The organism is Microbacterium sp. UMB0228 (assembly GCF_002871415.1).
Taxonomy (GTDB): Bacteria; Actinomycetota; Actinomycetes; order Actinomycetales; family Microbacteriaceae; genus Microbacterium.
Genome location: NZ_PNFU01000004.1, coordinates 1 through 56,197 on the forward strand (window position 1 = coordinate 1; position 56,197 = coordinate 56,197).

At 70.1% G+C, this 56,197-nt stretch carries 53 protein-coding genes and 1 tRNA gene (1 of these 54 cut by a window edge); 28 read left to right on the top strand and 26 right to left on the bottom strand.

The features are described from left to right. Window positions 1-51 precede the first annotated feature (51 nt). From CJ226_RS10515 to CJ226_RS10530, 4 genes are all read right to left on the bottom strand, one after another. Window positions 52-2,265: an SNF2-related protein gene (locus CJ226_RS10515; protein WP_219719906.1), complete on the bottom strand. Its 2,214-nt coding sequence runs from the start codon at window positions 2,263-2,265 to the stop codon at window positions 52-54. Window positions 2,266-2,282: 17 nt separating this feature from the next. Continuing rightward, window positions 2,283-3,188, bottom strand: coding sequence for a nucleotidyl transferase AbiEii/AbiGii toxin family protein (locus CJ226_RS10520; protein ID WP_180964584.1), 906 nt, complete (start codon window positions 3,186-3,188; stop codon window positions 2,283-2,285). Next, a complete protein-coding gene (locus CJ226_RS10525; protein WP_102209147.1) occupies window positions 3,185-3,766 on the bottom strand; it encodes a type IV toxin-antitoxin system AbiEi family antitoxin domain-containing protein in 582 nt (193 codons plus the stop codon). Before CJ226_RS10525 ends, CJ226_RS10520 begins: the two co-directional genes overlap by 4 nt. 336 nt (window positions 3,767-4,102) lie before the next feature. Next, window positions 4,103-4,954, bottom strand: a complete 852-nt coding sequence (locus CJ226_RS10530; protein ID WP_102209148.1) for a class II glutamine amidotransferase — start codon at window positions 4,952-4,954, stop codon at window positions 4,103-4,105. A 136-nt stretch (window positions 4,955-5,090) separates the two neighbouring features. Between CJ226_RS10530 and CJ226_RS10535 the strand changes: the two genes are divergently transcribed. From CJ226_RS10535 to pepN, 4 genes are all read left to right on the top strand, one after another. Next, the gene (locus tag CJ226_RS10535; protein WP_102209149.1) at window positions 5,091-6,368 is read left to right on the top strand and encodes an MFS transporter; all 1,278 of its coding nucleotides are present in this window, start codon (window positions 5,091-5,093) and stop codon (window positions 6,366-6,368) included. A gap of 9 nt (window positions 6,369-6,377) precedes the next feature. Further along, window positions 6,378-6,884 carry a hypothetical protein gene (locus CJ226_RS10540; protein ID WP_071328486.1) on the top strand — a complete coding sequence of 169 codons (507 nt, stop codon included), beginning with the start codon at window positions 6,378-6,380 and terminating at the stop codon, window positions 6,882-6,884. Between the two features lie 73 nt (window positions 6,885-6,957). Next, on the top strand, window positions 6,958-7,968 hold the full coding sequence (locus CJ226_RS10545; RefSeq protein ID WP_102209150.1) for a DNA topoisomerase IB: 1,011 nt from the start codon (window positions 6,958-6,960) through the stop codon (window positions 7,966-7,968). A gap of 49 nt (window positions 7,969-8,017) precedes the next feature. Continuing rightward, complete coding sequence (gene pepN, locus CJ226_RS10550; protein WP_102209151.1) at window positions 8,018-10,501, top strand: aminopeptidase N; 2,484 nt, start codon at window positions 8,018-8,020, stop codon at window positions 10,499-10,501. A 22-nt stretch (window positions 10,502-10,523) separates the two neighbouring features. On the opposite strand, the gene CJ226_RS10555 is transcribed toward pepN, so the two are convergent. The 3 genes from CJ226_RS10555 to CJ226_RS10565 form a co-directional block, all read right to left on the bottom strand. Next, on the bottom strand, window positions 10,524-11,450 hold the full coding sequence (locus CJ226_RS10555; protein WP_257996618.1) for a trypsin-like serine protease: 927 nt from the start codon (window positions 11,448-11,450) through the stop codon (window positions 10,524-10,526). Window positions 11,451-11,548: 98 nt separating this feature from the next. Beyond that, window positions 11,549-12,091, bottom strand: coding sequence for a GNAT family N-acetyltransferase (locus tag CJ226_RS10560; protein WP_257996619.1), 543 nt, complete (start codon window positions 12,089-12,091; stop codon window positions 11,549-11,551). Beyond that, on the bottom strand, window positions 12,088-12,726 hold the full coding sequence (locus CJ226_RS10565; RefSeq protein ID WP_102209152.1) for an MBL fold metallo-hydrolase: 639 nt from the start codon (window positions 12,724-12,726) through the stop codon (window positions 12,088-12,090). The genes CJ226_RS10560 and CJ226_RS10565 overlap by 4 nt, the downstream gene beginning before the upstream one ends. A gap of 151 nt (window positions 12,727-12,877) precedes the next feature. Here CJ226_RS10565 and CJ226_RS10570 point away from each other — a divergent pair. Beyond that, window positions 12,878-12,950: transfer RNA gene (locus CJ226_RS10570), tRNA-Glu, on the top strand. 61 nt (window positions 12,951-13,011) lie between these two features. Here CJ226_RS10570 and CJ226_RS10575 read toward each other — a convergent pair. The 4 genes from CJ226_RS10575 to CJ226_RS10590 form a co-directional block, all read right to left on the bottom strand. Further along, entirely contained in the window at window positions 13,012-14,253 is a 1,242-nt protein-coding gene (locus CJ226_RS10575; RefSeq protein WP_102209153.1) for an MFS transporter, read from the bottom strand. Then, window positions 14,253-14,801: a helix-turn-helix domain-containing protein gene (locus tag CJ226_RS10580; protein WP_102209154.1), complete on the bottom strand. Its 549-nt coding sequence runs from the start codon at window positions 14,799-14,801 to the stop codon at window positions 14,253-14,255. The genes CJ226_RS10575 and CJ226_RS10580 overlap by 1 nt, the downstream gene beginning before the upstream one ends. A gap of 64 nt (window positions 14,802-14,865) precedes the next feature. After that, window positions 14,866-15,954 (bottom strand): DUF4349 domain-containing protein, encoded by a 1,089-nt coding sequence (locus tag CJ226_RS10585; RefSeq protein ID WP_102209155.1) that lies wholly within the window; start codon window positions 15,952-15,954, stop codon window positions 14,866-14,868. Then, window positions 15,951-16,508: an RNA polymerase sigma factor gene (locus CJ226_RS10590; RefSeq protein ID WP_102209156.1), complete on the bottom strand. Its 558-nt coding sequence runs from the start codon at window positions 16,506-16,508 to the stop codon at window positions 15,951-15,953. The genes CJ226_RS10585 and CJ226_RS10590 overlap by 4 nt, the downstream gene beginning before the upstream one ends. Window positions 16,509-16,775: 267 nt before the next feature. On the opposite strand from CJ226_RS10590, the gene CJ226_RS10595 reads away from it, so the two are divergent. Beyond that, window positions 16,776-17,783 (top strand): TerC/Alx family metal homeostasis membrane protein, encoded by a 1,008-nt coding sequence (locus CJ226_RS10595; RefSeq protein WP_062634773.1) that lies wholly within the window; start codon window positions 16,776-16,778, stop codon window positions 17,781-17,783. Window positions 17,784-17,799: 16 nt separating this feature from the next. On the opposite strand, the gene CJ226_RS10600 is transcribed toward CJ226_RS10595, so the two are convergent. Then, complete coding sequence (locus CJ226_RS10600) at window positions 17,800-19,113, bottom strand: LLM class flavin-dependent oxidoreductase (protein WP_102209157.1); 1,314 nt, start codon at window positions 19,111-19,113, stop codon at window positions 17,800-17,802. Then, window positions 19,110-20,405 carry an O-acetylhomoserine aminocarboxypropyltransferase/cysteine synthase family protein gene (locus tag CJ226_RS10605; RefSeq protein ID WP_102209158.1) on the bottom strand — a complete coding sequence of 432 codons (1,296 nt, stop codon included), beginning with the start codon at window positions 20,403-20,405 and terminating at the stop codon, window positions 19,110-19,112. The genes CJ226_RS10600 and CJ226_RS10605 overlap by 4 nt, the downstream gene beginning before the upstream one ends. 188 nt (window positions 20,406-20,593) lie before the next feature. On the opposite strand from CJ226_RS10605, the gene leuC reads away from it, so the two are divergent. The 6 genes from leuC to CJ226_RS10635 all read left to right on the top strand — a co-directional run bounded on the left by leuC (window position 20,594) and on the right by CJ226_RS10635 (window position 26,954). After that, a complete protein-coding gene (leuC, locus tag CJ226_RS10610; protein WP_102209159.1) occupies window positions 20,594-22,030 on the top strand; it encodes a 3-isopropylmalate dehydratase large subunit in 1,437 nt (478 codons plus the stop codon). Between the two features lie 2 nt (window positions 22,031-22,032). Further along, window positions 22,033-22,653: a 3-isopropylmalate dehydratase small subunit gene (leuD, locus tag CJ226_RS10615; RefSeq protein WP_025103309.1), complete on the top strand. Its 621-nt coding sequence runs from the start codon at window positions 22,033-22,035 to the stop codon at window positions 22,651-22,653. A 61-nt stretch (window positions 22,654-22,714) separates the two neighbouring features. Further along, window positions 22,715-24,082 carry a UDP-N-acetylglucosamine 1-carboxyvinyltransferase gene (gene murA / locus CJ226_RS10620; RefSeq protein ID WP_025103310.1) on the top strand — a complete coding sequence of 456 codons (1,368 nt, stop codon included), beginning with the start codon at window positions 22,715-22,717 and terminating at the stop codon, window positions 24,080-24,082. Between the two features lie 5 nt (window positions 24,083-24,087). After that, entirely contained in the window at window positions 24,088-24,843 is a 756-nt protein-coding gene (locus CJ226_RS10625) for a 1-acyl-sn-glycerol-3-phosphate acyltransferase (RefSeq protein ID WP_029989231.1), read from the top strand. Then, window positions 24,833-25,972 carry an NAD(P)H-dependent glycerol-3-phosphate dehydrogenase gene (locus tag CJ226_RS10630; RefSeq protein WP_060922899.1) on the top strand — a complete coding sequence of 380 codons (1,140 nt, stop codon included), beginning with the start codon at window positions 24,833-24,835 and terminating at the stop codon, window positions 25,970-25,972. Before CJ226_RS10625 ends, CJ226_RS10630 begins: the two co-directional genes overlap by 11 nt. Then, a complete protein-coding gene (locus CJ226_RS10635) occupies window positions 25,872-26,954 on the top strand; it encodes a D-alanine--D-alanine ligase family protein (protein ID WP_102209160.1) in 1,083 nt (360 codons plus the stop codon). The genes CJ226_RS10630 and CJ226_RS10635 overlap by 101 nt, the downstream gene beginning before the upstream one ends. 22 nt (window positions 26,955-26,976) lie before the next feature. On the opposite strand, the gene CJ226_RS10640 is transcribed toward CJ226_RS10635, so the two are convergent. Then, window positions 26,977-27,459, bottom strand: coding sequence for a DUF3515 domain-containing protein (locus CJ226_RS10640; protein ID WP_025103314.1), 483 nt, complete (start codon window positions 27,457-27,459; stop codon window positions 26,977-26,979). A 23-nt stretch (window positions 27,460-27,482) separates the two neighbouring features. Between CJ226_RS10640 and thiL the strand changes: the two genes are divergently transcribed. After that, window positions 27,483-28,478 (top strand): thiamine-phosphate kinase, encoded by a 996-nt coding sequence (thiL, locus tag CJ226_RS10645; protein ID WP_102209161.1) that lies wholly within the window; start codon window positions 27,483-27,485, stop codon window positions 28,476-28,478. Here thiL and rsmD read toward each other — a convergent pair. Further along, a complete protein-coding gene (rsmD, locus tag CJ226_RS10650) occupies window positions 28,448-29,062 on the bottom strand; it encodes a 16S rRNA (guanine(966)-N(2))-methyltransferase RsmD (RefSeq protein WP_102209162.1) in 615 nt (204 codons plus the stop codon). The two genes, thiL and rsmD, sit on opposite strands and share 31 nt — an antisense overlap. Before the next feature lie 60 nt (window positions 29,063-29,122). On the opposite strand from rsmD, the gene CJ226_RS10655 reads away from it, so the two are divergent. The 8 genes from CJ226_RS10655 (at window position 29,123) to CJ226_RS10690 (ending at window position 34,980) form a co-directional block, all read left to right on the top strand. Next, window positions 29,123-31,297, top strand: a complete 2,175-nt coding sequence (locus tag CJ226_RS10655; RefSeq protein WP_062634751.1) for an ATP-dependent DNA helicase RecG — start codon at window positions 29,123-29,125, stop codon at window positions 31,295-31,297. Window positions 31,298-31,328: 31 nt separating this feature from the next. Continuing rightward, window positions 31,329-31,826: a pantetheine-phosphate adenylyltransferase gene (gene coaD, locus CJ226_RS10660; protein WP_062634750.1), complete on the top strand. Its 498-nt coding sequence runs from the start codon at window positions 31,329-31,331 to the stop codon at window positions 31,824-31,826. 136 nt (window positions 31,827-31,962) lie between these two features. Next, window positions 31,963-32,457, top strand: coding sequence for a DUF177 domain-containing protein (locus tag CJ226_RS10665; RefSeq protein WP_025103319.1), 495 nt, complete (start codon window positions 31,963-31,965; stop codon window positions 32,455-32,457). Between the two features lie 2 nt (window positions 32,458-32,459). Then, window positions 32,460-32,669: a 50S ribosomal protein L32 gene (gene rpmF / locus CJ226_RS10670; protein WP_013586329.1), complete on the top strand. Its 210-nt coding sequence runs from the start codon at window positions 32,460-32,462 to the stop codon at window positions 32,667-32,669. 10 nt (window positions 32,670-32,679) lie between these two features. Then, window positions 32,680-33,372: a ribonuclease III gene (rnc, locus tag CJ226_RS10675; RefSeq protein WP_060923098.1), complete on the top strand. Its 693-nt coding sequence runs from the start codon at window positions 32,680-32,682 to the stop codon at window positions 33,370-33,372. Next, window positions 33,365-34,228, top strand: coding sequence for a bifunctional DNA-formamidopyrimidine glycosylase/DNA-(apurinic or apyrimidinic site) lyase (mutM, locus tag CJ226_RS10680; protein ID WP_102209163.1), 864 nt, complete (start codon window positions 33,365-33,367; stop codon window positions 34,226-34,228). Before rnc ends, mutM begins: the two co-directional genes overlap by 8 nt. Before the next feature lie 63 nt (window positions 34,229-34,291). Next, a complete protein-coding gene (locus tag CJ226_RS10685) occupies window positions 34,292-34,669 on the top strand; it encodes a type II toxin-antitoxin system RelE/ParE family toxin (RefSeq protein ID WP_062634746.1) in 378 nt (125 codons plus the stop codon). 2 nt (window positions 34,670-34,671) lie between these two features. Next, entirely contained in the window at window positions 34,672-34,980 is a 309-nt protein-coding gene (locus CJ226_RS10690; RefSeq protein ID WP_231868207.1) for a helix-turn-helix domain-containing protein, read from the top strand. A gap of 210 nt (window positions 34,981-35,190) precedes the next feature. On the opposite strand, the gene CJ226_RS10695 is transcribed toward CJ226_RS10690, so the two are convergent. The 4 genes from CJ226_RS10695 to CJ226_RS10710 form a co-directional block, all read right to left on the bottom strand. Further along, complete coding sequence (locus CJ226_RS10695) at window positions 35,191-36,510, bottom strand: FtsX-like permease family protein (RefSeq protein ID WP_062634744.1); 1,320 nt, start codon at window positions 36,508-36,510, stop codon at window positions 35,191-35,193. Next, the gene (locus CJ226_RS10700; protein WP_062634742.1) at window positions 36,507-37,202 is read right to left on the bottom strand and encodes an ABC transporter ATP-binding protein; all 696 of its coding nucleotides are present in this window, start codon (window positions 37,200-37,202) and stop codon (window positions 36,507-36,509) included. The genes CJ226_RS10695 and CJ226_RS10700 overlap by 4 nt, the downstream gene beginning before the upstream one ends. A gap of 99 nt (window positions 37,203-37,301) precedes the next feature. Beyond that, window positions 37,302-38,381, bottom strand: coding sequence for a GNAT family N-acetyltransferase (locus CJ226_RS10705; protein ID WP_102209164.1), 1,080 nt, complete (start codon window positions 38,379-38,381; stop codon window positions 37,302-37,304). A 109-nt stretch (window positions 38,382-38,490) separates the two neighbouring features. Continuing rightward, window positions 38,491-38,775: a hypothetical protein gene (locus CJ226_RS10710; protein WP_025103325.1), complete on the bottom strand. Its 285-nt coding sequence runs from the start codon at window positions 38,773-38,775 to the stop codon at window positions 38,491-38,493. A gap of 521 nt (window positions 38,776-39,296) precedes the next feature. Between CJ226_RS10710 and smc the strand changes: the two genes are divergently transcribed. Then, window positions 39,297-42,842 (top strand): chromosome segregation protein SMC, encoded by a 3,546-nt coding sequence (smc, locus tag CJ226_RS10715; protein WP_102209165.1) that lies wholly within the window; start codon window positions 39,297-39,299, stop codon window positions 42,840-42,842. A 112-nt stretch (window positions 42,843-42,954) separates the two neighbouring features. Here the strand turns inward: smc and CJ226_RS10720 are convergent, their stop codons facing one another. After that, a complete protein-coding gene (locus CJ226_RS10720; RefSeq protein WP_146008242.1) occupies window positions 42,955-43,632 on the bottom strand; it encodes an alpha/beta hydrolase in 678 nt (225 codons plus the stop codon). A 28-nt stretch (window positions 43,633-43,660) separates the two neighbouring features. On the opposite strand from CJ226_RS10720, the gene ftsY reads away from it, so the two are divergent. Together ftsY and CJ226_RS10730 are read left to right on the top strand one after the other, a co-directional pair. Then, a complete protein-coding gene (ftsY, locus tag CJ226_RS10725) occupies window positions 43,661-44,533 on the top strand; it encodes a signal recognition particle-docking protein FtsY (RefSeq protein ID WP_025103328.1) in 873 nt (290 codons plus the stop codon). A 43-nt stretch (window positions 44,534-44,576) separates the two neighbouring features. Further along, the gene (locus CJ226_RS10730; protein ID WP_102209167.1) at window positions 44,577-45,077 is read left to right on the top strand and encodes a DUF2004 domain-containing protein; all 501 of its coding nucleotides are present in this window, start codon (window positions 44,577-44,579) and stop codon (window positions 45,075-45,077) included. 10 nt (window positions 45,078-45,087) lie between these two features. Here the strand turns inward: CJ226_RS10730 and lipA are convergent, their stop codons facing one another. Together lipA and lipB are read right to left on the bottom strand one after the other, a co-directional pair. Further along, window positions 45,088-46,077 (bottom strand): lipoyl synthase, encoded by a 990-nt coding sequence (lipA, locus tag CJ226_RS10735; RefSeq protein ID WP_102209168.1) that lies wholly within the window; start codon window positions 46,075-46,077, stop codon window positions 45,088-45,090. Beyond that, window positions 46,074-46,724, bottom strand: a complete 651-nt coding sequence (gene lipB, locus CJ226_RS10740) for a lipoyl(octanoyl) transferase LipB (protein WP_025103331.1) — start codon at window positions 46,722-46,724, stop codon at window positions 46,074-46,076. The genes lipA and lipB overlap by 4 nt, the downstream gene beginning before the upstream one ends. 87 nt (window positions 46,725-46,811) lie before the next feature. Here lipB and CJ226_RS10745 point away from each other — a divergent pair, with 87 nt between their 5' ends. Next, window positions 46,812-47,399 (top strand): TetR/AcrR family transcriptional regulator, encoded by a 588-nt coding sequence (locus tag CJ226_RS10745; RefSeq protein ID WP_102209325.1) that lies wholly within the window; start codon window positions 46,812-46,814, stop codon window positions 47,397-47,399. A 148-nt stretch (window positions 47,400-47,547) separates the two neighbouring features. After that, a complete protein-coding gene (gene ffh / locus CJ226_RS10750; protein ID WP_025103333.1) occupies window positions 47,548-49,110 on the top strand; it encodes a signal recognition particle protein in 1,563 nt (520 codons plus the stop codon). A 12-nt stretch (window positions 49,111-49,122) separates the two neighbouring features. Here the strand turns inward: ffh and CJ226_RS10755 are convergent, their stop codons facing one another. After that, on the bottom strand, window positions 49,123-50,031 hold the full coding sequence (locus CJ226_RS10755; RefSeq protein ID WP_102209169.1) for an EamA family transporter: 909 nt from the start codon (window positions 50,029-50,031) through the stop codon (window positions 49,123-49,125). A 78-nt stretch (window positions 50,032-50,109) separates the two neighbouring features. On the opposite strand from CJ226_RS10755, the gene CJ226_RS10760 reads away from it, so the two are divergent. After that, entirely contained in the window at window positions 50,110-50,985 is an 876-nt protein-coding gene (locus CJ226_RS10760) for a LysR family transcriptional regulator (protein ID WP_102209170.1), read from the top strand. 162 nt (window positions 50,986-51,147) lie between these two features. Here the strand turns inward: CJ226_RS10760 and glpK are convergent, their stop codons facing one another. The 3 genes from glpK to CJ226_RS10775 form a co-directional block, all read right to left on the bottom strand. Continuing rightward, window positions 51,148-52,662, bottom strand: coding sequence for a glycerol kinase GlpK (glpK, locus tag CJ226_RS10765; RefSeq protein ID WP_102209171.1), 1,515 nt, complete (start codon window positions 52,660-52,662; stop codon window positions 51,148-51,150). Between the two features lie 36 nt (window positions 52,663-52,698). Further along, window positions 52,699-53,454 (bottom strand): MIP/aquaporin family protein, encoded by a 756-nt coding sequence (locus CJ226_RS10770; protein WP_062634721.1) that lies wholly within the window; start codon window positions 53,452-53,454, stop codon window positions 52,699-52,701. Between the two features lie 92 nt (window positions 53,455-53,546). After that, complete coding sequence (locus CJ226_RS10775; RefSeq protein ID WP_102209172.1) at window positions 53,547-55,256, bottom strand: glycerol-3-phosphate dehydrogenase/oxidase; 1,710 nt, start codon at window positions 55,254-55,256, stop codon at window positions 53,547-53,549. Window positions 55,257-55,358: 102 nt separating this feature from the next. Between CJ226_RS10775 and CJ226_RS10780 the strand changes: the two genes are divergently transcribed. After that, window positions 55,359-56,197, top strand: the 5' portion of a protein-coding gene (locus CJ226_RS10780) for a sugar-binding transcriptional regulator (protein WP_025103338.1). Its footprint extends 133 nt past the window's final position; the window shows 839 of its 972 coding nt (coding positions 1-839); its start codon is at window positions 55,359-55,361; its stop codon lies beyond the right edge, outside the window.

Here is a 56,197-nt window from a genome sequence, read left to right on the forward strand (position 1 = left end):
CAACCAGCCCTCACAGGAGGCCCTCATACAGACCGCCTGACGGAATCTGTCTCACCCGCCTTGACACTTTCCGCCGGGCAGCGCCGCGGTGACTTCATCCAAGACGCTCAGGTAGTTGGAGAACACGATGACCTTACGTCCGTTGTCCTCCGCCTCCTCGACGATCTCGATAAGACGCTGGAGCTTCTCAGAGGCGCTGCCCTGGAGCAACGCGGCCTGGCGCATCGCCTGGAAGTTGCCCGCCATCACCGCATCCCGGTAGGCGATTGCATCGGCGCGGGAGAGCGGCAGCCATTCCTCGACCTCTACCAGCTCGGGAAGCTCCGTCAGCACGTCCTCCTGGTTTCGCCGCAGGTACACGGGCGCGACCTGCTGTCGGAACAGGCGCGGTCGCAGTTCGCTGGCGTCGACAACGAGATCCGGTCGGATGTAGTCGACGAGCGTGCGGAACTCCTCGACGCGGTTCTCCAGCGGCGTGCCGCTGAGCAGCACCGCTCGGTCAGCGTGGTCGATCACGCGGGCGCTGCGCTGCGCGCGGAGCGCACCGGGGTTCTTGATGTAGTGAGCCTCGTCGAGCACGACGCAGGCCAGTTCCTCCACGCTCCCGAGGTGGGGTTCCAGCCAGCCCAGCGACTCGTAGGTCGTCACGGCGACACCGCCCTGACGACGCCAGCCCCGAAGTGCGGCGTCTCGGCCCGGCCCGTGCAGTCGGTGAGCGTTCAGCGCGGACTTCGCGTGCACCTCTCGAACCCAGTTGGTGACGACAGCCGCCGGGCAGATCACCAGTGAATGGTGCGAGCCCTTCGCGCGGAGGTGTGCGAGGACGGCGAGTGCTTCGATGGTTTTCCCGAGCCCCATCTCGTCACCGATGATGACCTTGCGCTGCACGAGTGCGAACCGAGCCGCGAAGCCCTGATACCCGCGCAAGGAGACGGAAAGATGCTCCGTCTCCAGCTCGAACTCGCGGACTGCGGCGACGACTTCCTCGGGCAGCCCGCCGAGCACCGCGTCCTGGTCCTCGGTGAGGAATCCTAGCTCCTGCAGCATGGCGAAGTAGTCGGCCGGCCTGGCGAGGAAGTCCTGCCAGGGGTCGGCCGGAACCGAGCCTGCCGCGGTGCCTGCGATGCTCCGTGCGCGCTGCGCGACGGCCTCGATGGCAGCGATGAACTCGTCCGTGCTGCCGCCGAAGACGGCGAGCTGGGTCACTCTCGGATCGAGTGCTTGCGCCAGCGGGGTGAGCGCCTCGGCTCGTGCGAGGTCGCGGGTGGCGTTCTTCGTCCGTCGGGTCGCGTCCCAGGTGGCAAGGTGCCGAACGAGGTCAGTCGTCTGCGGCGAGGGCGCGGCGATGTCGATCCGTACCGGCATCTCCTCGTAGGTCGTCTGCCAGAGGGTCTGGGCGGCTCCGCGAATCCGGTGCGCGGATGTCGCGCCGATTCCCTGGATCGCCGCGAGACGGTTCGCGTAGGTGAACACGTCTTGAATCGTGGCGATGCCCGCATCCGTGAGCGGGCTGATGCGGATGCGCTCACGGGTCGCATCCTTCAGGCGTTCAACCGGCATCTCGGCGATGACCTTCTGCGCCTCGGCCTTCCTCAGAGCGACACCAGCATCGACAGCCTGCTGCCGGTAGCGCGACTCCTTGTCGAGCGCGTCCTGGATCGTCTTGACCGCAGCGGCGAGGCTGGCGACCGCTGTGCCCGGCACGAGCTTGCCGACGCCCAGCGACGAGAGCCGCGGAGCGAATCCCACAGCCGGGACGAGCGCGTGAACTATATCGACGGGCTGTGCCGGACGTGCACGATCATCGAAGCGGGTCAGCGTCGCGGCCACGTTCGACGCGGCACCCCACCGCTGGTAGTCGAGCAGGTAGCGGCCTGCGCGTTCGCCCGTTTCACGCGACTGACCACCGCTGAACAGCTTGCGGAGCCCGAAGTTCGACTTCGCATCGTTGAGTGCCTTCGGCACCTCGTTCGTGAGCTGACCGAGCCAGGCCGCTTCACCCGCCTGGATCTCCGGCAGCGAGACGGAGCGGGCCAGGATGCCGAGCTGTCCGCCATCGGCATCCCGTAGCGGCAACACCGTCCAGCGACTCCCATTTCGGATCGCCACATCGACCATGCGCGCGCGAAGCACACCAAACGCGGCATCGGCCTCAGCAATGACCCGACCACGATGCGCGACGATCGCCGCGGCGTGCTTCGACCATGCGGTGACCTCTTCGATCACCGGGCGCAGTTGTTGCGCCTCGTCGTGGCTCAGGGGCATGCGCGCTGTCGTTCCTCTCAGGCTTCCCAGACATGGAGACGGGGATTCCATCGTCCTGTTGCCGTTGTGGCGGACAGCACTGGATCGGCAAAGTTTGCGACCGCAGAGAGCACGTCGGCAAACGCCGCGGGAAGCTCGCCGTCACGGTGGGATCGCGTGCGCCAGGCGAGGTACTTCTGCTGCGCTCGTTCGTTCATTGGCATGAGCGCGGGCAACAGAGGTGCAAGTGCGACTTTGCGGTACTCGGCAACGGTCTCGATCGACACGCGAAGCTCGCCAGCGTCGACGGGGTGGAGTCGAATGAGCGTGTAGACGTCAGCGAAGTCACGCCAACGGGTGTTGGCGATGCCACGATCGACGGCGGTGGCGATCTTCTCGGCGAGCACCATCGTCAGCGGGTAGCCCAGCAGCGTCACGGATGGCAGGTCGAGATGCACGATTCGTGGCAGGTCGATGAGGCGCGGCGCGGGCCAGATCGGGTCGCCGAAGTTCACGTCCATCCCGACCGTGAGTCGCGCGGTGCCGAGCCTCGCGGTGAGCTTGACCCGGACGCCGGCGTACTCGTCCTCGTCACGGATCGTCGTCGCGGCGACGCTGGCGGGATTGAACTCGAGCCCGTCGGCGACATCCAGCGCAGCGATGACGCGGACGCGCTCGGCGACCTCCTCGGGGTCGCCGGTGAGTCTGGTAGCTTGCAGGTCGATGTCCTTCGTCGGCCGACGCGCGGCAAACGCGGCGAGCAGAACGCCGCCCTTCAAGACGAAGTCCTCCCGGTACTCAGAGTGCGCGATCCGCGCCAGCAGTCCTTCGAGCGCGTATAGAGTCATCAGCTCCTGTACGTCCGCGCCGGTCTGTCGGGCGAGACCGCGAATGGCGATGGTCGCATCGCCTGCCGGGGTGCCATGCTGCGGGTTCGGGCTCATAGAAGTACCTCCAAGGTCTGCTGAATCGCGGGGCGCGCTTTCGGGAAGCTCTCCGCGAGCGCCAGCAACGCGCCGGGGCTGTTGCCACGCTCGCGCAGCCACCGCTTCAGCGCGCCAAGGGCAAGGTCGCTGCCCCAGGCATGCCGCAGCCGGAACAGGTCGATCAGAGTGCGCTCGGCTGAGTACAGGCCGATGGACCGCCCGCCCGGCAGAGTGTGTTCGCCGCGGCCGATGCCGAACGTGTCGGTGTCGAAGCGGTGCCAGGCGATGGGTGCGTGATGGATGGAGACCGGATGCGTGCCGCGCGGGATGGCGATGTCGCTTTGGGCGGGGATCTCATCGGTCAGCTCGTGCAACGACAGTGCCGTGAGCAGGCACAGTGTTGCGTCGGGCTTCTTCGCAGCGATCGCGATCCACGCCGCCGTCGTGTCGTCTGCGAGTCCCGATCGTAGGAACAGGCCAGGGGAGATGCGCTCGAACTCTCCGGCCTCGATCAGCCGGTCGAGGCCATGTCGGGTGAGGCCCTGCCGTGCCAGGTCGTCGTAGCCGAACAGATCGGGCAGCGTCGCGGTGTCCATCACTGTCTCCTGTTCAGCAGAATTAGCTACAGATAGAGCATACCTGTGACGGTTTCTGTCGGTAGAGTGTAGCGGGATTCGGTGACCAGATTGGTGACCAGAAACCCTCCCGAGAGGCGCGAATCAGCACGAATCACTGCGTAGCTGTCGGTAGCCCGAGGTAGACTCAAGCCCATGAGATCCCTGAAATTACGGGGAACTCTACCGATTCGGGGCTTAGCTCGGACGGGCCAGGTGGCTCTCAGTTGTTCTTGGTTCGAGTCCAGGTACCCCAGCACTTCGAAACCCCCCGCTCCGGCGGGGGTTTTGCTTTTCCGGCACGGTGGCCTCAGTTCTTCACGCGGCTTCGAGGAAGGGCTCGTACCGATAACCCGTCTCGTCGAGGATCGACACTGTCGATTCGGGGACCTCGAGGAATGCGCCCGGCAGATCGTTCAGCGGCTCGGAGACGATCACGTGCGCACGGCGGCCGAAGACGCGCAGCCGTTCGGCATCGGGGTACATCCGGCGAAGAGTCTCGATGTCGGTGGAGTGGAAGAGGGAGCGGGAGCGCCCAGCCGTCGAGTACCGGAACGCCCAGACAGTGGTGCCGTCGGACACCGCGAAGGTTCCCTGGACCGGGAAGCGGACGCCACGCTCGCGCCCCACGCGCTCGGCCTCGCGGATGGCCGCCCGCATCCCCGCGATCGGATCGTCCTGGAGGCCGAGGGTCAGGGCGAGGTGGAACAGCACCTCAGAGTCGGTGGTGCCCTGGATCTCCGGGTAGAGGGAGGGATCGACGGCGAGCGTGAGGTCGCGTTTCACGGTCAGGAAGTCCGCCAAGCCGCCGTTGTGCATGAAGAGCCAGTTCGCGTGCCGGAACGGGTGGCAGTTGGTCTGCTGGACCGGCGGGCCCGCGGCAGCCCTCACATGGCTGAAGAACAGCGGGCTGCGGATCGTGCGGGAGATCTCGCGCAGGTTCAGATCGTTCCAGGCGGGCTCCATACTCCGGAACAGAGCGGGCTGCACAGGCTGCCCTGCGTCGTCACGGTTCGGCACGGGATACCAGCCGAGGCCGAACCCGTCCCCGTTCACCGTCTCCGCACCCAGGGGTGAGTCCAGAGACTGCGCCACGAGGGAATGCCGCGCGTCGAGGATCACCTCCGACGGGTGCAGCGGTTCTCCCACGTACGCCAGCCACCGACACATGTCGACACCTCGTCCCCGACCCGATCACGTCTGTGCCCGACGATACGCGGGATCCACCGTGCGGTCGACCGTGTGTGGCGGGGCTGCGCGGTCACCCACTGTCCCCGGCTCCTGGAACAATGACGAGGTGATCGGTATGAAGTCCTTCTGGAACGCGCTCCCCACCGAGGGGCGCTGGCTGCTGTCGACCGTGGCGATCCAGACCCTCGGGCGGGGGATGACGCTGCCGTTCACGATCATCTACCTCCACGAGGTCCGCGGCTTCGACCTCGGGTTCTCGGGTGCGCTCATGAGCCTCATCGCGATCACGGGGCTCGTGGTCACGGGTCCCGGCGGCACGCTCATCGACCGCTTCGGCGCCCGGCGGGTGCTGATCGTGGGCCTGCTGGCGATGATCGCGGGGTGCACGCTCCTCGCCTACGCCACACATCCCGCCGTCGCGACGGTCGCGGTCGTGCTCATCGGGATCAACTTCGGGGTCTCCTGGCCCGGCTTCAACGCCCTGATCGCCTCGGTGGTCGACGGCGAGGTCCGTCAGCAGTACTTCGGCGTGAACTTCGCCCTCGTCAACCTCGGCATCGGCGTGGGAGGCATCATCGGCGGCTTCTTCGTCGACGTGACGGAGCCGTCGACCTTCACCACGATCTTCCTCATCGACGCGGCCACGAGCCTCATCCCGCTCGCTCTGCTCCTCGGCCCGCTCCGGCAGGTGCGCACCCAGGCGGACCCGGACCCTGCGGTGACCACCGAGGGCGGTTACCGGGAGATCCTGCGGCGCCCCGCGGTGCTCTGGATGACGCTGCTGACCTTCTTCTCCGTCTTCATCGGCTACGGACAGATCGAGGCCGGCTTCCCCGCCTACGCCCGTCAGATCGCCCAGGTCTCGACCGCCGTCGTCGGCATCTCGTTCGCGGTGAACACGGCCGTCATCGTGCTGCTGCAGTTCGCCGTCCTCCGGCTCATCACCGGGCGCCGGCGCACCAGGGTCATGCAGGTCATGGCCCTCATCTGGGCCGTCTCCTGGGTCATGCTCGGCGCCGCGGGCCTGCTTCCGGACTCGGTCACGGCCGCGATCGCGGTGATCGCGTTCATGGGCGTGTTCGCGTTCGGAGAGACCATGATGCAGCCGACGATCCCGGCCATCTACAACGATCTCGCGACGGACCGCACCCGCGGGCGCTACAACGCCCTCAACTCCGCGGCCTTCCAGGGCGGAGCGATCCTCGGTCCGCTCGTCGCGGGGGTGCTCCTCGGCGTCGGCGTCAGCGGCTGGTTCATCGCGGTCATGGTCGCGGGCAGCCTCGCCGTCGGCGTGCTGGCGGTGGTGCTGGAGCGGGTGCTCCCGGCAGCGGCCAACGGCAGCAGCGCCGAGGTCCATCGAACGGACGAGGTCGAACGGACGCCGCCGGTCTAGGCTCCGAGCATGGCCCTCGAACCGCTCTTCCTCCGTCTCGACCGGATCGCGGGTGGGCGGCAGGCCGGCGTGCTGATCAGCGACGCCGGTCGCACCCATCCGCGGACCGTCCGTGCCTTCACCTGGATCCTCTGGCTGCTCGTCGCCGAGCTGGTGCTCGGGGTGGGTGCCGTCGTGGTCGCCCTGGTGCTCGCCGCCGACGGCGACAGCGTGCCGTTCGCCGTGTGGATGCGCACCCTCGTAGTGCTGGCGATGACCGCGACGCTGTTCTACTTCGCCTGGCGCGCACGCCGCGGATGGCGTTGGGCCTATCTCCGCCTGCGGCTGTTCGCGCAGATCTTCCCGGTCATCACGCTCGTCATGGCGGCGATCCCCGGCCTCTACCCGGTCTGGATGGTCACCGAGCAGATCGTCTTCAGCCTGATCATGATCGGCATCGCGGACTTCCTCACCAGCGACCACATGCGGGCGGTCTTCGCGAAGGACGCCGACGCGGATAGCACGCCGGCGGGGTGAGACGCCACTCCCTTCCCGCCGAGACCGCGGTCACTCCACACTCGGAGGAGCTGCACGGCGGGAGGAGAGACGCATGGCGCGACTGGTGCGAGTGGTACCCGGCCAGGACCCGGGTTTCACACGGAAGCGGACGAGCTCGGGATTCCGGTACGTCGATCCGACGGGGGAGCCGGCGCCCGAGGCGGACCGCGAACGCATCAGCGACCTGGTGATCCCGCCGGCATGGCAGGACGTGTGGATCGCGGCTGACCCGCTCGCGCACATCCAGGCCGTGGGGATCGACACCGCCGGGCGCAAGCAGTACCTCTACCACCCGCTCTGGCGGGTCTCCCGCGACCGTCGAAAGTTCGTCCGTGCGCTGGATCTCGCCGCAGCCCTGCCCAGCGCCCGGGCGCAGGTCACCAAGGCGCTCAAGGAGGACGGGCAGACGAAGGAGCGCGCCCTCGCGATCGCCTTCCGCCTGCTCGACGACGCCGCGCTGCGGATCGGTTCCGAACGCTACCTGGCGCGCCACGGCAGCCGGGGGCTGACTACGCTCCGCCGCCGCGACGTCCGCATCGACGGCGGCGACGTCGCCCTCTCCTTCCCAGCGAAGAGCGGACAGACCGCCGCGATCGAGATCACCGACGAATCCCTCGCGGAAGCCCTCACCGACTTCGCGAGCGGCGCCTCGACCGCCTTCCTCCTGGCGTACCGGAAAGGCCGGCGGCGGGTGAAGATCACGCCCGCCGAGGTCAACACGTACCTCAAGGACGTGCTCGGGGCCAGCTTCTCAGCCAAGGACTTCCGGACGCTGCACGGCACGATCATCGCCGCGGACGCCCTCGCCCGCATCGGAGCCCTCGATCGCCGCGGTCAGCGGAACCAGGCCGAGCGTCTCGCGGTGCAGGCGGCGGCGACCGCCCTCGGCAACACGACCGCAATCGCCCGCAACAGCTACATCGATCCCCGTGTGTTCCGGCAGTACGGTCGGGGGCGGACGCTCGACCTCGACGTGACGCCCGAGACGGCGATCCGGCGACTGCTGGGCGGACCGGAGACGTCGCGGAAGGTCAACCGGCGAGGGACAGGGCGGCGCGGTTGAACGCGCCGACGCTCCCCGGTCGTCCCCGGGAAGATGCCAGGATGGGGGGATGCACACCGCGAACCTGACCCGTGAGGAGACTGCGGCGCGATCCGCCGCGATCACCCTGCACCGCATCCGCGTCGAGCTGGACCTGACCGGAGCCCCGGAGCGGGCGCGCACGGGCTTCCCGACCACGACCGTCCTGGAGTTCGACGCGACCGTTCAGAGCACGTGGCTCGACTTCATCGGCGAGGAGGTCGTCCGCGTCGAGGTGAACGGGGAGCAGCGGGACGTCGTCTACGACGGGGCGCGCCTGACGATCGACGGCCTCGCGGCCTCGAACGTCGTCCTGGTCGAGGCGGTCGGTGCCTACAGCCGGTCGGGGGAGGGGCTGCACCGGTTCCACGACCCGGCAGACGACCGCACCTACCTGTACACCCAGTACGAGCCCGCGGACTCCCGCCGGGTGATGGCCTGCTTCGAGCAGCCGGACATGAAGGCGGAGTACACCTTCGTCGTCGACGCGCCGTCCGGGTGGGAGGTGCTCTCGAACCAGTCGCCGGCTCACGTCGACCTCGGCGTCGGCGTGCAGCGGGTGCAGTTCGCCCCCACGCTGCCGATCTCGAGCTACATCACGGCGATCGCGGCCGGCCCCTATGCCCGCGTCGACGGGGAGTGGACCAGAGACGAGCAGCGGGTCGCCCTCGGCGTCTTCGTCCGCCGTTCGCTCGTCGACCACCTCGAGGCCGACGAGATCCTCGAGGTCACCCGGCAGGGGCTCGACTTCTTCACCGACGCCTTCGCCTATCCCTACCCGTGGGGCAAGTACGACCAGATCTTCGTCCCCGAGTACAACCTCGGTGCGATGGAGAATCCCGGTCTGGTCACCTTCACGGAGGGCTACCTCTCGCGCGGCGCCGCCACCGAGGCGCAGCGGGCGGGCCGGGCCAACACGATCCTCCACGAGATGGCGCACATGTGGTTCGGCGACCTCGTCACGATGACGTGGTGGGACGACCTCTGGCTCAAGGAGTCGTTCGCCGACTACATGGGCTCGCACGCCTCGGCGGTGGCCACCCGGTTCCACGACGCGTGGGTGACGTTCGCCATGCGTCGCAAGGCCTGGGCCTATCAGCAGGATCAGCTGCCCACGACCCACCCCATCGTCGCCGACATCCCCGACCTCGAGGCCGCGAAGCTGAACTTCGACGGCATCACCTACGCCAAGGGCGCTTCGGTGCTGAAGCAGCTGGTCGCCTTCGTGGGCGACGAGGCGTTCTTCGAGGGGGCTCGCCGGTACTTCGCCGCCAACGCCTTCGGCAACACCACTCTCGACGACTTCCTCGTCGAGCTCAGCGCGGTGTCCGGCCGGGACATGACCGACTGGGCGGCCGCCTGGCTGCAGACGACGGGCGTCTCGACGATCTGGACGGAGACCGACGCCGACGGAGGGCACCATCTCGTGCAGGACGACGTCCGTCCGCACCGCCTGCGGATCGGGCTGTACGACCGCGTGGATGGCCGCATCGTGCGACGGGAGCAGCGGGAGCTGGACCTGATCGGGGAGCGCGTGGACATCGACCTCCCCGAGGCTGATCTCGTGCTGCTCAACGACGACGACCTCACCTATGCGAAGGCGCGCCTCGACGAGCGGTCCCTCCGCACCGTCGAGGAGTCGCTGTCCGACATCGAGGACCCGCTCGCCCGGGCGCTCGTGTGGTCGTCGCTCTGGAACGCCACCCGTGACGGCGAACTCGACGCGGCTCGCTTCGTCGCGATCGTGCGGGCGCACGCGCCGCGGGAGTCGAACGGCGGTCTGCTGGCCGCGGCGCTCCTCGACGCTGCTTTCGCGCTGCGGCATTTCGTCCGCGACGACCGACGCGACGCGGAGCAGCGCGCCTGGGCCGAGGCCACGTGGTCGACGCTGCAGCAGGCGGACGCCGGCAGCGACGCCCAGCTCTCCTGGGCGCGCGCGCTGGCGGCGGCCTCGGCTTTCGACGACATCCATCACGCCGAGGTCCGTGCCCTGCTCGACGGCGATGTGCCCGAGGGCCTCGTCGTTGATCCCGACCTCCGCTGGCAGCTCCTCACGGCCCTCGTGACGACCGGCCACGCTGATCTCGCGGACATCGCCGCGGAGGAGGAGCGGGACGACACCGGCGACGGACGCACCGCCGCCCGCCGCGCTCGCGCCTCCGTCCCCGACGCGGCGGTGCGCGCGGCCGCCTGGACGGCCGCGTGGGACGACCGGTCGCTCACCAACGACCACCTCGATGCCGAGATCGGGGGCTTCCGCGCCGGCGGCCGCCGCGACCTCATCGAGTCCTTCGACGAGGAGTACTTCGAGCGGATCGGAGCCGCGTGGTCGGAGCGGAGCATCGAGATCGCTCGTCGCCTGGTGATCGGTCTGTTCCCCGCGCGGTCCTCGCTGGACCTGGTCGATGCCTGGCTGTCGGCCAGCCCCAAGGCCCCGGCGGCGCTGCGACGACTCCTCATCGAGCAGCGCGACCACCTCGCGCGTGACCTGCGGGTGCGGGGCGCTCAGGGCTGACCGACAGCGATCCCGGCAGCGGTCAGCGCCTCAGGCTCTTCGCGATGGCCTTGCCCTCAGGGGACTCCGCCAGGGTGTCCCAGAGGTCTGCGGAGCTCAGCGACACGTACACCCCTGGCGCGCCCTGCTCGCCGCAGCCGTCCCCGTAGGACACGACGCCGATCTGGTAGGCGGTGTCGCGCGCCGGAGGTCGGCGGAAGAGTGGTCCGCCGCTGTCTCCCTGGCAGGAGTCCTTGCCGACGACGCCGGCACACATGTTCACTCCCGGGCGGAAGGAGTCGTAGCTGAGCTCGCATTCCTCCGTCGCGAGCATCGGCACCTGGACCTGACGGAGCCGGTCCGGGAAGTTCCCGAGAGCGGTGTCGGTGTTGCCCCAGCCGATGACCGTCGCCGACTGTCCGGGACGGAGGAGAGCGTCCGTCCCCTTGGTGGGCAGCTTCACGGGCACGATGCCCGAGACCGGGCGGTCGAGCGTCACGAAGGCGAGGTCGTAGGCCTCATCCCCCTGGAGGTACCGCGGGTGCACGACGACCGGGCCACCGGCGTCCGCGCCGGCGAGACCGCGATCCTGACCCTGACTGCCGTCGGACAGCACGGTGCGGCCGACCGTCACCGTCACTCCGTCCACGTCGGGCACCGGGAGCCCGCTGAGGGGGTCGGCTCCCGTGACGCAATGCGCGGCGGTCATCACGACGCGCGGCGCCACCAGCGAGCCACCACAGAAGGCCTCGCCGGCGAACTGGAGGGACGCCATGAACGGATAGGCGTCGTTCGGCACCGCCGTGCCGCCGATGATCCGCGAGCTGGCCCGTTCCTCGCGGTCGCCGGAATCGTCGTCCGCCCGTGCCGTCGTCGCCGTCGTGCCGACGAGGCCGGACGCGACGAGGGCGACGCCGGCGAGGGCGAGCCCGATCCTCTTCCTGGTCTGGTGAACTCCGGTCGTCATCATGAGGACTGTTCCTTTCGTGACAGGTAACACGTTACGCGCGCCCAGTACAGCATCCGGTCACGACCGGAGCAAGAGTGCCCCGGTATTCTGGCCCGCGGTCAGGAGGCGCTGCCGGCCGTGGCCTCGACGGTCATGCCCATCACGGTCCGCACGATCCACGGATGGGCGTGGTCGTCGGCGATGTGCGTCATGCCGAGCTTCTCCGCCACGCCTCGCGACGCCCGGTTCTCCGGGTGGATGATGGCGGTGAGGACGGTCGGTGCGAAGGTCTGCGCGACGAGGTCGACGCAGGCGCGCGCCGCCTCGGTCGCATAGCCGCGCCGCTGGCGGTCGGCGCGGACGTGATAGCCGACTTCGAGTACGGGGGCGTCGTTCACCGACTGCCAGGTGAGGCCGCAGTCGCCGAGGAACTCCCCGTCGTGCGTCTCGATGATCCAGAGACCGTGGCCGTCCTCGCGGTAGCGCTGCTGCATGCGCGCGATCCACGCGGCGGCTTCGGTTCGCGACTTCGGCGCCGGGTAGTAGGCCATGACCTCGGGATCCCCGAGGAGCGCCGCCATCTCGTCGAGGTCGTCGGCTGTCATCTCCCGGAAGGTGAGCCGTGGCGTCGGAGCGGGCAGGAGGCGTCGCGGTGGGGTCACAGATCCACGGCGTCGCCGGGTTCGAGCAGGAGGAACTCGCCGCCGCCCTGCTCGGTCGCCCACTGCAGCCGCTGGCGGTGCATGTTCTTGCCGATCACGGACAGGGTCATGTCGTGCGTGCCGAACGCGCGGCGGGGCTTCACGGCGAGCACGTAGTCAATGGCTTCCCCGATCTTGAGCCACGGGGCTCCGAGCGGCGCGGCGAGGGTGCCGACCTCGACGCCCTCGGGCACCGCATAGGAGTCGCCGGGGTAGTAGAACGTGTCGTTGACGAGCACGCCCACGTTGTCGATGGTCGGGATCGACGAGTGGATCACCGCGTGCGTGCCGCCGAAGAAGCGCAGGGTGAAGGCGCCGACCTCCACGGTGTCGCCGGGGGAGACGACCGTGACCTCGTAGCCCTCCGCCGCCTTCGCCACGCCCTCCGGCCCGAAGATGGGGGTGCCGGGGGCCGCGCGGAGGATCCGGTCGAGGTGCTCCGGCGTCCAGTGGTCGGGGTGCTCGTGCGTGAGCACCATGGCGACCAGTCCGCTGAGATCGTGCAGCGGCGCGGTGAAGGATCCGGGATCGATCAGGAGGGTGTCGTCATTCTGGTCCAGACGAAGGGTGGCATGTTCGAACTTGGTGACGCGCATGAGACGAGTCAACTCCTTCCCGGGGTCTGCGGCAAACGGAAAACGGCGCGCCACGCCCGGGATCTCGGGTGAAGCGGCCTCGATTTGGCGCAGTGAGAATCGCCGTGGCATACTTGAACGGTTGTCGCGGAACGGAAAAGTTCCGCAAGACGGCCCCATCGTATAGCGGCCTAGTACGCCGCCCTCTCACGGCGGTAACGCGGGTTCGAATCCCGCTGGGGTCACACAACACGACGAAAGCCCTCCGGTTCTCCGGGGGGCTTTCGTCGTTCCCGACCGTGCGCGTCAGTCGTCCGCGCGCAGCGACAGCGTCCGGAACGCGCGGGCCCGGAGCGGCACGAGCATGAGCGTCATCATCGCGCCACCGGCCACGACGAACGGCACCCAGACGGCGGCGAGGGAGGCGAGTGCGCCGAAGCCCGCCATCGCGAGCGGCATCAGGCAGTCGTCGCCGAGCCGGGTGAGGGAGCCCATCCGACCGAGGAACGCGGTGTCCACCGTCGCGGCGAACGTCGCGCTCAGCAGCACGGAGGCGTATCCCGCGGTGGCGCCGACCACAGCCGCGGCGACGGCCACCGTCCAGACGGGGCCGAACCCGAGCGCGACGATGCCCGCTCCCTGGACGAGGAGAGCGCCGAATCCGCTCCGCGCCTCGTGGCGCGGCCGCCTTCTCGCGACCGCGGCCGCGCCCACCGCGGCACCGAGGCCGAGGAGGCCCTCGAACAGGCCGACCGCGGGAGCCCCCCATCCTTCGGCGTGCGCCCGCAGGGCGAGGCCGATGCCGACGGCCGGGCCGACTGCGATGTTGAGCCCGGAGAGGGCGATGACGAGCGTGCGCGTCGTGGGGTTCGCTCCGAGGTGGGCGAACGCCGCGCCGATCGCGCGCAGGGACGACGTGCGCGGGGCCCTGGCGAGCCGGAACCGCGGGCGCAGGGCGATCGCCAGGAATCCGACGACCAGGGCGAAGGTCACCGCGTTCGCCGATGCGCTCCCCGCGAGACCGGCCTGGGCGACGAGCAGGCCGCCCAGAGCGGCGCCGCCCATCGTGCCCAGGCGTGATGCCGTCTGGATGACAGCCGCGTAGGAGGGGAGATCGTCGGTGCGCACCAGCTGTCGCCCGATGGTGCCCGCCGAGGGCTCGTAGAACGCGTCGCACACCCCGAACGCCACGGCGGCGGCGAGCAGGACGGGCACGGTCGGCGCCTGCGAGACCGTCCACACGGCAGCGGCGACGAGCACGCCCACACGCGCCGCGTTGCAGACCATCATCACCCGGCGGGCGTCGGCGCGATCCGCGACGACTCCGCCGAAGAGCAGGACCATGGCGCGCGGAATCGTGCCAGCGGCGACGACGAGTCCGGCGACGGCGGGGGAGGCGATCTGCACGGCCGTCCACGCCACCGCGATCGTCCACACGGCGTCGCCGGCATCGGACAGGGCCTTCACGCCGACCCACGCGTGCACCATCCGGTCGCGCCGGAACGGAGGAGGGGCCGAGAGCTCGAGGGGCGGGGTGAGTGCGGTCATCACGGTTCCGTGGGGAACGCGTGGGCGAAGAAGAACACGGGCGTGCGCTCCTGGCCGTCGTCCTCGTCGATCGATGCCTGCCAGTCCCGCAGCGCCTGCAGGACGCGTGCGGAGAGATCGCGCAGCTCGTCCGGGGTCGCCCAGGCGGTGGCCTCCGTGTTGGAGGCGTCGTAGTCAGCCACGGCGGGATCGCCTCGGCGGCGGTGCCAGCGCTGCAGACGGTCGATCTGCATGCGGATGCCCTGCCGCTGTGCCTCCCTGGCGAGGAGCGCATCACCGGGGGAATCGGCGAAGTCCTCCACCGACCAGGTCAGGCCCCGCCGTGCGACCGTCCACCAGCTCGTGCGCCGATCGCCGGTCGGGTCGGGGGCACGCGCGACGATCCCGGCGCGCTCGAGCATCCGGAGGTGATGGCTGATGCTGCCGACCTGACTCTCGAGCGCACGGGCGACCGCCGTCACCTGCGAGGTGCCGTAGAGCAGGAGGTGGTCGTAGATGCGACGCCGCAGCGGATGGTGCACGGCGGTGATCACGGAGATGTCTTCCACGCCCCGAAGGCTATGCAGCGGTTCGGAGACGCACAAGACTTCTTGTATACCGCGGAACGTCGGGCTATTCCTCCGTTCGGGGCTCAGCGGCCGCCGCCTTCCGGCGCCGTCGGCCGCGGCGGATGAGCCAGACGACCAGGACGACGACAGCGGCCACCGCGAGCCAGGGGAGGAGGAAGCCGAACGCGACCACCAGGGCGTTGAGCGAGACGACCAGACCGTTCCATCCGGCCCGCAACCCGTCGCCGAAGCCCGCGGGGTCCGCTGCGGCCGGGGCGTCCGCCCGCGACAGCTCCACCGTGAGGGACGACAGGGCCACCTGGTCCTCCAGGGCGGCGAGCTGCTGTTCGTACGACTCGAGCTGTGCCTGGCGATCGGTGAGCGCGACCTCGGCCTCGATGAGATCGGCGACCGAGCCCGACTGGCTCATGAGCTCCGTGAGCCGCTGCACCGAGGCGCGGGTCGACTCCACGCGGGCGCGGAGATCGATCGCGGTGGCGGTGACGTCCTGCTTCGTGACGGAGGACGACAGGACCTCCCCGGTGTCGCCGAGGGCGGCGATCACCGTGGTCAGGTCGTCGGCGGGGACGCGGACCGTTATCCAGCCGTACCCGGAGTCCGCGGGGACCCGCTCGGCGGGGGCATCCGTCGCGACCGCCTTGCCGACCTCGGTGCTCTCGACGTAGCCGCCGTGTTCGACAGCGAGGTCGCCGATGGCGGCGGCGGCATCGGCGACGTCCTTCACCTGCACCGAGGCTTGGGCCGTGGCGACGATCTCCCTGGCATCCTCGGCGGACGCCGCCGCGTCCGATCCGACGGCACCAGGGAGGGTCGCCCCTTCGACGGCCCGGTCCGGCACGGCCGAGCCCGCCTCGTCGGTCGACCAGCCCACGACGCCGTCCGCGGTGGACACGGACGAGCCGCCGCCTCCCACGGCACCGAGGATCGGCGGCGTCACCAGGACCCCGACGACGAAGGCCGCCGCGATCCCGCCGGCTGTGAGCCAACGGCGGCGACGTCTCCTGGCGCGCTCTGCGCGCGGCGGAACCGGCGGCCGCTCGCCCTGGATCTCGCTGAAGACGGCGTCCTCGATGCGCGCGACGGTCGCGTCGGACACGGGCGGGAGGCTCTGCTGCGGGGTCTGGTCGTTCATGCGTCCCTCACTTCCTTGACGGCGCCGCGCAGCTGGGTGCGCACGCGCGAGAGACGGTTCCGGACGACGGCGTGCGTCACGCCGAGCTCGTCGGCGGCGGCCTGGTAGGCGTAGCCCTCGGACGCGCACAGCCGGAAGATCTCCCGGTCGAGCTCGTTCAGGGTGCCCACCTCCGCGGCGATCCGCGCGGCGAGCGCGGCCGTGATCACCTGGTCCTCGACGCTCACGACGTCGGGGAGCTGGTCGTCGGCCGCGGCCGTCGTGTGCGCCTGGTCGCGGCGCCGCTGGCGCAGCCGGTTCGCCGCTTGGAAGCGGCAGATGGTCGCGAGCCAGGGGAGGATTGATTCTCCCTGCAGCTCCAGGCCCGGAAGCTTCCGCCAGGCGACCACGAAGGTCTCCTGCGTCACATCCTCCGCGTCGGCGGCGGCGCCCAGGATGCCGTGGGCGATCCAGTACACGGGGCGCACGTGGGCGCGGTACAGCGCGCGGAAGGCGCTCTGGTCGCCGGCCGCCGCCTGGGCGGCCCATCGCTGGTCACTCGTCTGTCCGGGCATCCTGGTTCCGTTCGGTGTCTCTCCCTCGAGAGTGTCGGCGGATGTCCCATCGTCTCAGCACGGATTCGGATCCGCCGTCATGTCTCGACTTCCTCGTCCCGATGACCCCCACCTCCGGTAGCATGGCCCGGGCGAGAGGGAGTATCCCGAATCCGCGCGTAACGTCATCACGAGCACCGACATCGCTGCTCCGGGCGCGCGCCGCACATCTGCGGGGGAGAGACTTTCGACTCATTCCCGACCCCTCGCGAAAGGTGCACAGCGCCCGTGGACATCCCCGTCTGGTTCGAGATCACCTCGATGGTCGTCCTCTCGATCATCCTGATCGGCGACCTGCTCCTCATCCGGCTGCGCCCGCACATCCCCTCCACCAAGGAGTCGACTCTCTGGGTCGTGTTCTATGTGGGCCTCGCCCTGCTCTTCGCGGTGCTGCTGGGGACCGTGGGCGGATGGCGGAACGCCGGGGACTTCATCACCGGGTGGGCGCTGGAGTACAGCCTCTCCGTCGACAACCTCTTCGTCTTCGTGCTCATCATGGCGCAGTTCGCGGTGCCGCGACGTCTGCAGCAGCAGGTGCTGATGGTCGGGATCATCATCGCGCTGGTCCTGCGCGGGCTGTTCATCCTCGTCGGCGTGACGATCATCGAGAACTTCTCGCCGATCTTCTACCTGTTCGGCGCCTTCCTCGTCTACACCGCCATCCGGCAGGCGATGCCGGAAGGCGAGCACGAGGACGACGTCAAGCGTGAGAACTTCATCGTCCGGCTGCTCCGCCGCCGGATCGACATCAGCGAGACCTACGACGGCTCGAAGATCCGCACGACCGTCGACGGGAAGCGGATGTGGACGCCGATGATCATCGTGTTCATCACGATCGGCGTCACCGACCTCATCTTCGCGATCGACTCGATCCCCGCGATCTTCGAGATCACGACCAACGGCTTCCTCGTCTTCGCCGCCAACATCTTCGCTCTCATGGGGCTGCGACAGCTCTACTTCCTCCTCGGCGACCTCCTGGACCGCCTGCGCTACCTGCACTACGGCATCGCCGTGATCCTCGGCTTCATCGGCATCAAGCTGATCCTGCACGCGCTGCACGTCAACGAGCTCCCGTTCATCAACGGCGGCGAGCACGTGGAATGGGTGCCGGACATCGACAACATGGTGTCGCTCGCCGTGATCCTCGTGTCGATGACGGTGGCGACGATCGCGAGCCTGATCGCCTCGTCCCGGGAGAAGCGCGCCGAGAAGCGCACCATCCCGGTCGGCGACTGAGTCCGCGCGGAGCGGGTCAGAACGCCTGCAGGTTCGCCTGCAGACCGCCGTCCGCGTAGTCGCGGCGGAGGAGCCCGCGGCGGCGGAGGATCGGCACCAGCTCGTCGAGGGTGCGGTGCAGGGTCACCGGATGGAAGTCGCCCCAGAGGAGCACGCCGTCGTTGCCCCACTCGCCGAGTTCCTCGACGAGATCGGCGAACTCCTCCGCGGTACCCACGAACCCGCTCCGGTCGCGCAGCCGGCCGGTGCGGGCGAGTGCGGTGAGGTGCGCCCGGAGCGGGGCGTCCTCGCCACGGTCACCGATCAGGCGCTGGATGCTGCCGCGGGAGACGTGCGCTCCGAAGATCGTCGTGTCGAGGGGGCGATCCAGATCGAGGGTCGTGAGATCGGTCTCCAGATCACTCGACTGCTTCCGGGCGATCTGCGCGAGTGCGGCGTCGTCCGGGTGTGCGGAGGCGGCCACGATCCGGTCGGCCTCCTCGGCGGACGCCGTGATCACGGGCTGGATCGCGAAGAGGATCTTGACGTCCTCGGCCCGGCGTCCGCGGGCGAGGGCCGCGTCGTGCACCCGCTGCCGGTATTCCCGCACCGCCTTCTCGTGCAGGGGAGCGAGCGCCAGCTGGACGTCGGAGTTCGCCCCCGCGAACGCCAGGCCGCGTCCGGAGCCGCCGGGGGAGACGATGGCCGGCTCGCCGTCCGTGAAGGGCAGGGCGTTCAGAGGGCCGTCGAAGTCGTAGTGGGCGCCGCGGTACTGCACCGGACGCATGCGCGTGCCGTCCGCGTAGACCCCGGAGACGGGATCGGCGACCAGCGCCCCGTCGTCCCAGCTCCGCCAGAGCGCGCGGATGCCGGCGAGCCATTCCTCGGCACGGTCGTACGCCTCGTCATGGCCGAGTTGCGGGGCCGCCGAGAAGTGCCGGGCGCTGCCGGTGTCGGTGACCACGTTGAGGCCGAGCCGGTGCCCGCTCAGGTGCTGCAGGGTCGCGAACTGCCGGGCCGAGGTGTAGGGCAGCGAGGCCGCGGGGTTCATGGTGGGCACCACCCCGAGATGACGGGTCGCCTGGAAGAGGTACGGTGCGAGCAGCAGGGGATCGTGCTTCGGGCCGCCGAACGCATGACGCACGCGCAGGTCGATCGTGTCCGCCGAGCCGAGCGAGGGGCTGTCCTCGATGATCACGAGGTCGAAACCGGCCTGCTCCAGGGTGCGGGCGGCTTCCTGGTAGACCTCCGGCCGCGTCCAGTCGTAGTCCCAGTCCAGGGACGGATATCCCCACCCCTGAGGACCGAAGCCCCGGGCGAGGAACCACCCGAAGTGCTGCAGGCGGCTCATGCCACCGTCTCCCTGACGCTCTCGAGCACCCGCGCGAGGTCGCTGATCAGATCGTCGACGTCCTCGATGCCGATCGACAGCCGCAGCGTGCCGGGGCCGACACCGAGGATCCGACGCTCCTCGTCGGTGCGCTGCGCGTGGCTGGTCGTTCCGGGGTGCAGCACGAGGGACCGCACGTCGCCGATGTGCGTCATGTGGGTGAACACGGACACCTCCTCCACGAAGCGACGGGCCGCGGGGAGACCGCTGCGCAGCGTGAAGGTGAAGATGGAGCCGAATCCGCCGTCGAGGTAGCGCAGCGCGGTCTCGTGGTGAGGATGCGAGGGCAGGCCGACGTAGTCCACGCTCTCCACGGCGTCGTGTGCGGCGAGCCAGCGTGCGACGGCGAGGGCGTTCTGCGACTGGCGCTCCACGCGCAGGCTGAGCGTCTCGGTGCCCTGGCCGATGAGGAACGCATTGAGGGGCGAGGGCGAGGCACCGAACCGCGGAGCCACCGACTCCCTGGCGTATCCGATGCGTGCGCGACCGCCGTGCCGGGCGAAGACGCTGGGTGCGCCGCCGCGCCCCGGCAGCACGAGGTGCGGGGCGTTGTGCCCGGCGCGCTCCGCATCGAACCGGCCGTCGTCGATCACGACGCCGCCGAGCACAGCGCCCTGCCCCGCGAGGAACTTCGACGCGGAGTGCACCACGATCGCCGCGCCGTGCTCCAGCGGCCGGAGGAGGGCGGGCGTGGCCAGGGTGTTGTCGACGATCAGGGGGACGGCGATCTCGTCGGCCACGGCGCTCACCGCCGCCACGTCGAGCACGTCGTTGCGGGCGTTGGCGAGCGACTCCGCGAACAGGGCCCTGGTCGTCGGGCGTACGGCCTCCCGCCAGGCATCCGGGTCGGCGATGTCGTCCACGAACGTCGTCTCGATGCCGAGTCGGGCGAGGTTGTCCAGGAACAGCCCGCGGGTGCCCTCGTAGATGTGGGTCGAGGAGACGATGTGGTCGCCCGCCCCCACGACCGAGAGCAGAGCGGTGGTCACCGCGGCCTGTCCGCTGGCCACGAGCACGGCGTCGGCACCGGACTCCAGGCTCGCGAGCTGCCGCTCCACCGCGTGCACGGTGGGGTTGCCGGTGCGCGTGTACCCGAATCCGGTGCCGGTACCGAAGTGGTCGGCGGCGTGATCGAAGTCGTCGAACTCGAAGCCCGCCGTCAGGTAGATCGGCGTCACACGGGAGGCGGCAGCGGCTCGGCCTCTCGCGGCGTGGACGGCGCGGGTGGCGAAGCGGGCGGTCTCGACGGTCATGCGGGGGCCTCTCGGTCGATCGGGTGAGCAACAGAGTGTCACGGCATGTCTCGGCGTGTCCGAGCGGTGGTAACCTGACGTCATGCGGACCGTGCTCCTTCTTAGCGGCCGCGGCGAGACCTCGATCTGAGCCCCTCCTCGTCGCGGAGTCCATCGTGGGCCGAACCGCCATCCACAGGAGACACGCCATGACCACCACCGCCGGTGCGGATTCCGCACGCCCCAGGACGCTCGCTGAGAAGGTCTGGGACGACCACCTCGTCGTCAAGGGCGAGGACGGCCAGCCCGACCTCATCTACATCGACCTGCACCTCGTGCACGAGGTCACCAGCCCGCAGGCCTTCGACGGCCTCCGCAGCGAGGGGCGCCCGCTCCGCCGGCTCGACCTGACCATCGCCACGGAGGACCACAACACGCCGACGTGGGAGATCGATAAGCCCATCGCCGACCTGACCAGCCGCACGCAGATCGAGACGCTGCGCCGCAACGCCGACGAGTTCGGCGTGCGTCTGCACTCGCTGGGGGACGCGGAGCAGGGGATCGTCCACGTCGTCGGCCCGCAGCTCGGCCTGACCATGCCCGGGATCACCGTGGTCTGCGGCGACTCGCACACGTCCACGCACGGCGCGTTCGGCGCGATGGCGTTCGGCATCGGCACCAGCGAGGTCGAGCACGTCATGGCGACCCAGACGCTGCCGCTGAAGCCGTTCAAGACGATGGCCATCACCGTCGAGGGCACGCTGCGTCCCGGCGTCACGGCGAAGGACATCATCCTCGCCGTGATCGCCAAGATCGGCACCGGCGGCGGTCAGGGCTACGTGCTCGAGTACCGCGGCAGCGCGATCCGCGCGCTCTCCATGGAGGGCCGCATGACCATCTGCAACATGTCGATCGAGGCGGGGGCCCGCGCCGGCATGGTGGCGCCGGACGAGACGACGTTCGCCTACCTCGAGGGGCGTCCGCACGCGCCGAAGGGCCAGGACTGGGACGACGCGGTCGCCTACTGGCGCACGCTGCCGACCGACGAGGGCGCGACCTTCGATGCCGAGGTCTTCATCGACGCCGACGAGCTTGAGCCGTTCGTGACGTGGGGGACGAACCCCGGCCAGGGCAGCTCGCTCTCCGCCTCGGTGCCGAACCCGGCGGAGATCGCCGACCCGAACGAGCGGGCCGCCGCCGAGCGGGCGCTGGAGTACATGGACCTGACGCCGGGCACGCCCCTGAAGGAGGTGCCGGTCGACGCGGTGTTCATGGGCTCGTGCACGAACAGTCGCATCGAGGACCTCCGGGCCTTCGCCTCCATCATCCAGGGCAAGAAGAAGGCCGACGGCGTCCGGGTGATGGTCGTTCCCGGCTCCGCCCGCGTGCGGCTGGAGGCCGAGGCCGAGGGCCTGGATCAGGTCATCAAGGACTTCGGGGCGGAGTGGCGCTTCGCAGGATGCTCGATGTGTCTGGGCATGAACCCCGATCAGCTCGCCCCGGGGGAGCGCTGCGCCTCCACCTCGAACCGCAACTTCGAAGGGCGCCAGGGCAAGGGCGGCCGCACGCACCTCGTGTCCCCGCTCGTCGCGGCGGCGACCGCCATCCGCGGCACCCTGTCCAGCCCGAGCGATCTGGAGGCCTGACCATGGAGAAGTTCACCACCCACACGGGCATCGCCGCGCCGCTGAAGCGGTCGAACGTCGACACCGACCAGATCATCCCCGCGGTGTTCCTCAAGCGCGTCACCAAGACGGGTTTCGAGGACGCGCTGTTCCACGGCTGGCGGCAGGACCCGGAGTTCGTGCTCAACCAGGCGCCGTATCAGGGGGCCTCCGTCCTCGTCGCCGGGCCGGACTTCGGTACCGGTTCCAGCCGTGAGCACGCCGTCTGGGCGCTTCGCGACTTCGGCTTCAAGGTCGTGCTGAGCCCGAGGTTCGCCGACATCTTCCGCGGCAACGCGGGCAAGCAGGGACTCCTCGCGGCGACCATCTCCGAGGCGGATCTGGAGCGGTTCTGGGCGATCATGGACGCCGATCCCGGCGCGCGCATGACGGTCGACCTCGAGGCGCGCACCGCCGCCATCGGCGACCCCACCGGAGGCGCGGAGGCCCGCTTCCAGGCCGACATCGGGATCGACGATTACACTAGATGGCGGCTCCTCGAAGGGCTCGATGACATCGGGCTCACGCTGCGCAACGAAGACAAGATCGCGCAGTTCGAGGCCCGTCGCGAGTCGTGGCGGCCGCGGACCCTCCCCGTCCAGTGAGACGGAGGGGGCGGGGGAGCCAGGGGTAACCCCGCCCCCGATGAATGAAGTGAGGCCCCGAATGACGACACCCGTGCGCGACGCTCTCTCCGACGACGTCCCCGCGCTGACCGGAGACGTCCTCGCCATCCGCGGAGGTCGTCCGCTGCGCGGACGGGTCGACGTGAAGGGCGCGAAGAACCTCGCCACCAAGGCGATGGTCGCGTCCCTGCTCGGGGAGACTACGAGCGTCCTGCGCGACGTGCCGGCCATCAGCGACGTCGCCGTGGTGCGCTCGCTGCTCGAGGTGCACGGCGTCCGCGTGTCGGAGGGCGACGAGCCCGGCTCCCTGGTGTTCGACCCCAGCGATGTCGAGTCGGCCCACTTCGAGGAGATCGACGCCCACGCGGGCGCGTCCCGGATCCCGATCCTGTTCTGCGGCCCGCTGCTGCACCGCCTCGGCCAGGCCTTCATCCCCGACCTCGGCGGGTGCCGCATCGGGGACCGCCCGATCGACTTCCACCTGGACGCGCTGCGCAAGTTCGGCGCGATCGTCGAGAAGCTCCCGAGCGGCATCCGCCTCTCCACGGGAGGAACCCGCCTGCACGGGGCGAACATCCACCTCCCGTACCCGAGCGTCGGCGCGACCGAGCAGGTGCTGCTGACCGCCGTCCGCGCCGAGGGCGTCACGGAGCTGCGCAACGCGGCGATCGAGCCCGAGATCATGGACCTCATCGCCGTCCTGCAGAAGATGGGCGCGATCATCTCCTACGAGCCGAACCGCGTCATCCTCATCGAGGGCGTCGAGAAGCTCCGTGGCTACGACCACCGGTCGATCTTCGACCGCAATGAGGCGGCCTCGTGGGCCTCGGCCGCCCTGGCCACGGACGGCGAGATCTTCGTCGGCGGCGCCAAGCAGCAGGAGATGCTCACCTTCCTCAACGTCTTCCGCAAGGCGGGCGGCTGGTTCGACATCCAGGAGGACGGCATCCTCTTCCGCCGCGACGGCGACATCAAGCCGGTCGTGATCGAGACCGACGTGCACCCGGGCTTCATGACCGACTGGCAGCAGCCGCTCGTGGTCGCCCTCACCCAGGCGCACGGCCGCTCGGTCGTGCACGAGACCGTGTACGAGAACCGGATGGGCTTCACCGAGGCGCTGGTCAAGATGGGGGCCGACATCGTCGTGCACCCGCGCGGCCTGCAGGACGGCCCGCGGCGCGTCCCGCGTCGTGACCTGGAGCAGGCTGCCGTCATCACCGGTCCCACGCCCCTGCACGGCGCCGACATCGTGGTGCCCGATCTGCGCGGCGGCTACAGCCACGTGATCGCGGCGCTGACGGCCACCGGCGAGTCGAAGGTGTCGGGCGTCGACATCCTGAGTCGCGGATACGAGAAGTTCCTCGCCAAGCTCGACGCGCTCGGCGCCGACTTCGACGTCCTCCGGTGAGCCCGATGGCTTCCCGGTCGCCGGAGAAGACGCGGCCGAGCGTGTTCTGGCCGCTCGCGGCGATCGTCGTGCCGCTGGTGTCGCTGATCGCGAAGGTCCGCATCATCGGTGCGGAGAAGCTCCCGCGCGAGGGCGCTTTCGTGCTGGCGCCGAACCACTACTCGGAGTTCGATCCGCTGATCGTCGCCTTGGCGGTCTGGCGGATCGGGCGCGCTCCGCGGTTCATGGCCAAGGAGAGCCTCTTCCGCGTGCCCGTGCTCGGGTGGTTCCTGCGCAAGACGGGGATGATCCCGGTCGCACGCACCTCGTCGGCGTCGTCCGCGAAGCAGACGATGGCCCAGTCGGCAGCTCTCGTGGAGCACGGCCGCGGTGTCATCGTGTACCCGGAGGGCACGCTCACCCGAGACCCCGACATGTGGCCGATGCGCGGCAAGTCAGGCGCGGTGCGGCTCGCCCTCGCCGACGGCATCCCGCTCATCCCCATGGCGCAGTGGGGCACGCAGGCGATCATGGGCCGCTACCAGAAGGGGCTGAGCCTCTGGCCGCTCCGCAAGCCCGTGACCGTGATCGTCGGCGACCCCGTCGACGTCTCCGACCTCCGCGGTCGCGCCGGCGAGCCGGCGGCTCTCACGGAAGCCACCAACCGACTCATGAACGCGATCACCGCGCTGCTGGAGCAGGTGCGCGGTGAGAAGGCCCCCGCGGAGCGCTGGAACCCGGCGAGCCACGGCCAGAAGGAGACCGGACGCCTTGACCCCTAAGAGAACCGCGCCGGCCGGACCCCGCGTCGCCGTGATCGGCGCCGGCAGCTGGGGAACGACGTTCGGCAAGATCCTCGCCGACGGCGGCGCCCACGTGACGATGTGGGCGCGCCGGGCCGAGCTCGCGCACGAGATCGACGAGGCGAAGCGCAACTCGCGTTACCTGCCGGGCATCAACCTGCCTCGCACGATGGCGGCCACGCACGAGCTGGCGACCGCGCTCGACGGCGTCGACCAGGTGTACCTGTCCGTGCCGAGCCAGTCGCTGCGGGAGAACCTCAAGGCACTGCGCCCGCTGATCGCTTCGGGCGACGCCAAGATCGTCAGCCTCATGAAGGGCGTCGAGCGGGGCACCGGCCTGCGCATGAGCCAGGTCATCCAGCAGGAGCTGCAGTGCGATCCCGACCGGATCGCCGTGGCCTCCGGACCGAATCTCGCCCTGGAGATCGCGCGGGAGCAGCCGACCGCGGCCGTGATCTCGTCGCGCAGCCAGGAGACCGCGGACGTCGTGGCCCGGGCCGCGCGCAACTCCTACTTCCGGACGTTCGTGAACACGGATGTCATCGGCACGGAGTTCGGCGGAGTGCTCAAGAACCTCATCGCCGTCGCCATCGGCATCGTCGACGGCGTCGGCTACGGCGAGAACACCAAGGCGTCGATCATCACCCGCGGCCTCGTCGAGATGACCGACTTCGCGGTCGCGAACGGCGCCCAGCCGGAGACCCTGCAGGGACTGGCCGGTCTCGGCGACCTCATCGCGACCTGCCAGTCGCCGCTGAGCCGCAACAACACCGCCGGGCGGCTGCTCGGGCAGGGCTACAGCTTCCAGGACGTCGTGAAGCAGATGCAGCAGACGGCCGAGGGGCTCGCCTCGGTCGCCCCGGTGCTGCAGCTCGCCCGCGAAGCCGATGTGCACATGCCGATCGTCGAGCAGGTGAAGATGGTGCTCGACGGCAAGATGGATCCCCGGGACATCGCCCCGCATCTCACGACGGACGACGACACCCCGCAGGGGGAGAGGACCAACCATGGACAAGCAGACGGTGGTGGTGCTCTTCGGAGGGCGCTCCAGCGAGCATTCGATCAGTTCCGCAACGGCGGGGGGAGTGCTGGGCGCGATCGATCGTGACCGGTATGCCGTGATCCCGGTGGGGATCACCCGCGAGGGTGCCTTCGTCCTCGAGGACGACGACCCGGCGAAGTTCCCGCTCGACGCCGCGCATCTCCCGGAGGTCGTCGACAACGGCACCCGGGTGCTCTGGCCGGAACCCGGGGGCGACCGCACCCTGCGGGTCGTGCATCCGGGCGGCGAGACCGAGGGACTCGGCGAGATCGACGTCGTGCTGCCGATCCTGCACGGACCGCACGGCGAGGACGGCACGATCCAGGGCTACTTCGACACGCTCGAGGTCCCTTACGCCGGGGGCGGCGTGCTCGACTCGGCGCTGTGCATGGACAAGCACTTCATGAAGATCGCCCTGCAGGCCGCCGGGATCGCGGTGGCGCCGGGTGTGACCGTGCGCCGTCGTGAGTGGGACGCCGACCCCGATGCCCTCCGCGCCCGCGCCGCCGACTTCGGCCTGCCCGTCTTCGTCAAGCCCGCTCGCGCCGGGTCGAGCGTCGGCGTCTCGAAGGTGTCGGCGCCGGAGGAACTCGACGCCGCCCTCGCCATCGCGTTCGCCGAGGACGACAAGGTGCTCATCGAGGCCGGCGTCTCCGGCCGGGAGATCGAGGTGGCCGTCCTCGAGACGGCCGACGGCGTCCGCGCCTCCCTCCCCGGCGAGATCGTGCTGACCGACCGCGGCTTCTACGACTTCGAGGGGAAGTACCTCGGCGGCGACGGCGTCGACGTCGTGTGCCCGGCGGAGCTGACCGAGGCGGAGGTGGCCGCCGTTCAGGAGGCCGGCGTCCGGGCCTTCCAGGCGGTCGACGGTCGCGGCCTCGCCCGGGTGGACATGTTCCTCACCCCGACCGGCGAGCTCGTCGTTAACGAGCTCAACACCATGCCCGGCTTCACGCCCATCTCGATGTTCCCGAAGTGCTGGGTGGCATCGGGACTGAGCTACGGCGACCTCATCACGGAACTCGTCGAGGCGGGCCTGCGCCGCTGACGGCGTGGTTCCCCGCGCGTGCTCAGCTCGCGGGGAACTCCACCCGGTCGGTGCACTGCGCGGTCGCCGGGGCCAGCCCCGACTGGATGTTCGACGACAGGCTGTCGACGATCGACTGGAAGTCGACCTGCTCGCCGCGGCGGATGATCACCTCGATGGCCGGTTCGCGACCGTAGGTGACGAGGCGCTGGCGCTCCTCCTCCTGCTCCAGGACGAGCCAGTCGACGCCGCCGAGGGTGGTGCAGACGAGATCGGACGGGGCGGGCGGCTCCACGCCGCATCGCAGGACGACCGTGGGGTCTCCCCAGGCGCCCGTGGCCTGCGCGTCGGTCCACACGCGCTCGTACCCGCCGACGGTGTCCGGCAGGAGCACGGAGACGTTCGCGCAGGCCGGGTCGTTCGCGTCGGCCGCCGGCTCGAGGTGCACGGTCGTGGAGCATCCGGCGAGTCCGGCGGCGAGGGCGATCGCCCCCGCGACGGCAGCGAGGCGGCGGGAACGAAGCATGTATCCAGGCTACCTTTGACGACATGCCCTCCCGACCCGACTCCGACGATCCGCGCCTGGGAGATCTCTCGGAGGGGCGCATCCTCCGCGCCATCCTCCAGCGCACCGCGCCGGGCGCGCACACGCTCCTCGGTCCCGGGGACGATGCCGCCGTGATCGCCGCCCCCTCGGCATCGGTCGTCGCGACGACGGACACGCTCGTGCACGGGCCCGACTTCCGGCTCGCCTGGACGAGCGGGTACGACCTCGGCTGGAAGGCGGCGGCGGTCAACCTCGCCGACATCGCCGCGATGGGCGCACGCCCGACCGCGCTGCTCGTGGCTCTGGCGGTACCGCGTGACCTCCGGCTGTCCTTCGTGGAGCGCCTGGCCGACGGCTTCCGCGACGCCTGCGCGGCGCTCGCCCCCGGGTGCGCGGTGGTCGGCGGGGATCTCACGGTGTCCGAGGTGCTCACGGTCGCTGTGACGGCTCTGGGCGACCTCGAAGGCCGCCCCCCGGTGACCAGGGCGGGGGCGCGACCGGGCGATGTCGTCGCCGTCGCCGGAGAACTGGGTCACGCCGCACACGGGCTGGCCGTGCTGTTCGGACGCTTCCGAGACGGCGAGACCCCGGTCCCGGTCGATCCCGCGGCTCTCGCACCCGGGGAGAGCGCTGCGGTCGCCGCGCAGCTGCGGCCGTCGCCGCCCATCGGCCTCGGCGTCGTCGCAGCCGCGGCCGGCGCGACCGCGATGATGGACGTCTCGGACGGCCTCGCCCTCGATGCGCGGCGCCTCGCGGACGCCTCCGGCGTCACCCTCGCGCTGGACGGCGCCGCGCTCGGCGCGAGTCCGCAGCGGGCGCTCGCGGGCGGCGAGGACCATGCGCTGCTCGCGACGTTCCCCGACGGCGTGCTGCCGCCGGGCTTCCGTGCGATCGGCGTCGTGCGTCCGCGCGGCGAGGAGGACCTGCTCTGCGACGACGGTCCCGTGGACGTCAGCGGCTGGGACCCCTACCGGGACTGGGACTCCGTCTCGGGCTGAACCTCCGCCGACGCGGCGTCCTGCGCGCCGGGCTCCGCCCACCACAGGGTCGTGTCGCCGTAGGTCTTCTCCCGGAACACCCGGAGCCCGGCGGCTGCGAAGTCGGGGGCGGCGGAGCGCCGGGCGCGTTCGACGACCACCACGGCATCATCGCTGAGCAGCGGAGCGAGGGCGGCGAGGTCGCCGTCCATCGCCTCATCGTCGATGTCGTACGGCGGATCCGTGAACACGAGGTCGTAGGGCCCGGACGCGCGGCCGAGGAACGCTCGGACCGTCGCCTCCTGCACCCGTGCGGTCGCGGTACCGGAGGCCTTCGCGACGGCCGCGGCGTTGCGCCGCACGACGGCTGCGGCCTGCCGGCCCCGCTCGACGAGGTCGGCGCTCTGGGCGCCGCGGCTCAGCGCCTCGAGCCCGAGCGCCCCCGAGCCCGCGTAGAGGTCGAGCACGCGGGCGTCCGCGATCGCGTCGAGCGACTCCAAGGCGCCGAACAGGGATTCGCGCACGCGGTCGCTCGTGGGTCTGGTCCCGGCGCCGGGGACGTCGAGCCGGGTGCCGCGTGCCGTTCCGGCGATGATCCTCGTCACCCGTTCACGATACGACAGGCCGCGGACGGTCGTGTCCGTGCGGTTCCCTAGACTCGGAGCATGTCGCTCACGCTCGAATCCTCCCTCGAGGAGGCCCTCGGTGCGGCGTCGGCCAAGACGCTCGACCGCGCCTTCGGCATGAAGACCGTCGGCGACCTGCTCGCGCACTACCCGCGTCGGTACGCCGACCCGGGGGAGCTCACTCCCATCCGCGACCTCCCGATCGGGGAGACCGTCACGATCGTCGCCGAAGTCCTCTCGTCGAGCTTCCGCCGGATGCGCAATCGACCGGGGGCCATGGTCGACGTCGTCATCGGCGACGGCGTCGGTCGCATGTCGCTGACTTTCTTCGCGAAGAACGTCGGCGCGGCGGAGTGGCGCTCCAAGGACCTGGCGGTCGGGCGCCGTGGTGTGTTCTCCGGCAAGGTCGGCGAGTTCAACGGCATGACCCAGTTCGCCCACCCGGAGTACGAGCTGTTCGATGACGAGGACGCGGCGCGCCGGCGGGCGGATGCGAGGGCGGCGGTCCCGATCCCGATCTATCCGGCTACCTCCGCGATCCAGACGTGGCAGATCGCCCGGCTCGTCGGGCGCGTCCTCGACGACCTGTCGTCGGTCCCCGACCCGCTGACCCCGGAGATCCGCACCCGCGAAGAGCTGCTGACGGCGCGGGAGGCCCTGGAGGCGATCCACCGCCCGCGCTCCCGCAACGACATCGATCCCGCCGTCCGCACGCTGCGCATGCACGAGGCGCTCACGCTCCAGACGGCCCTCCTCCAGCAGCGCGACGCGGTGCGCGCCCTGGCCGCCACCTCGCGGCCGGCGGCGCCCGGCGGGCTGCTGGAGCGCTTCGACGCCGCCCTGCCCTACACGCTCACGCCGGATCAGCAGACCGTCGGCGCCCAGATCGCAGACGATCTCGTCGGCTCCTGGCCGATGAACCGGCTCGTGCAGGGCGAGGTCGGTTCGGGGAAGACGCTGGTGGCCCTGCGGGCGATGCTGCAGGTCGCCGAGAGCGGGGGACAGGCGGCCTTGATCGCCCCGACGGAAGTCCTCGCGGCGCAACATCTGCGTTCGATCACGAAGATGCTCGGCCCGCAGCTCGCCCCGCTGCTGATGCCGACGCTGCTCACCGGGCAGATGCCGGCGGCGGATCGCCGCAAGGCCGCGCTGCGCGTCGCCTCCGGCCAGGCGCTGATCGTGGTCGGCACCCACGCGCTCCTCGGGGAGAAGACCACGTTCGCCGATCTCGGTCTCGTCGTGGTCGACGAGCAGCACCGCTTCGGGGTCGAGCAGCGGGAGGCGCTGCGGGCGAAGGGGTCCAGCCCGCACGCGCTCGTCCTCACCGCGACCCCGATCCCGCGGACGGTCGCGATGACGGTCTTCGGCGACCTCGACACCTCGGTCATCCGCACGATGCCGGCGGGGCGCGCCGGCATCGAGTCGTACGTCGCGCCGTTGGCCGAGCACCCGGGCTGGTTCAACCGGGTGTGGGAACGGGCAGCGGAGGAGATCGCGCAGGGCCGGCAGGTGTTCGCGGTCTGCGCGGCCATCGACACCGCGGCGAAGACGGCCGAGGCGGGCGAGCAGGCGCTGCTCGCCCCGGAGAGCGGCAAAGGCCCTCGGTGGGGTGTCGTGCAGCTCGACGAGGCGCTGGCCACGCATCCGACCCTCGGCGGTCTGCGACGCGCGGTGCTCCACGGGAAGATGCCCTCGGAGGAGAAGGACGCCGTCATGCAGGCCTTCGCCCGCGGGGAGATCGACCTCCTCCTCGCGACGACCGTGATCGAGGTGGGCGTGGACGTCCCCAACGCCTCGACGATGATCGTGCTGGACGCCGACCGTTTCGGAGTGTCCCAGCTGCACCAGCTCCGCGGTCGGGTGGGACGAGGCGGTGTCCCGGGTCTCTGCCTGCTCGTGACCGAGGCCGAGGCCGGATCGGTGGCGCGCGAACGCGTCGATGCGGTCGCCGCCACGCTCGACGGCTTCGCACTGGCCGAGGTCGACCTCGAACTCCGCGGCGAGGGCGACGTGCTCGGCGCGGCGCAGGCCGGAGTGCGGTCGTCCCTCAAACTGTTGCGTGTCGTCAAGGACGCCGCTCTCATCACCCGCGCCCGCGAGCTCGCGGAGGACATCCTCGCCGCCGACCCCGAGTTGGCCGCTCACCCCGGGCTCCGGGAGGCCATCGGACGGCGCGTCACCGACGAGGATCGCGCGGCGCTGGCGAAGAACTGATCGCCGTTCCGGGTGCCCTAGGCTGGATTCCATGAGCAGCCGGATCGCCGTCGTCCCGGGTTCCTTCGATCCGCCGACCCTGGGTCACCTCGACGTGATCCGGCGCGCGGCCGCCCTCTACGACGAGCTGCATGTGCTCGTGGTGCACAACCCGGGCAAGGAGGCGATGCTGCCGATCGCGCAGCGGCTCTCCCTCCTGGAGCGTTCGATCGCCGAGGACGGCATGGCGGGCAACATCGTCATCGGCTCCTGGAGCATGGGACTCCTCGTCGACTATGCGCGCGACGTGAACGCCGGCGTCCTCGTGAAGGGCATCCGCTCGCAGGTCGACGTGGCGTACGAGTCGCCCATGGCGATCGTCAACCGGCACCTCGCCGACATCGAGACCGTCTTCCTGCTGCCGGACCCCGCGCACGCGATGGTCTCCAGCTCGCTGGTGCGCCAGGTCGCCAGCCTCGGGGGCGACGTCTCGCCGTTCGTCCCGCCGGCCGTAGCCTCGTTCCTCGACACCGGCGCGCGCGGGATCTGATCTCCGATCGCGGTCCCGTTCCCGGCGGTCTCCCGGCCCTCCTCTCCGGTGACCTGGGTAGCATGGCGGGGTGCGTTCCCGACTCAACAGCCCTTTCGTCCTCCCCGTCCGTGACATCGTCCGGCGCCCGGGGGAGATGCGCGAGCACTCCTTCTCGGTGCCCCTGACGGAGCAGTGGGGGGAGGGCATCGTCTCCTTCGAGGCGGGCTCGGAACTCGATCTCGACGTGCGGCTGGAGTCCGTCCACGAGGGCATCCTCGTCACCGGAGAGGCGGAGGGCGAGTACGTCGGCGTGTGCGGTCGATGCCTCACCGACATCGCTCGGCCCGTCGAAGTCGAGTTCCAGGAGCTTTTCGCGTATCCTGGTGAGGAAGAAACTGACTTCGAGGTTCAAGACGACCACGTGGATCTTGAAACTCTCGTCAGGGATGCGGCCGTACTGGCCCTTCCTTTTCAGCCGGTGTGTCAGCCGGATTGCCTCGGGCTCGACCCGGTCACAGGCGAGAGGCTGACCGAGAGCACCGGAACGGAGCAGGCCGCTCCCATCGATCCTCGGTGGAGCGCGCTCCAGCAGATCACAGACCAGGACGGCACGGCAGAACGCGGTGCCGCCGAGAAAGAAGAGAGCTAGTCATGGCTGGTAACCCCCCGAAGCGCAAGGTCTCCCGTTCGAACACCCGCTCGCGCCGCGCGCAGTGGAAGGCCGAGGCCCCTGCGCTCGTCAAGACCATCGAGAACGGCAAGGTCGTCTACAGCCGTCCGCACCAGGCGAAGGTCGTCACCGACTCGCAGGGCACCGAGCTCTTCCTCGAGTACAAGGGCCGCAAGGTCGCCGACGTCTGAGTCGCGAACCGTGACGGAGGTCCCCGGGGGGACGAGGCCTCTCCCAGATAAGCTCCGCGTCGATATCGACGCGGAGCTTCTGGAGTTGGCCCTCACCCACCGCTCCTATGCGTACGAGCACGGCGGCATCCCGCACAACGAGCGTCTCGAGTTCCTCGGCGACTCGGTGCTGGGTCAGGCCGTGACCGTCATGCTGTTCACGCGGCACCCCGAGCTCGACGAGGGGGAGCTGGCGAAGCGCCGGGCGAGCGTCGTGTCGACAGTCGCCCTGGCGGAGGTCGCTCGCGGCATCGATCTCGGCAGCCACCTGCTCCTCGGGCGCGGTGAGGAGCAGACCGGTGGGCGGGACAAGGACTCGATCCTCGCGGACACCATGGAGGCCGTCATCGGCGCCACCTACCTGTCCGCCGGGCCCGAGGCCGCGACGGCGCTCGTCCTACGTCTGACCGAGCCGCTGCTCGCCGACCCCGAGCGGTACGGCGCGGCGATGGACCCGAAGACGAGCCTGCAGGAGCTCGCGGCCCGCCTCGGCGCCACGCCGCCGCAGTACTCGGTCGAGGCCAGCGGCCCCGACCACGACCGGCGCTTCACAGCGACCGTCGCCGTCGGCGACGTGCGGATGACGGGCGCCGGCAGCAGCAAGAAGACGGCCGAGATGGCGGCGGCCCTCAGCGCCTGGCGCACGCTCAGCGAGCGTGCCTGAGCTCCCCGAGGTCGAGGTCGTCCGCGCCGGCCTCGCACCGGCTGCCGTGGACGCCGTCATCACGGGCGTCAGCGTCTTCGACGAACGCGCCCTCACCCGGCATACCGCCGGAGCTGCGGACTTCGTCCAGCGTCTGGAGGGTCGCCGCTTCACCGCGGCCGCGCGGCGCGGCAAGTTCCTCTGGCTCCCCGTGGACGATGGCGACTCCGCTCTGATCGCGCATCTGGGCATGAGCGGCCAGATGCTGCTCCGCGCGCCGGACGCGCCGACCGAGCGCCACGAGCGTGTCCGTTTCGGGATCGAGCATCCCCGACACGGCGAGCTCGCGATCGTGTTCGCGGATCAGCGGACGTTCGGCTCCCTTGCCGTCGACGCTCTCATCGCCGACGGCCCCTCCCGCATCCCGACACAGGTCGCGCACATCGCACGCGACCCGCTCGACCCGTTCTTCGACGACCGGGTCTTCCGGGCCGCTCTCGCCCGGCGGCACAGCGCGAGCAAGCGGGTGCTGCTGGACCAGGGCGTGGTGAGCGGGATCGGCAACATCTACGCCGACGAGTCGCTGTGGGCGGCCCGCATCCATCCGGAGACACCGGCCGACGCTCTGCCGACCCGAGCCGTGAATCGCCTGCTCGCGGAAGTGCGATCGGTCCTGCAGAAGGCTCTCGCCGAGGGCGGCACGAGCTTCGACGCCCAGTACGTCAACGTCAACGGGCAGGCCGGTTACTTCGCGCACTCCCTGAACGCCTACGGTCGCGGGGGGAAGCCCTGTCCGCGCTGCGGCACGCCGATCACCCGCGCCGCGTTCATGAACCGCTCCTCGCACTTCTGCCCGCGCTGCCAGCGGAGGCGCTGACCGGGGCTCATACGCAGCGAGCTGCCGTTGCCCTTAGACCATTCAAGGTCTAGACTGTGAGGCATGTGGACCGTCGATCTTGGGCTGATCGAGGCTTGGCTGATGAGTCTGGATGACGACACCTACGATCAGCTCATCGCTGCCATCGAGCTCCTCCAGGAAAACGGTCCCCAGCTGGGACGCCCCATCGTCGACACGGTGAGGGGGTCTTCGTACAAGAACATGAAGGAGCTTCGTCCGGGCTCGTCCGGCAAATCGGAACTTCGGATGCTATTCGCCTTCGATCCCCAGCGGCAGGCGATCATGCTGGTCGCCGGTGACAAGGCCGGCAACTGGAAAAAGTGGTACCGGGAGAACATCCCGATCGCAGACGCTAGATTCACCGAGCATCTTGCCTGGCTGAGGACGAAGACAGAGAACGACAAGGCTAAGAGGAAGTGATCATGATGGCTCTCACCCCGGACCAGCTGCTCGAGAGGCGTCCTGCGAACCGTCCACGTGTCGACGCGCATAAGGAGCGGATGCTGGGCGAGGTGCGGGCGTACCGGCTGCGTGAACTCCGTGAGCGACTCGGACTCAGCCAAGCTCAGCTCGCCGAGCGCATCGGCGTTGGTCAGCGTCAGGTCTCGAAGATCGAGAACGGCGATCTCGACAGCGCGCGCATCGGCACGGTCCGGAAGTACATCGAAGCTGTCGGCGGAGACCTCGTCGTCGAGTACGTCGCCGGCGATAGCCGGCTGCAGGTCGCTTGATCTGTCGAATGCGTGCTCGCTAAGGCGGCACGTCGTCACCCGCAACCCCGCATCGTCATTGAAGACCCGAGCTCGTCGGGGCGCCGACGCCTCCAGGAGAGGGCCGCGGTCCCGGCACGGCTTCCGACTCGCTGGAGTTGCGACACCTATCCTCATCCGCCCGTGACACAGCGCCGGTGGCGGGCCGGACGCGCCCGGCCCGCCACCGTCTCACGCGGGGGCGAACGCGCGATCCAGCAGCGGACGCGTCGCCCAGGTGCTCGCCCAGACGACTCCGATGCCGACGGCGACGACGGTCGCGATCGTCATCAGCGAGAGAGGTGCGATGATCAGCGCGATGCCCACCAGCGGGAACACGAGCACGGCAGCGCACAGCGCGGATCCCACCGCCGTCACCAGCAGCGGCGACATGATCGCGCGACGACGCGCGCGGTCCACGGTCTCGACGGGCATGCCCAGGTGGTGCAGGCTCTCGTGCAGGTCGCTCTTGTCGAGCACGTCCGAGGCCTGATTCACGCCGACGGAGGCGGCCACCATGAGGAACGAGCCGATGAGGGTGATGATGAGCCCGGTGCGGATGTCCTCCGCGAGCGCGATGCTGGAGGGATCGTCGCTCGCCCCGATCGTGTCGAGGAGCGCGACGCCGGTGCCCGCGAAGACGGCCATGAAGCTCGCCATCGCGATGCCGCCGACCTGACGCCAGGCTGCTTTCGGAGAGTCGAGAACGAGGCGAGCGGCGAGCAGCCGCTCCGGGCGCTCCGCCCGCCGGAGCTGGCGCCCCGCCGAGACCTTCAGCACCCACGGACCGAGCAGATTGAGGACGCTCAGCGCGAGCGCGAACATCGCGGCGAGCACGGCGATCGTCGCCACGACCCCGCCGATCATCGGGAAGACCTTGATGAGCACGAACGCGATGGCGATGCCCGCGACTGCGATGACGGCGCGGATCCAGTGCACGCTCGTCGGCGCCGTGCGCGTGCGGACGCCGAGCGGCGAGATCACGACGCGACGCAGCCCCACGACGGCGCTTCCCGCGGCGAGCAGCAGGACGCCGCCCACGACGGCGGCGATCATCACCGGGGAGAGAACGACCGCGGCCAGGCCGAGCGGCTCGCCGCGGAACGGTATCAGACCGATGAGCGGACTCAGGGCCAGGTGGCCCCCGATACCGATGACGGCGCCGGCGGCGGCGACGAGGACCGACTCGACCACCGTGGCCGTCGTCACACCACCCGGGGTCACCCCGAGCAGCCGCAGCGTGGATAGCCGTTCGTCGCGGCGCCGCGCGGACAACCGGGCGGCGGCGCCGCCGAGCGAGGTCAGCGGCACGACAAGCAGGACGAGAGCGATGGCGGCGAGGCCCTGGTAGAGAACAGCCTCGTCGTCGGTCCAGGTCCAGAAGGCCTGGGCCCCGCCGACGACGGTGAGGACGAGGGTCGTGACCACCGCGAAGGCGACGATCGGGAGCGCAAGGACGCTGCGCTGTCCGGGAGCCGGACGCAGGAGCAGGCCGAGGACGGAGAGATTCATGCGTTCACCGCCGAGCCGAGGATGCGACCGTCCCGGACGGCGACGGTGCGCGTGCAGCGTGCGGCGACGTCGGCGTCGTGCGTGACGACGATGAGGGTGCGGCCCTGCCCGGTCGTGGACCAGAGGAGAGCGTCCATGACCTCGGCGGAGGTGTGCGAATCCAGAGCGCCGGTCGGCTCGTCGGCGAAGACGAGGTCCGCACCCGTCGCCTGGGCTCTGGCGATGGCCACACGCTGCGCCTGTCCTCCCGACAGCTCGCCGATGCGCCGTTCCTCCATGCCGCGGAGGCCCAGTGCCGCGAGCCACGACGCCGCATGGGGGAGGGCGTCCTTCTTGGCGACGCCGTTGATCATCGAGGCGAGGGCGACGTTCTCCACCGCCGTCAGCTCGGGGATCAGCAGTCCCTGCTGGAAGACGAACCCGAAGCGCTCGCGACGCAGGCGGGAGCGCGCCGCCTCACCCAGCGCGGTCACGTCGATGGCCGTGCCCGTTGAGGGATGGAAGACCACGCGGCCGCTGTCCGGTGCGGTGATTCCCGCCAGCACATGCAGGAGCGTCGTCTTCCCCGAGCCCGACGCGCCCATGATGGCGACGGACTCGCCGCGGTGCACCGCGAGGTCGACACCGGCGAGGGCGTGGGTGACGCCGTAGGTCTTGACGAGGGCGTGGGCTTCGATCACGGGAGTGTTCATGTTCCCAGCCTCGCCGTGAGGCCGTGCCGGTGTCGTCGGCCCGGCGGATGAAGCTGAGCGGCAGCCGTCATCCGGGAGGATGACGGCCGCCGCTCGTCGTCAGATCTTCTTCTGCCACGCCCCTGCGTACGACACGGGCACGAAGCCGATCGCTTCGTTGATGTCGAGCATCGGCCGGTTCTCCTCCGCATTGTAGGTCGAGACGACGGGAGACTCCGGAACGAGCTCCCGCCAGCGCAGCAGATTCGCGCACTTGACGATCGTGCCGAGCCGGTGACCGCGATGGTTCTTCGACACCAAGGTGCCGAACTGGTGCGTCGTGCCGGACCGATCGGCGCCGATCAGCAGCTCGTTGTAGGCCACGAGCGTCGCGGACGGAACGTGCTCCACCGCCACGACGGACACGGTCTGCCCGGCCCCGGTCAGCCGTGCGTCACGACGGATGACGCGGTCGGCATCCCAGACCTCGGCCACGAAGTCCATGTCGCCGCTCGGGGCGTCGGTCGACAGACGAGCGAGGACGGCCGCATAGCCGTCGCGCAGTTCCGGGGGAGTGGGGAGGAGCCATTCGACGATGCGATAGTCCGGTCCTGCCGCATCGAGAGCCGCGCGCAGGGCGTCGCGTAGCGGTTCGGTATCGCGGCGCAGGTCGAACTCGCTGTTCCGCTCGACCTGCTCGAGCGTGTAGCCGTAGCTGGCGACGAGATCGCTCTCGGCAGTAGCCGGAATCCGTCCCCATCCGGTCCGCGGCATGAGCATGCGCTCCCCCTCTTCGGGCCGATGCAGGGTCCACATCTGGAGAACGCTCCGTCCCCGCGTCCGCCCCTCGGCTTCGGCTCGGTCGAGCAGCGCCTCCTCGATGCCTCGCCCCCAGTGCGCGGCCGGGACGAGGAGATCGATCTCCGCGGCGTTCGCATCGGACTCCTGCGCGAAGGAGACGGTCACCATGCCGACGATCTCATCTCCTTCGCGGGCGACGAATCCGAGGTCCAGCGAATCGGAGTCGTCCTGCCAGTCCGGCAGCATCTGCGCGGCGTCCGGGGCGAGCTCGGGGAGACCGACCTGCTCGTCGCAGATCTGTCGGTTCAGGGCGCCGTACGCGCGGAAGTCCGCGGCGTTCGCTTCGTCGAGGGTGGCCGGGACGATCAACGGCGTGATCGTCAGTGCGGCGGTCATCATGTCAGGTCCTTCGTGTCGGAGGGAGGAGGAGGTGCCGGCTGTCCCGGCGCCCGTCCGCGGGTGTACGGACGGACGCCGGGCCGGCGTCGCTGCGGTCGTCATCGCCCGGTCAGCGCATCCCGCGCTGCATGTCGTACATGAGGAGGGCGTGCGACTCCGCGGCCGAGCGGTGACGCTGCTCTCCGACGAGGAACAGGTCGCCGGGATCGACGGTCCACGACCGGCGCGGACGACGGGGCCGCTGTGCCCGCTGGAACAGCCAGAGGCCGATCCGGAGCGAGAGGCGGTCCGCGATGCCGAGCTCGCGGAGCTCGTCGTCGCGGGGGATCTGGAGGACCTCGCGGTCCTCGGTATCGGGCGGATGGGTGGTGCTGCGTGACAGCGTGATGTTCACGATGGTTCCTTCGAAAGGGGTGGATGGGTGCGGAAGCACCACGTCAGGACCGAGTCGTCGGCCGCGGCGGGTGCGGACGAGAGCAGCGCCTGCGGAGCCGCGGAATGCGGAGGCCGGAGGCGGCGGGGATCCATGATCCGAGGGGATCAGAGGGTGGGACGCGACAGAACAGGCGGGAGAAGACCCGGATCGGGCCTGCGTTCCCAGGCTGCGGTTCTAGCCGAGCGAGCCGTGACGGACGCCGGCGGTCACCGATGCCGCGAGGCGCGGCGCGGAGTGCGCGGGCGCGGCGAGGCCAAAGACCTCTGCGGTGTGCTGAGTGATCATCATCGGTAACCTCCTTTCGTGTGGCGATCCGGAGGCCACCGTAGCGAAACTCTCAGGAGATCGTCAAGCATTTCGTGGTAGCACCGGCGTGTCGCGGTGGAGGCGGGGGCCGCGACGACCGCGCGGGATACCGGCCGTTCCGCGGGATTCCGGTAGCGTAGCGGCGTGAATCTCCCCGGACGAGCGGTCGCCCCATGCATCTGAAGAGCCTGACGCTCAAGGGATTCAAGTCGTTCGCGCAGCCCACGACCTTCGTGTTCGAGCCCGGCGTCACGTGCATCGTCGGACCGAACGGCTCCGGCAAGTCGAATGTCGTCGACGCCCTCGCGTGGGTGATGGGGGAGCAGGGGGCGAAGACGCTCCGCGGCGGGAAGATGGAAGACGTCATCTTCGCCGGCACCTCGACCCGTGGTCCCCTCGGGCGCGCCGAGGTGCAGCTCACGATCGACAATGCCGACGGCGCGCTGCCGATCGAGTACGCCGAGGTCACCATCAGCCGCACGCTCTTCCGCAACGGCTCCAGCGAGTACGCCATCAACGGCGAGAGCTGCCGTCTGCTCGATGTGCAGGAGCTGCTCAGCGACTCCGGCCTGGGTCGGGAGATGCACGTCATCGTGGGTCAGGGTCGGCTTGACACCGTGCTCCAGGCCTCGCCGGAGGATCGCCGCGGCTTCATCGAGGAGGCGGCCGGCATCCTCAAGCACCGTCGTCGCAAGGAGAAGACGCTGCGCAAGCTCGACGCGATGGAGGCCAACCTCACGCGTCTGAGCGACCTCGCCGGGGAGATCCGCCGACAGCTCAAGCCCCTCGGGCGCCAGGCGGAGATCGCGCGTGAGGCGCAGACCATCGCCGCCGTCGTGCGCGATGCCAAGGCCCGCCTGTTCGCCGACGACGTCGTGGCGCTGCGCACAGCCCTCGCGGACCACACCCGGACCGAGCAGGAGCGGCACACCGAGCGTCTCGTGCTGTCCGACCAGGCCGAGACGGTGCGCGCCGGGATCGCTCGGCTGGAGAAGAACCAGAACTCGATCGCGGTCGACGAGGCACGCAGCGTCGCGTTCGGCCTCGAACAGGTGCAGGAGCGGATGCGCGGGCTGTACACGCTCGCCAACCAGCGCCTCGCGCTCCTCGGGTCCGAGGAGGACGACGCGGCCGTGACCGCGGTGACCGTCACGCAGGCGACCATCGACGAGGCGAAGGAGGACATCGAGACGATCTCCTCCGGCCTCGGCGACGCTCAGGACGCCGCGGCCGCCGCCAGCCGCGAGGTCGTGAACGCTCGTGCCGAGCTCGACACGCTCGACGTCGACATCGCGGAGCAGAGCGCGCTCGTCTCCGAGTACGACATGCGGCTCTCCTCGCTCCGCGGGAACGCCGATGCGGCCGCGTCCGCACTGGCTGCCGTCCGTGGTGCGGTGCTCCGTCAGGAGAACGCCCTCGAAGCAGCGCACGCCCGGCGGCGCGAGGCCGAAGAGGCCCTGGAGGCGATCGACGACGCGGAAGCTCCCGAGGGCACGGCCGTCGAGTATGCCGCCGCCTACGAGAGCGCCCAGCGTGCGGCGACGGCGGCGGAGGCGGAACGGGAGAGCCTTCGCGAGCGCCTGCACGCCGCGGAGCGCGAGGTCGACGCCCTCACGGCGAAGGCCGCCGCGTTGAGCAGTGCGCTGTCGCTGTCGGGAGGTGCCGCCGAGATCGTCGCGGAGGGCGGCCCCGGAATCCGCGGTCTCGTCGGCGATGCCGTGCAGGTGCGGGCGGGATACGAAGCCGCGATCGCGGCGGTGCTCGGTCCCCTGGCCGAGGGCGTGCTGGTCGGTTCCGCGGAGGATGCGTTCATCCTGGCGGCGGAGGCTGCGGAGCGCCGCCGTGGGGTGGTCGACTTCGTGGTCGCCGAGGCCCCGAGGGAGCGGGCGTCGCACCCGGCCGTCGACGGCGTGATCGCCGCGACCGAGACGGTGACCGCGCCGGACGGCGTTCTCGGGATACTGGCGCATGTGCTCATCGCCGACGACCTCAATGCGGCGCGGGCCGCACGGAGCGCTCTGGATGCGGCAGGTGACACCGCGACCACGATCGTGACGACCAGGGGCGACGTCATCACCGCCCAGACGCTGCGGACCGGCTCCGGAGGGGAGCGATCTCGCCTCGAACTCGCGGCCGAGCGCGATGCCGCGACCGAGCGGCTCACCGAGATCCAGATCGTCGTCGATTCCCTGCGCGAGGCGCGCATCGACGCCGACGAGGCCGTGGAGGAGACGCGGCGGCAGGCGAAGGACGCGCTGCGCGCCCTTCGCGAGCACGACGCCGCCCTCGCGACGCATGCGGAGCAGGTCAACAAGGTGACAGTGCGCCATGAGGCCGCGGTCGCCGAATGCGACCGTCTCGAGACCGGCCTCGCCCAGGCGCAGGCCGCCGTGGCGGACGCGGAGGCGAAGGCGGAGGCCGCGAAGGCGGAGCTCGACGCCGCGGTCGCCGCGCCGCGTCCGGTGCTCGACGCCTCGGCGCGCGATGGACTGCTCGAGGCGCTGGAGCGGGCCCGCGAGGGCGAGGTCCGTGCTCGCCTGGAGGTCGAGACCCTGCGCGAGCGGGTCCGGGCGGCGCAGTCGCGGGTGACAGCGCTGGAACGGCAGCGCGAGCAGGAGCGGGACGCCGCGGCGGAGGCCGCCCGCCGCGCTGTCATCCGCCGGGCGCAGCGCGAGGCGGCGTCCGGAGTCGTGGACGAGCTGCCGCGCATCCTCGACTCCCTCGACCGCTCGGTCACCGAGGCCCGCGTCGCCCTGGCGGAGGCGGAAGCCGCGCGGTCGGCGCAGAACGAGGAACTGGTCGCCCTGCGCACCCAGGAGTCGTCGCTGCGGGAGCGTCTGGCCGGGCTCACGGAGAGCGTGCACGGCCTGGAGCTGCAGATCCACGAGAAGAAGCTCCACCTGAACAGCCTGTTGGAGCGCGTGTCCTCGGAGCTCTCGCTGGACGAGGACGTGCTCGTCGCCGAGTACGGTCCTGATCAGCTCGTGCCGCGGGATCCCGGGACGGAGGCGGCCGACGGCGAACTGCTCGACGACACCGCGATCCCGTTCGACCGACGCATCCAGCAGCGGCGCCTCGCGGACGCGGAGCGGAAACTCGCCCAACTCGGGAGGGTCAACCCGCTCGCGCTGGAGGAGTTCGCCGCCCTGGAGCAGCGCCACGCGTTCCTCACCACGCAGCTCGCGGACCTGACGCAGACCCGGCAGGACCTCTTGACGATCATCGCCGACCTCGACGAGCGCATGCAGACGATCTTCGCCAGCGCGTTCGAGGACACCAAGGAGGCGTTCGGTCAGGTCTTCCCGCTGCTGTTCCCCGGCGGCACGGGCAGCATCTCGCTGACCGATCCGGAGAACATGCTGACGACGGGGATCGAGGTCTCGGTCCGTCCCGTCGGGAAGAAGATCGAGCGGCTGTCGCTGCTGTCCGGGGGTGAGCGGTCTCTGGCCGCGGTGGCGCTCCTGGTGGCGATCTTCAAGGCGCGCCCCAGCCCGTTCTACATCCTCGACGAGGTCGAGGCCGCCCTGGACGACGCGAACCTCGGCCGGCTCCTCACGGTGTTCGAGCAGCTGCGCGAGAGCTCCCAGCTCCTCGTCATCACGCACCAGAAGCGGACGATGGAGATCGCCGACGCCCTCTACGGCGTGTCCATGCGCCAGGACGGCGTCTCCGCGGTGGTCGGTCAGCGCGTCGGTGACCGCGCCGCCGCCGCCGTCTGACTCGTCGCGGGCACAGCTGCGGAGATCGTGGCCCCCACCTGGCGTGTCGGCGGTCGGATCCGGCGTGTCGCCCGCGGCCTCCGAAGCTGTGCTCGGACGAACCGGGGGAAGGTCACATCGTGAGGGACTGTTCGAAGGCGGTCACGGCGGCGGGGAAGCCGGGGTGGTCCTGGGGACGGTGAGCGAAACCGGAGAGGACGATGTGGTCGGCTCCGACATCGACGAGCCGTCGGGCGATGAGCTCATACTCCTCGTTCCAGCCGCCGGTGACCACGAGGGTCGGCACCCCGGCGAGAGTACGCTCCCGGATGCCGTGTCCCCACGGAACGGTCGTCGTCGCCCACCGCTGGGCGACGGCGCGCTCGTCCTCCCAGCGCTCCCGCGTGGCGGAGCCGCCGAACATGAGCGGGCGCAGGATCGACCAGAAGCCGTAGAGGTCGTCCTCGGCCGCGCGTGATCGCGCCTCCGTGACCACGGCGATATGCCGCTCGATCGGCGCGTCACCGCGAGCGATGTCGTACAGGGCGGGCTCGACGAGGACGAGGCCGAACACCCGCAGGCCGTCGGTGACGGCGCGGACCGCGGTCACCGCGCCGATGGAGTGGGCGAACAGGAGCGGCGTCCGGTCACGTTCTCCCTCGACGAGAGCGCCCGCCTGCGCTTCGACGGACGACTCCGGCGGGAAGCTGAGGAAGGTCCCCGACTCCGGATCGTGCGAGGGCCATGCGGCGGTGCCGCGCCTCCCGGCGCCATGGAGGAACACCCGGTGCGGGAGCGGCGCGCGGTGCATCCCTGGATGCTACCCGTAGGCTGGACGCATGGCAGAGAAGTCCTGGTCTCTCGGTCGCGCGCTGCGCGGCATGTTCGTGAAGCCCACCATCGACGAGACGACGTGGGAAGACCTGGAGACGGCGCTGATCACGGCGGACTTCGGCCCCGACATCAGCGAGCGCATCGTCGAAGAGCTGCGCGACAAGGTCGCGAAGTACCGCACCACCGACCCCAAGGACCTCCAGCGCATGCTGCGGGAGACCCTGGAGGAGCACTTCGCGAAGTTCGACACCACACTCAAGCTCACCGAGCGCCCGGCCGTGGTCCTCGTCGTCGGGGTGAACGGTGTGGGCAAGACGACAACGATCGGCAAGTTCACGAAGTTCCTCCGCGGTTACCAGCGGAGCGTGGTCGTGGGAGCCGCCGACACCTTCCGTGCCGCGGCCGTGGACCAGCTCGCCACCTGGGCCCAGCGCGGGGGAGCGGCCATCGTCCGCCCGCAGCAGGAAGGCCAGGACCCGGCTTCCGTCGCCTTCCAGACCGTCGAGTACGCGAAGCGCGAGGGTATGGAGATCGCGATCATCGACACGGCGGGACGCCTGCACACCAAGGGCGGCCTCATGGACGAACTGGGCAAGATCCGCCGTGTCGTGGAGAAGCAGGCTCCCATCAGCGAGGTGCTGCTGGTCCTCGATGCGACGACGGGGCAGAACGGCGTCATGCAGGCGGAGACCTTCCTGCAGCACGCCGGCGTCACAGGTCTCGTGCTCACCAAGCTCGACGGCTCGGCCAAGGGCGGCTTCGTGCTCGCGGTGCAGGAGCGCACGGGCATCCCGGTGAAGCTCCTCGGCCAGGGCGAGGGCATCGACGATCTGACCGGTTTCACGCCGCACGTCTTCGTGCAGGCGCTGGTCGGCTGACACAGGGCTTTCGCCCCGAGCACCAGGCTGGTTTCATAGCGTTATGGCGATCGAACACGACTACTTCGGACTGCTGTCGTCGGGCCCCGACGGCTCGATCTTCTGGTCGGAGACGGTCGAGGTCGGCGACCAGAGCGTGACCGTGGATCTGACGGCCCCGGACCAGGACGACGTCTCCGCCGACGCCCTCGACATCGCCGCCGGGCTCATCGCCGGCCTGGAGAACGTGGATGCGACCGCACGGCGCGGGATGCTCGCCGAGGTGGACGACCGCACGAGCGAGGTGACCGAGTACATCCTGCAGCAGCAGGAGGTGTTCGGCGACGACCTCCCCGACGTCCTCATCGACGTGTCCGGAGATGCGGCCGTGGACATCATCCGATCGCTGCGGCTGATGAGCATGACCATCCTCGCGGACGAGCACGGTGGGTCCGAACCGTTCGCCGTCCTGGAGTACGCGCTCGACGACAGCGCCACCGACGACGTGCTCCTGGTCAACCTGGGTTCCGACGGCAGCGTGCAGTCGGTCATGAGCGCCGACTGACCGCCGCGCGTCAGACCGCCTGCGCGAAGCCGAGGTCGGCGCTCTCCGCGATGTGCGCGAGGTGTGGGGGGATCTCGCGCCCCTTCGAGGTCATCGACTGCGCCCAGAGCCGTCCGGCCCGGTACGAGGAGCGCACCAGCGGACCGGCCAGAACCCCGAGGAAGCCGATCCGCTCCGCCTCCTCCTTGAACTCGACGAACTCGGCCGGTTTCACCCACCGTGACACCGGGAGATGACGCGGGGTCGGGCGGAGGTACTGGGTGATGGTGATGATGTCGCAGCCGGCATCGTGGAGGTCCTGCAGCGCCTGGACGACCTCCTCCGGCTCCTCGCCCATGCCGAGGATGAGGTTCGACTTCGTGATGAGTCCGGCGTCGCGGGCCTGCGTGAGAACGTTGAGGGAGCGCTCATAGCGGAACGCCGGTCGGATGCGCTTGAAGATGCGGGGCACGGTCTCCACGTTGTGCGCGAACACCTCGGGACGGGCATCGAAGATCTGGCCGAGGAAGGCCGGGTCCGCGTTGTGCTCGTTGGCCAGCAGCTCCACGCCGGTGTTCGGGTTCAGCTCGTGGATCTTGCGCACCGTCTCGGCGTTGAGCCAGGCCCCGGTGTCGGGGAGGTCGTCGCGGGCCACGCTCGTGACGGTCGCGTATCGGAGGTTCATCCGCTGCACGCTCTCGGCCACGCGTCGCGGCTCGTCGGTGTCGTAATCAGCGGGCTTTCCCGTGTCGATCTGGCAGAAGTCGCAGCGGCGTGTGCACTGGGAGCCGCCGATGAGGAAGGTCGCCTCCCGGTCCTCCCAGCACTCATAGATGTTCGGGCAGCCGGCCTCCTGGCACACCGTGTGCAGGTCCTCGCTCTTGACGAGCGAGTGCAAGGCGGAGTACTCCGGCCCCATCTTGGCCCTGGTCTTGATCCACTCGGGCTTGCGCTCGATCGGGGTCTCGGCGTTGCGGATCTCGAGGCGGAGGAGCTTGCGCCCCTCGGGTGCGGCGGTCATGCCGGGACTCCTGTCAGGTCGGGTGCGTGCGCGGTGCGGAAGGCGTCCTGCACGGCGTCGACGAGGTCGAGCGGGCCGACCACGCGGCCGGACACCTCGCTCACCGTGGTCACGCCGGCGTCGGTGATGCCGCAGGGGATGATGTCGCGGAAGGGGGCGAGACTGTTGTCGCAGTTGATGGCGAAGCCGTGCATGGTCACGCCCTGCTGCACCCGCACGCCGATCGCGGCCACCTTGTCCTCCGAGAGCGGTCGGCGCACCCACACACCGCTGCGCCCCTCGACCTGGTGCCCGTCGACCCCGAACGGACGCAGCACCTCGATGAGGATCCGCTCCAGACGCCGGACGTGTGCGACCACGTCCATCGGCTCCGGCAGCCGGAAGATCGGATAGCCGACGAGCTGTCCCGGCCCGTGCCAGGTGATCTTCCCGCCGCGGTCGACGTCGATGACCGGGGTCCCGTCCTGAGGGCGCTCGTGGTCCTCCGTGCGCTTGCCCGCGGTGTAGACGGCCGCGTGCTCGAGCAGGATGAGCGTGTCTGGGCGGGCACCGGACACGACGTCCGCGTGCACGCGGCGCTGCAGGGCCCAGCCGTCGGGATAGGGGACAGGGGTCGGCATGAAGCCGGGGGTGAGGATGTCGAGCATGCGTCGTCGCTTCCCTCTAATACATGGATTGCGTCCAACAATACATCCTCGTCCGGGGTGCGGCGCGGCGCGCGGTACCGTGAAGTCATGAACCGGACTGGTCGCGCCGGCCGCCCGAAGGCCTCCTCGCGCGAGACCCTCGCCGAGGCCGCCTGCGAGCTCTTCCTGGAGCGCGGGTACGAGGCCACGTCCATCGCCGACATCACGCAGCGGGCGGGGGTCAGCCGGTCGAGCTTCTTCAACTACTTCACGTCCAAGAGCGACGTGCTGTGGTCGGGTATCGACGAGCGCATCGGCGTCGCCATCACCGCGCTGGGCGACCTCGGCCGCGAGGCCACGGGAGAGCGGGTGCGGCTGATCCTCCACGACATCGTGCAGGACTTCGCGCCGGATCCTCTGGCGCTGGCACTGCGGAACGCGGCGGCCATGGCCCTCGAGGAGGAGCTGGTGCGGGAGACGGGCGTCCGTCTGGCGCGCCTCTCCGCCGCCGTCTCCCGGGCGGCGTGCGCGGCCGGGATCGACGTCATGCGCGCCGACGTGCTCGGGGCCGCGCAGGCCGCCGCTGTCATGTCGGCGCTCCGGGTGTGGGCGGAGGAGGGCGCCGGCCGCGGCACTCCGGAGTCCGTGCTGCACGAGGCCCTCGCCCGCGTGCACGATCTCCCCTGGAGGGACTGACCGCCCTCGCGAGACCCCGGTTTCGCGGCGAGGCCCCGGCGTGCTCACGCTTGCGGGGCGGGGTCTCGACGGCGAGGCGGGGTTCCGGCGAGTCGCCTCCGTGCCGCGCTGAGCGTGGAGGCTCCGCTCGCGTAGAATCGTAGGCACCATGGCTACCTTTGGCACGCTCTCCGATCGGCTCACCGACACCTTCCGCAACCTGCGCACGAAGGGAAAGCTCACCGCCGCCGACGTCGACGGCACGGTGCGCGAGATCCGTCGCGCTCTGCTCGATGCCGACGTCGCGCTCGCGGTCGTCAAGGACTTCACCGCCAAGGTGCGCGAGCGCGCTCTCGGCGACGAGGTCAACAAGGCGCTGAACCCCGCGCAGCAGGTGGTGCAGATCGTCAACGAGGAACTCGTCCAGATCCTCGGCGGTGAGCAGCGGCGCCTGCAGTTCGCCAAGACGGCGCCGACCGTGATCATGCTCGCCGGCCTCCAGGGTTCGGGGAAGACGACGTTCGCCGGCAAGCTCGCCAAGCAGCTCGAGAGTGAGGGCCACACGCCGCTCCTCGTGGCCGCCGATCTCCAGCGTCCGAACGCCGTGAACCAGCTCCAGGTGGTCGCGGAGCAGGCCGGAGCCACCGTGTACGCGCCCGAGCCCGGCAACGGCGTCGGCGATCCCGTGAAGGTTTCGCGCGACGGTGTCGAGCACGCCCGCCGGCAGCAGCACGACGTGGTCATCATCGACACCGCCGGCCGCCTCGGTGTCGACGCCGAGCTCATGAAGCAGGCCGCCGACATCCGCAAGGCGGTCAACCCGGACGAGGTGCTCTTCGTCATCGACGCGATGATCGGTCAGGACGCCGTCAACACCGCCAAGGCCTTCCAGGAGGGCGTGGACTTCACCGGCGTCGTGCTCTCCAAGCTCGACGGCGACGCGCGAGGCGGAGCGGCGCTGTCGGTCGCCTCGGTCACGGGTCGCCCGATCATCTTCGCCTCCACGGGCGAGCGGCTGGAAGACCTCGAGCCGTTCCACCCCGACCGGATGGCGAGCCGCATCCTCGACCTCGGCGACATCCTCACCCTCATCGAGCAGGCCCAGCAGGCCTTCGACGAGGAGGAGGCACGCAAGGTCGCGGAGAAGCTCGCGAACGAGGCCTTCACCCTGGAGGACTTCCTCGAGCAGCTCCAGCAGATGAAGAAGATGGGCTCGATGAAGAAGATGCTCGGGATGCTCCCGGGCATGGGCCAGATGAAGCAGCAGCTCGAGGACTTCGACGAGCGCGAGATCGACCGCACCGAGGCCATCATCCGGTCCATGACGCCGGTCGAGCGTCGCAACCCCAAGATCCTCAACGGCTCGCGCCGTCTGCGCATCGCGCGCGGTTCCGGCATGACCGTGACGGACGTGAACCAGCTTGTCCAGCGCTTTGAGCAGGCCGCGAAGATGATGAAGACGGTCGCCCGTGGCGGCACGCCGAACATCCCCGGCATGGGCCCGGTGCCCGGCATGGGCAAGCCCGGCGCCTCGTCGAAGCGCGGCAAGAAGGGCAAGGGTGGCGGCGGCAACCGCTCCCGCTCCGGAAACCCCGCGAAGCGCGCGGCGGAGAACGCCGGCCTCGCGGCCTCGTCGGCACCGACCGGCTCGGGCTTCGGCCTCGGTGGGGGAGGCGCGGCTCCCTCGGAGGCGGACCTCGCTGAGATCCAGAAGCTGTTCGGCAAGGGCTGAGCGGTCGGGACCTCAGCGCACGGCGACCGGCGCGGCCGAAGGGTCGACCGTGGTCGCGGGCGTGCCTCGCGGCCGTGCCGCGAACTGCCCGCCGACGAGGGCGGCGAGCGTGATCACGATGCCCGCCACCTGGACCGGGGTGAAGCTCTCGCCGACCACGAGCACGCCGAGCAGCGTCGCGACGATCGGTGAGAGCAGCGCGAGGAGCCCGGGCACGATCACGGGCAGGCGCTGGATCCCGCGGAACCACAGCGTGTACGCGACGATCCCTCCGGCCGTCGCGAGCCAGAGGTAGCCGAGGAGCGCATCGGCGTCGAGGGCAGGAGGCGGGCCCTCGACCGCAAAGGTAAGGGGGAGGAGCAGCAGTCCTCCCGCGGTGAGCTGCCAGCCCGCGTAGGCCACGGGACCGACCCCGGCGGGGCGTCCCCAGCGCTTGGTGAGGATCATCCCGAGGCCCGTCGCGGTCACCCCGCCGAGTGCCGCGACGAGGCCCCAGAAGTCCAGCGCGGCGGCAGGGCCGAGGACGACGAGGGCGACCCCCGCCGCTCCGGCGACGGCGGCGGCCGCGGAGACCGGTCGGACACGTTCCCCGAGCACGAGCGCCCCGAGTCCCAGCACGATGAGCGGCTGCGCACCGGCGACGGCGGCAGCCACCCCGCCGGGGAGGCGTTCGGCCGCGAGGAACAGCAGCGGGAAGAACGCGCCGATGTTGAGGGCGCCGAGCACGAGGGCCTTACCCCACCAGACGCCGTGCGGCAGGCGCCGGGCCAGCAGCACCGCGAGGAGGCCCGCAGGAAGCGAGCGGAGGAGGCCGGCGAGGAGCGGATGCCCAGCGGGGAGCATCTCCGTCGTCACCAGATAGGTCGTACCCCACGCCGCCGGCGCGAGGGCCGTGACGAGGGTGAGCGTGAGGCGGTTCATGCTCCCAGCCTGCGCGCCGCATCCAGATGAGTCCAACGCATTGTTGTCACGCTATCCATGACGAGCGATCATGGAACCGTGGAACTCCAGCAGCTGCGATATGTCGTCGCCGTGGCGGACACCGGCTCGTTCACCCGCGCGGCGGAGCGCTGTCACGTCACGCAGTCGGCGCTCAGCCATCAGGTCGCCGCACTCGAACGCGAGTTGGGCGTGCGGCTGTTCGCGCGCACCAGCCGCAGCGTCCGTGCGACCGAGTCCGGAGAGGCGTTCCTCCGCTCCGCGCGTCTCGCCGTGCGCGCCGCGGATCAGGCGAGGGAGGATGCCGCGGCCGCTGCGGGCGAAGTCGTCGGAACGCTCCGGCTCGGGATCATCCCCACGGTGACCGCCGTCGACGTCCCCGCGCTCCTCGTGGCCTATCGCACCGCGCATCCGGCCGCCCGCGTAGAGCTTCGCGAGGGGAACAGCGACGGCCTCATGACTGCGATCCGTCAGGGCGACCTCGATGTCGCCTTCCTCGGGCTTCGGGAAGGTGTGGAGCCCCAGGGTGTGGCGTCTCGACCCCTGTCCCACGAGCCGCTGGTAGCGGTGCTGCCTCGCGGGCACCACCTCGCCGCGAAGCGGCGGGTGCGGCTGAGCGACCTCGCGGACTCCGCTTTCGCAGACTTCCCCGCCGGAACCTCGGGGCGGGCGCAGAGCGACGCAGCCTTTCTCGCCGCACAGGTGCGGCGGGACGTGGCTTTCGAATCCGACACGGCCGCGAGTCTGATCGGCCTGGTCGCTGCGGGCCTCGCCGTCACGCTGCTCGCGCCCGGGGTGGTGCGGGGCTATCGAGACGTCGTCGACACGGTGGCCATCCAGGACGGCCCCGTTCGTGTCGAGCACCTGGCCTGGGATGCCGTCGCACCGCGCAGCGCCGCCCGCGCCTTCCTCGACATCGTCGCGGCAGCCTCCTGAGACCCCTGTTCCGGCTGCACGACCCGCGAACGGATGCACGACGGAATCCCCGGAACGGGCGGGCCACCGTACCCGGATCGTGCAGGCGACTCGGCAGAAGGTTGAGCCGGAGACGACGAAGCGGGCCCGGGAAGAACCCGGACCCGCCTCGTCGTGCGGTGATCAGCGCACGTCGTCGTCGACCCAGTCCATCGACTTGGTGACGGCCTTGCGCCACAGGCGCAGCTGACGGTCACGCTCGGCCTCGTCGAGCGAGGGCTCCCAGCGGCGGTCCTCCTGCCAGTTCGCGGACAGGTCGTCGAGGCCGCTCCAGAAGCCGACCGCGAGGCCCGCGGCGTAGGCCGCACCGAGCGCGGTGGTCTCGGCGACCACCGGACGCACGACCGGGACGCCGAGGATGTCGGCCTGGAACTGCATGAGCGCGTCGTTGGCGACCATGCCACCGTCGACCTTGAGCTCGCTGAGGTCCACTCCGGCGTCCGCGTTGACTGCGTCGAGCACGTCGCGGGTCTGGAAGGCCACAGCCTCCAGCGCAGCGCGCGCGATGTGGTTCTTGTTCGCGTAGCGGGTGAGGCCGACGATCGCGCCACGGGCGTCCGGACGCCAGTACGGGGCGAACAGACCCGAGAACGCCGGGACGATGTACACGCCGCCGTTGTCCTCGACCTTCTCGGCCAGTTCCTCGACCTCAGGGGCGGAGGAGATGATGCCGAGCTGATCGCGCAGCCACTGGATGAGCGAGCCGGTGACGGCGATCGACCCCTCCAGCGCGTAGTGCGTGGGCTGGTCGCCGAGCTTGTAGCCGACGGTGGTGAGCAGCCCGTTCTTCGAGCGGACGATCTCCTCGCCCGTGTTGAAGATGAGGAAGCAGCCCGTGCCGTAGGTGTTCTTGCTCTCGCCCTTCTGGAACGCGGCCTGCCCGAACGTCGCCGCCTGCTGGTCGCCGAGGATGCCGGCGATCGGCGTCTCGCGCAGCAGCGACGAGCTCTCGGCAGCACCGTAGACCTCGGAGGAGGAGCGGATCTCCGGCATCATCGACCGCGGCACACCGAACGCCTCGAGGATGTCGTCGCGCCACTCCAGCGTCTCGAGGTCCATGAACATCGTGCGGGAGGCGTTCGTCACGTCGGTCGCGTGCACGCCGCCGTCGATGCCGCCGGTCAGGTTCCACAGGACCCAGGTGTCGGTCGTGCCGAAGAGCAGGTCTCCAGCCTCGGCCTTCTCGCGGGCACCCTCGACGTTCTCCAGGATCCAGGTGATCTTGGTGCCGGAGAAGTAGGTCGCCAGCGGGAGGCCGACGATCGACTTGAACCGTTCGACGCCCTCGTCGCCCGCGAGGCGGTTGACGATCTCCTGCGTGCGGGTGTCCTGCCAGACGATGGCGTTGTAGACCGGCTTGCCCGTGGTCTTGTCCCACACGACGGCCGTCTCGCGCTGGTTCGTGATGCCCACGGCGGCGATGTCGTGGCGGGTCAGATCGGCGCGCCCGAGGGCCAGACCGATCACCTCCTGGACGTTGCGCCAGATCTCGGCGGCGTCGTGCTCCACCCAGCCGGCCTTGGGAAGGATCTGCTCGTGCTCCTTCTGGCCGGTGGCGACGATGCTGCCCTTCTTGTCGAAGATGATCGCGCGGCTCGACGTCGTTCCCTGGTCGATCGCGATGATGTAGTCAGCCATGTGTTCTCCTTTGAATTCCCGAGGGGTTGAGGGGGATCAGCCGGCGAGGCTGAGCAGGCCGGGGGCGGCGAGGGCGGCGATGACACCACCGATGAGCGGACCGACGACGGGCACCCACGAGTAGGACCAGTCGCTGGAACCCTTGCCCCGGATCGGGAGGATCGCGTGGGCGATGCGGGGACCGAGGTCACGAGCCGGGTTGATGGCGTATCCGGTCGGGCCACCGAGGGACGCACCGATGGCGACCACCAGCAGGGCCACCGGGAGAGCCGTGAGCGGGCCGAGGCCGCCGGGCGTACCGACCTCGATGTCGCCGTAGTCCGCGAACGCGAAGATGACGAAGACGAGGACGAAGGTGCCGATGATCTCGGTGACGAGGTTCCAGCCGTAGGAGCGGATGGCGGGGCCGGTGGAGAAGACGCCGAGCTTGTTGGCGGCCTCCGGCTCCTCGTCGAAGTGCTGCTTGTAGGCGAGCCAGACGACGATCGCGCCGATGATCGCGCCGAGGAGCTCCGCGGCGGTCGCGGTGAGGAACATCGCGAAGGTGATCTTGCCGGCGACCAGCAGGCCGATGCCGACGGCCGGGTTCAGGATGGCACCGGAGTACGCCGAGACGAGCACACCCGCGAACACCGCGAGACCCCATCCCCAGTTGACCATCAGGAAGCCGCCGCCGAAGCCCTTGTTCTTCGCCAGGGCGACGTTCGCGACGACACCGCAGCCGAGCAGGACCAGCATCGCGGTGCCGACGAGCTCGGAGAGGAAGTAGAGACCGAGATTGACGTCAGTCATGTCTTCGTTGACCTTTCTTGCGGGTCGGGGCCCCTCTGCCCCGACCCCTTATGGGGTAGCACCGCGAGGAGGGCGCGGTGGTCGGAGCCCCGTCAGCCGCGGGCGCGGGACGGGATGTGGAGTCCGTGTCGCTCGTTCAGCAGCACACGCGTCTGCTCCACCTCGGCGTCGTGACGCTCGCGGTCCCATCCGAGGAGAGGAGCCAGGGCGTCGGCGATCTCGTCGAGCACCTCTGCCCGGGCACCGCCGGTGAAGGCGATGCTGGTGCGGCGGAGGATGACGTCCTCGAGACGGGTGACCATCTCCTCGTTCACCATCCACTCCAGCTCGCGCGTCGACAGGTCGCCGCCGGCGAGGGGCGCGTCGTCCCCCTGCTCGACGAAGGCCCACACAGCCGCTGCCCGGGTGCCGTAGCGCGCGAGGAGCTGCTCGGCGCGAGCGCCGGCGCCGGGGAGGTTCTCCTGGATCCAGATCCGCTTCGCCTTCTCGGTACGCGGGAACTCGCGTCCGCCGCCGATCGCGCGACCCGCCGTGGACACGGTGCGCGTGCGGCCGAGGAGGCCGAGCACCGTGTCGGAGAGGGACTCGCCCAGGGCGCGGAACGTGGTCCACTTGCCGCCGACCAGGCTCACCAGCGGGACGGCGCCCTGGCGGTCGACCTCGACGCGGTAGTCGCGCGAGACGAAGCCGGGAGCGGTGTCCTCGTGGCGGGGGAGCGGGCGGATGCCGGAAAAGTTGTAGACGATCTGCTCACGCGTCACCGCGATGGACGGGAACACGTGGTGGACGAGGTCGAAGAAGTAGTCGATCTCCTCCTCCGTGCACACCGGCACCTCGCGCGGGTCGGCATCGATGTCGGTGGTGCCGACGAGGACGCGGCCCTTGAGCGGGTAGATCAGCACGATGCGGCCGTCGGAGTGCTCGAAGAAGATCTCGCGACCCCGCGTCGCCGCCAGCAGCTCGGGGTTGTCGAGCACGATGTGCGAGCCCTTGGTGCCGCCCATGAAGTGCGTGTCGGTGCCGAGGGCGTCGTTCGTGAGGTCGGTCCAGGGGCCGGAGGCGTTCACGACGACATCGGCGGTCACGGCGAACTCGGTGCCGCTCTCGCGGTCCCGGAGCGTGATCTGCTCGCCGTCGCGGCCGATCGCCTCGACGTAGTTCAGTGCCACGGCACCGGGGTGCGCGGCGCGGCCGTCCTGCAGCACATCGAGCGCGAGGCGCTCGGGGTCGTGCATCGACGCGTCGTAGTACGTGGCCGTGTACTTGATCTTCGGATCCATCGACGGCAGCTCGGCGAGGGACTTCTTGCGGCCGAGGAAGCGGTGCCGGGGCACGGTGCCGCCGTCGCGGGAGAACGTGTCGTAGATCGTGAGGCCGACCTTGATGAGGAAGGCGCCGCGCTCCTTCGGCTTCCCGCTCTTGTGCGTGAGGAAGCGGAGCGGAGCGGAGAGGATCCCGGAGAACGTGGAGTAGATCGGGATCGTCGTCTGCAGCGGCTTGACGTAGTGCGGAGCGATCTTGAGCAGCCCGTTGCGCTCCTCCACCGACTCGCGCACGAGGCGGAACTCGCCGTTCTCGAGGTAGCGGATGCCGCCGTGGATCATGTGGCTCGACGCCGCGGAGGCACCGGAGGCGAAGTCGCCGCGCTCGACGAGGACGACGTCGACGCCCTGCAGGGCCAGGTCGCGGAACGTGGAGATGCCGTTGATGCCGCCGCCGATGACGAGGACACTGGTGCGCCCGGATTCGCGGAGCGCGCGGACGGCGTCCCGCTCCGGGGACGTGTGGGTGGAATCGATCATCGTCGACCCTCTCTTCCTTGCTTGCCACCAGCATCGACCTCCGTGACGTCGCGCGCAAGCTCGCTGCACATATGTGCAAGGATCGGGGGAGAGGAGGTCATCATGGCGGGATCCGGAGCGCCATCGCGCGACGGCAAGCTGGTCGCCGCGCTCACCGCTGCGCAGCTCTACTACATGCAGGACAAGACCATGGAGGTCATCGCGCAGGAGCTCGGCACCTCGCGATCGTCCGTGTCGCGGCTGCTCAGCTTCGCGCGGGAGAGCGGCCTCGTCGACATCCGCATCAATTCGCCGCTGGAGCGCCTCGGGATGCTCGAGCAGCGCATCCGGGACCGGCATCGGGTGGTGGCGCACGTGGTGCCGATGGCCGAGATCGTCAGCGAGGTCGAACGTCTGGAGCGCGTCGCTCTGACCGCGGGACGTCTCCTCTCGCAGTTCGTGGACTCGAACATGATCGTCGGCGTCGCGTGGGGATCGACGATCAGCGCGGTCAGCCGCGGTCTCACCCAGAAGGAGACGCACAACACGACGTTCGTGCAGCTCAACGGCGCCGGGAACACCCAGACGAGCGGTGTGGAGTACTCCAGCGACATCCTGCAGCGCTTCGGCAGCGCGTTCGGGGCGCAGGTGCAGCAGTTCCCGGTCCCCGCGTTCTTCGACGACCCCGCCACTCGCGAGGCGATGTGGCGCGAGCGCAGCACCCGGCGCGTCCTCGACCTGCAGGCGAAGATGGACATCGCCGTGTTCAGCCTCGGGTCCCCGGCCGCGGAGGTGCCCAGCCGGGTGTACGTCGGCGGCTACCTCGGTCGGGAGGACTACCGCAGTCTGCGGGAGGACCACGCGATCGGCGACGTGGCGACGGTCTTCTTCCGCGCCGACGGCTCCTGGCGCGACATCCGGCTCAATGCGCGCGCGACGGGGCCGGGCCTCGATCGGCTGCG

Coding starts and splice junctions, on each gene's coding strand:
- CJ226_RS10515 (WP_219719906.1), bottom strand. CDS start 2,265: ATGCCCCTGAGCCACGACGAGGCGCAACAACTGCGCCCGGTGATCGAA.
- CJ226_RS10520 (WP_180964584.1), bottom strand. CDS start 3,188: ATGAGCCCGAACCCGCAGCATGGCACCCCGGCAGGCGATGCGACCATC.
- CJ226_RS10525 (WP_102209147.1), bottom strand. CDS start 3,766: ATGGACACCGCGACGCTGCCCGATCTGTTCGGCTACGACGACCTGGCA.
- CJ226_RS10530 (WP_102209148.1), bottom strand. CDS start 4,954: ATGTGTCGGTGGCTGGCGTACGTGGGAGAACCGCTGCACCCGTCGGAG.
- CJ226_RS10535 (WP_102209149.1), top strand. CDS start 5,091: ATGAAGTCCTTCTGGAACGCGCTCCCCACCGAGGGGCGCTGGCTGCTG.
- CJ226_RS10540 (WP_071328486.1), top strand. CDS start 6,378: ATGGCCCTCGAACCGCTCTTCCTCCGTCTCGACCGGATCGCGGGTGGG.
- CJ226_RS10545 (WP_102209150.1), top strand. CDS start 6,958: ATGGCGCGACTGGTGCGAGTGGTACCCGGCCAGGACCCGGGTTTCACA.
- pepN (WP_102209151.1), top strand. CDS start 8,018: ATGCACACCGCGAACCTGACCCGTGAGGAGACTGCGGCGCGATCCGCC.
- CJ226_RS10555 (WP_257996618.1), bottom strand. CDS start 11,450: ATGATGACGACCGGAGTTCACCAGACCAGGAAGAGGATCGGGCTCGCC.
- CJ226_RS10565 (WP_102209152.1), bottom strand. CDS start 12,726: ATGCGCGTCACCAAGTTCGAACATGCCACCCTTCGTCTGGACCAGAAT.
- CJ226_RS10575 (WP_102209153.1), bottom strand. CDS start 14,253: ATGACCGCACTCACCCCGCCCCTCGAGCTCTCGGCCCCTCCTCCGTTC.
- CJ226_RS10585 (WP_102209155.1), bottom strand. CDS start 15,954: ATGAACGACCAGACCCCGCAGCAGAGCCTCCCGCCCGTGTCCGACGCG.
- CJ226_RS10590 (WP_102209156.1), bottom strand. CDS start 16,508: ATGCCCGGACAGACGAGTGACCAGCGATGGGCCGCCCAGGCGGCGGCC.
- CJ226_RS10600 (WP_102209157.1), bottom strand. CDS start 19,113: ATGAGCCGCCTGCAGCACTTCGGGTGGTTCCTCGCCCGGGGCTTCGGT.
- CJ226_RS10605 (WP_102209158.1), bottom strand. CDS start 20,405: ATGACCGTCGAGACCGCCCGCTTCGCCACCCGCGCCGTCCACGCCGCG.
- leuC (WP_102209159.1), top strand. CDS start 20,594: ATGACCACCACCGCCGGTGCGGATTCCGCACGCCCCAGGACGCTCGCT.
- leuD (WP_025103309.1), top strand. CDS start 22,033: ATGGAGAAGTTCACCACCCACACGGGCATCGCCGCGCCGCTGAAGCGG.
- murA (WP_025103310.1), top strand. CDS start 22,715: ATGACGACACCCGTGCGCGACGCTCTCTCCGACGACGTCCCCGCGCTG.
- CJ226_RS10625 (WP_029989231.1), top strand. CDS start 24,088: ATGGCTTCCCGGTCGCCGGAGAAGACGCGGCCGAGCGTGTTCTGGCCG.
- CJ226_RS10635 (WP_102209160.1), top strand. CDS start 25,872: ATGGACAAGCAGACGGTGGTGGTGCTCTTCGGAGGGCGCTCCAGCGAG.
- CJ226_RS10640 (WP_025103314.1), bottom strand. CDS start 27,459: ATGCTTCGTTCCCGCCGCCTCGCTGCCGTCGCGGGGGCGATCGCCCTC.
- thiL (WP_102209161.1), top strand. CDS start 27,483: ATGCCCTCCCGACCCGACTCCGACGATCCGCGCCTGGGAGATCTCTCG.
- CJ226_RS10655 (WP_062634751.1), top strand. CDS start 29,123: ATGTCGCTCACGCTCGAATCCTCCCTCGAGGAGGCCCTCGGTGCGGCG.
- coaD (WP_062634750.1), top strand. CDS start 31,329: ATGAGCAGCCGGATCGCCGTCGTCCCGGGTTCCTTCGATCCGCCGACC.
- CJ226_RS10665 (WP_025103319.1), top strand. CDS start 31,963: ATGCGCGAGCACTCCTTCTCGGTGCCCCTGACGGAGCAGTGGGGGGAG.
- rpmF (WP_013586329.1), top strand. CDS start 32,460: ATGGCTGGTAACCCCCCGAAGCGCAAGGTCTCCCGTTCGAACACCCGC.
- CJ226_RS10685 (WP_062634746.1), top strand. CDS start 34,292: ATGTGGACCGTCGATCTTGGGCTGATCGAGGCTTGGCTGATGAGTCTG.
- CJ226_RS10690 (WP_231868207.1), top strand. CDS start 34,672: ATGATGGCTCTCACCCCGGACCAGCTGCTCGAGAGGCGTCCTGCGAAC.
- CJ226_RS10695 (WP_062634744.1), bottom strand. CDS start 36,510: ATGAATCTCTCCGTCCTCGGCCTGCTCCTGCGTCCGGCTCCCGGACAG.
- CJ226_RS10700 (WP_062634742.1), bottom strand. CDS start 37,202: ATGAACACTCCCGTGATCGAAGCCCACGCCCTCGTCAAGACCTACGGC.
- CJ226_RS10705 (WP_102209164.1), bottom strand. CDS start 38,381: ATGATGACCGCCGCACTGACGATCACGCCGTTGATCGTCCCGGCCACC.
- smc (WP_102209165.1), top strand. CDS start 39,297: ATGCATCTGAAGAGCCTGACGCTCAAGGGATTCAAGTCGTTCGCGCAG.
- CJ226_RS10720 (WP_146008242.1), bottom strand. CDS start 43,632: ATGCACCGCGCGCCGCTCCCGCACCGGGTGTTCCTCCATGGCGCCGGG.
- ftsY (WP_025103328.1), top strand. CDS start 43,661: ATGGCAGAGAAGTCCTGGTCTCTCGGTCGCGCGCTGCGCGGCATGTTC.
- CJ226_RS10730 (WP_102209167.1), top strand. CDS start 44,577: ATGGCGATCGAACACGACTACTTCGGACTGCTGTCGTCGGGCCCCGAC.
- lipA (WP_102209168.1), bottom strand. CDS start 46,077: ATGACCGCCGCACCCGAGGGGCGCAAGCTCCTCCGCCTCGAGATCCGC.
- lipB (WP_025103331.1), bottom strand. CDS start 46,724: ATGCTCGACATCCTCACCCCCGGCTTCATGCCGACCCCTGTCCCCTAT.
- CJ226_RS10745 (WP_102209325.1), top strand. CDS start 46,812: ATGAACCGGACTGGTCGCGCCGGCCGCCCGAAGGCCTCCTCGCGCGAG.
- ffh (WP_025103333.1), top strand. CDS start 47,548: ATGGCTACCTTTGGCACGCTCTCCGATCGGCTCACCGACACCTTCCGC.
- CJ226_RS10755 (WP_102209169.1), bottom strand. CDS start 50,031: ATGAACCGCCTCACGCTCACCCTCGTCACGGCCCTCGCGCCGGCGGCG.
- glpK (WP_102209171.1), bottom strand. CDS start 52,662: ATGGCTGACTACATCATCGCGATCGACCAGGGAACGACGTCGAGCCGC.
- CJ226_RS10770 (WP_062634721.1), bottom strand. CDS start 53,454: ATGACTGACGTCAATCTCGGTCTCTACTTCCTCTCCGAGCTCGTCGGC.
- CJ226_RS10775 (WP_102209172.1), bottom strand. CDS start 55,256: ATGATCGATTCCACCCACACGTCCCCGGAGCGGGACGCCGTCCGCGCG.